General features: G+C 48.0%; 32 protein-coding genes. 13 read left to right on the top strand and 19 right to left on the bottom strand.

Features of this window, described 5'->3' with window-relative positions:
* Positions 1-116 precede the first annotated feature (116 nt).
* Positions 117-1,316: a tyrosine--tRNA ligase gene (gene tyrS / locus AC0J20_RS18660; RefSeq protein WP_473022894.1), complete on the bottom strand. Its 1,200-nt coding sequence runs from the start codon at positions 1,314-1,316 to the stop codon at positions 117-119.
* Between the two features lie 269 nt (positions 1,317-1,585).
* Here tyrS and AC0J20_RS18665 point away from each other — a divergent pair, with 269 nt between their 5' ends.
* Both AC0J20_RS18665 and AC0J20_RS18670 read left to right on the top strand, forming a co-directional pair.
* Entirely contained in the window at positions 1,586-3,202 is a 1,617-nt protein-coding gene (locus tag AC0J20_RS18665) for a peptidoglycan DD-metalloendopeptidase family protein (RefSeq protein WP_473022895.1), read from the top strand.
* Between the two features lie 75 nt (positions 3,203-3,277).
* The gene (locus AC0J20_RS18670; protein ID WP_473022896.1) at positions 3,278-4,393 is read left to right on the top strand and encodes an anhydro-N-acetylmuramic acid kinase; all 1,116 of its coding nucleotides are present in this window, start codon (positions 3,278-3,280) and stop codon (positions 4,391-4,393) included.
* 78 nt (positions 4,394-4,471) lie between these two features.
* Here the strand turns inward: AC0J20_RS18670 and AC0J20_RS18675 are convergent, their stop codons facing one another.
* From AC0J20_RS18675 to AC0J20_RS18695, 5 genes are all read right to left on the bottom strand, one after another.
* Complete coding sequence (locus AC0J20_RS18675; RefSeq protein WP_473022897.1) at positions 4,472-4,732, bottom strand: type II toxin-antitoxin system Phd/YefM family antitoxin; 261 nt, start codon at positions 4,730-4,732, stop codon at positions 4,472-4,474.
* Positions 4,733-4,901: 169 nt separating this feature from the next.
* Positions 4,902-6,725 (bottom strand): trans-sulfuration enzyme family protein, encoded by a 1,824-nt coding sequence (locus tag AC0J20_RS18680; protein WP_229528285.1) that lies wholly within the window; start codon positions 6,723-6,725, stop codon positions 4,902-4,904.
* A 182-nt stretch (positions 6,726-6,907) separates the two neighbouring features.
* On the bottom strand, positions 6,908-7,834 hold the full coding sequence (locus AC0J20_RS18685; RefSeq protein ID WP_473022898.1) for an alpha/beta hydrolase: 927 nt from the start codon (positions 7,832-7,834) through the stop codon (positions 6,908-6,910).
* Positions 7,835-7,854: 20 nt separating this feature from the next.
* A complete protein-coding gene (locus AC0J20_RS18690; protein WP_473022899.1) occupies positions 7,855-10,506 on the bottom strand; it encodes an alpha-amylase family glycosyl hydrolase in 2,652 nt (883 codons plus the stop codon).
* An 84-nt stretch (positions 10,507-10,590) separates the two neighbouring features.
* The gene (locus AC0J20_RS18695; protein WP_473022900.1) at positions 10,591-11,001 is read right to left on the bottom strand and encodes a hypothetical protein; all 411 of its coding nucleotides are present in this window, start codon (positions 10,999-11,001) and stop codon (positions 10,591-10,593) included.
* 133 nt (positions 11,002-11,134) lie between these two features.
* On the opposite strand from AC0J20_RS18695, the gene AC0J20_RS18700 reads away from it, so the two are divergent.
* The 3 genes from AC0J20_RS18700 to AC0J20_RS18710 are packed head-to-tail and all read left to right on the top strand — an operon-like array spanning position 11,135 to position 16,019.
* Positions 11,135-13,828: a DUF2339 domain-containing protein gene (locus tag AC0J20_RS18700; RefSeq protein WP_473022901.1), complete on the top strand. Its 2,694-nt coding sequence runs from the start codon at positions 11,135-11,137 to the stop codon at positions 13,826-13,828.
* A 10-nt stretch (positions 13,829-13,838) separates the two neighbouring features.
* Positions 13,839-14,432 (top strand): HD domain-containing protein, encoded by a 594-nt coding sequence (locus AC0J20_RS18705; protein ID WP_473022902.1) that lies wholly within the window; start codon positions 13,839-13,841, stop codon positions 14,430-14,432.
* Positions 14,433-14,453: 21 nt separating this feature from the next.
* Positions 14,454-16,019: an adenylate/guanylate cyclase domain-containing protein gene (locus AC0J20_RS18710; RefSeq protein ID WP_473022903.1), complete on the top strand. Its 1,566-nt coding sequence runs from the start codon at positions 14,454-14,456 to the stop codon at positions 16,017-16,019.
* A 14-nt stretch (positions 16,020-16,033) separates the two neighbouring features.
* Here AC0J20_RS18710 and AC0J20_RS18715 read toward each other — a convergent pair whose 3' ends face one another.
* The 10 genes from AC0J20_RS18715 to AC0J20_RS18760 all read right to left on the bottom strand — a co-directional run bounded on the left by AC0J20_RS18715 (position 16,034) and on the right by AC0J20_RS18760 (position 27,958).
* On the bottom strand, positions 16,034-19,249 hold the full coding sequence (locus AC0J20_RS18715; RefSeq protein WP_473022904.1) for a two-component regulator propeller domain-containing protein: 3,216 nt from the start codon (positions 19,247-19,249) through the stop codon (positions 16,034-16,036).
* 291 nt (positions 19,250-19,540) lie between these two features.
* A complete protein-coding gene (locus AC0J20_RS18720; protein ID WP_229528277.1) occupies positions 19,541-19,918 on the bottom strand; it encodes a hypothetical protein in 378 nt (125 codons plus the stop codon).
* A gap of 111 nt (positions 19,919-20,029) precedes the next feature.
* A complete protein-coding gene (gene gloA2 / locus AC0J20_RS18725) occupies positions 20,030-20,422 on the bottom strand; it encodes an SMU1112c/YaeR family gloxylase I-like metalloprotein (protein ID WP_473022905.1) in 393 nt (130 codons plus the stop codon).
* A gap of 4 nt (positions 20,423-20,426) precedes the next feature.
* Positions 20,427-21,002 (bottom strand): glutathione S-transferase family protein, encoded by a 576-nt coding sequence (locus AC0J20_RS18730; protein WP_229528275.1) that lies wholly within the window; start codon positions 21,000-21,002, stop codon positions 20,427-20,429.
* Positions 21,003-21,025: 23 nt separating this feature from the next.
* Complete coding sequence (locus AC0J20_RS18735; RefSeq protein WP_473022906.1) at positions 21,026-24,166, bottom strand: efflux RND transporter permease subunit; 3,141 nt, start codon at positions 24,164-24,166, stop codon at positions 21,026-21,028.
* Between the two features lies 1 nt (position 24,167).
* On the bottom strand, positions 24,168-25,262 hold the full coding sequence (locus tag AC0J20_RS18740; RefSeq protein WP_229528273.1) for an efflux RND transporter periplasmic adaptor subunit: 1,095 nt from the start codon (positions 25,260-25,262) through the stop codon (positions 24,168-24,170).
* A gap of 206 nt (positions 25,263-25,468) precedes the next feature.
* Positions 25,469-25,813: an iron-sulfur cluster insertion protein ErpA gene (erpA, locus tag AC0J20_RS18745; protein WP_473022907.1), complete on the bottom strand. Its 345-nt coding sequence runs from the start codon at positions 25,811-25,813 to the stop codon at positions 25,469-25,471.
* A gap of 88 nt (positions 25,814-25,901) precedes the next feature.
* Entirely contained in the window at positions 25,902-26,315 is a 414-nt protein-coding gene (locus AC0J20_RS18750; RefSeq protein WP_473022909.1) for a DUF4112 domain-containing protein, read from the bottom strand.
* 28 nt (positions 26,316-26,343) lie between these two features.
* Entirely contained in the window at positions 26,344-27,267 is a 924-nt protein-coding gene (locus AC0J20_RS18755; RefSeq protein ID WP_473022910.1) for a hypothetical protein, read from the bottom strand.
* Positions 27,245-27,958 (bottom strand): DUF6776 family protein, encoded by a 714-nt coding sequence (locus AC0J20_RS18760; RefSeq protein WP_473022911.1) that lies wholly within the window; start codon positions 27,956-27,958, stop codon positions 27,245-27,247. The genes AC0J20_RS18755 and AC0J20_RS18760 overlap by 23 nt, the downstream gene beginning before the upstream one ends.
* 234 nt (positions 27,959-28,192) lie before the next feature.
* Between AC0J20_RS18760 and AC0J20_RS18765 the strand changes: the two genes are divergently transcribed.
* Together AC0J20_RS18765 and AC0J20_RS18770 are read left to right on the top strand one after the other, a co-directional pair.
* Positions 28,193-29,884 carry a chloride channel protein gene (locus tag AC0J20_RS18765; protein ID WP_229528888.1) on the top strand — a complete coding sequence of 564 codons (1,692 nt, stop codon included), beginning with the start codon at positions 28,193-28,195 and terminating at the stop codon, positions 29,882-29,884.
* A gap of 17 nt (positions 29,885-29,901) precedes the next feature.
* Entirely contained in the window at positions 29,902-30,330 is a 429-nt protein-coding gene (locus AC0J20_RS18770) for a CopD family protein (RefSeq protein WP_229528268.1), read from the top strand.
* A 144-nt stretch (positions 30,331-30,474) separates the two neighbouring features.
* On the opposite strand, the gene AC0J20_RS18775 is transcribed toward AC0J20_RS18770, so the two are convergent.
* Together AC0J20_RS18775 and AC0J20_RS18780 are read right to left on the bottom strand one after the other, a co-directional pair.
* Positions 30,475-33,672 (bottom strand): efflux RND transporter permease subunit, encoded by a 3,198-nt coding sequence (locus tag AC0J20_RS18775; protein WP_473022912.1) that lies wholly within the window; start codon positions 33,670-33,672, stop codon positions 30,475-30,477.
* A 15-nt stretch (positions 33,673-33,687) separates the two neighbouring features.
* Positions 33,688-34,875 carry an efflux RND transporter periplasmic adaptor subunit gene (locus tag AC0J20_RS18780; RefSeq protein ID WP_473022913.1) on the bottom strand — a complete coding sequence of 396 codons (1,188 nt, stop codon included), beginning with the start codon at positions 34,873-34,875 and terminating at the stop codon, positions 33,688-33,690.
* A gap of 124 nt (positions 34,876-34,999) precedes the next feature.
* On the opposite strand from AC0J20_RS18780, the gene AC0J20_RS18785 reads away from it, so the two are divergent.
* Positions 35,000-35,635: a TetR/AcrR family transcriptional regulator gene (locus AC0J20_RS18785; RefSeq protein WP_229528265.1), complete on the top strand. Its 636-nt coding sequence runs from the start codon at positions 35,000-35,002 to the stop codon at positions 35,633-35,635.
* On the opposite strand, the gene AC0J20_RS18790 is transcribed toward AC0J20_RS18785, so the two are convergent.
* Positions 35,610-36,536: an MBL fold metallo-hydrolase gene (locus AC0J20_RS18790; RefSeq protein WP_473022914.1), complete on the bottom strand. Its 927-nt coding sequence runs from the start codon at positions 36,534-36,536 to the stop codon at positions 35,610-35,612. The genes AC0J20_RS18785 and AC0J20_RS18790 overlap by 26 nt on opposite strands.
* A gap of 115 nt (positions 36,537-36,651) precedes the next feature.
* Between AC0J20_RS18790 and AC0J20_RS18795 the strand changes: the two genes are divergently transcribed.
* The 5 genes from AC0J20_RS18795 to AC0J20_RS18815 all read left to right on the top strand — a co-directional run bounded on the left by AC0J20_RS18795 (position 36,652) and on the right by AC0J20_RS18815 (position 43,411).
* Complete coding sequence (locus AC0J20_RS18795; protein ID WP_473022915.1) at positions 36,652-37,494, top strand: hypothetical protein; 843 nt, start codon at positions 36,652-36,654, stop codon at positions 37,492-37,494.
* 432 nt (positions 37,495-37,926) lie between these two features.
* Positions 37,927-39,420 carry a methyl-accepting chemotaxis protein gene (locus AC0J20_RS18800; protein WP_229528262.1) on the top strand — a complete coding sequence of 498 codons (1,494 nt, stop codon included), beginning with the start codon at positions 37,927-37,929 and terminating at the stop codon, positions 39,418-39,420.
* Between the two features lie 625 nt (positions 39,421-40,045).
* Entirely contained in the window at positions 40,046-41,056 is a 1,011-nt protein-coding gene (locus AC0J20_RS18805) for an aspartate carbamoyltransferase (protein ID WP_229528261.1), read from the top strand.
* Between the two features lie 53 nt (positions 41,057-41,109).
* Positions 41,110-42,390: a glutamate-1-semialdehyde 2,1-aminomutase gene (gene hemL, locus AC0J20_RS18810; protein WP_229528260.1), complete on the top strand. Its 1,281-nt coding sequence runs from the start codon at positions 41,110-41,112 to the stop codon at positions 42,388-42,390.
* Between the two features lie 127 nt (positions 42,391-42,517).
* Entirely contained in the window at positions 42,518-43,411 is an 894-nt protein-coding gene (locus AC0J20_RS18815) for a cell envelope integrity TolA family protein (RefSeq protein ID WP_473022916.1), read from the top strand.
* Positions 43,412-44,009 lie beyond the last annotated feature (598 nt).

Here is a 44,009-nt window from a genome sequence, read left to right on the forward strand (position 1 = left end):
TCTGATCGAAGGCCTGGAATTTAGTTCAAAAAAATCCCCACTAATTACTTAGCAGGGATTTGTGTATAAGAGACAGCTATTTACAGCGCCTTGTTAATTTTTTACTAACTAAAATCTTAAGCTATTGTAACGCGAGCGAACTTGCGTTTGCCTACCTGATAAACCGCGCTACCGGCAGCAGCGATAGTTAATTTATTGTCTTCCACCTTATCACCATCGATTTTAACCGCACCTTGTTTGATCATGCGCATCGCCTCTGAAGTAGAAGCCACTAAACCTGCGTCCTTTAACAAATTGGCAATCGCATAGCCTTCAGCCGGCAAAGTCAGTTCAACTTCAGCGATATCGTCAGGAATCGCATTTTTCTGGAATCGGGTAATAAAATCCTGATGCGCTGCTTCAGCCGCCGCTTCATCATGGAAACGGGCAATCAGCTCTTTGGCTAACAAGATTTTTAAATCACGTGGGTTTTTACCAGTTTCAACACTGGCTTTGAGTTCAGCAATTTCTTCCAGCGGGCGGAAGCTCAGTAAATCGTAATAGCGCCACATCAAATCATCGGATACCGACATGACTTTGCCGAACATCTCATTAGGCGTATCCGTGATGCCAATGTAATTATTCAAAGACTTGGACATCTTCTGCACACCGTCCAGACCTTCCAGTAACGGCATCATCAGAACACATTGTGGCGACTGGCCTTCTTCTTTTTGTAACTCACGGCCCATCAACAGATTAAAACGCTGATCAGTGCCGCCCAGCTCCACATCAGATTCCAGGGCGACTGAATCCCAGCCCTGTGCCAATGGGTACAAAAACTCGTGAATAGCAATTGACTGATTATTGGCAAAACGTTTTTTAAAGTCATCGCGCTCCAGCATTCTGGCAACCGTCTGACGGGCAGCCAGTTTGATCATCCCTGCCGCACCCAATGCTTCCATCCACTCGGAATTGAAACGGATCGTAGTTTTTTCCGGATCCAGGATTTTAAACACCTGCGCTTTGTAGGTTTCCGCATTGGCCAGCACATCTTCTTTGGTCAGCGGCTTACGGGTTGCGTTTTTACCTGTGGGATCACCAATCATGCCGGTAAAATCACCAATCAGGAAAATCACTTCATGTCCTAACTGCTGAAACGCCCGCAGTTTATTGATCAACACAGTGTGACCTAAGTGCAGATCAGGAGCAGTCGGATCGAACCCCGCTTTTATCTTAAGGGGTTTTCCGGTTTTTAATTTCTCAATTAACTCTTCTTCAACGAGGATTTCTTCTGAACCGCGTTTTATTTCAGCAAAAGCGCTTTGCCAGTCCGACATCTACAGACTCCAATTCGAATAGATTATTTACAAATTTGCCGGATTTTACCGGGCGCAACACCGGATTAAAAGGGCAATACCGCTAGAAAAATAGGCACAATCGGGGTATTCTGCGGATATTAACGTTTTTGGCAAGCATAAACCGCTGAATTAGCGGAACTAAATCAGTCCAAAGACGACAAAATAATAATAAAAAATAAAACAGGTCCTTCACGACTCAAAGTCGTGATATTTGTGCGCAAAACCCGCAAGGGTAAAAAACAATAAGAATGATGAAACAAATCCATGTTGCCCGGCAGCATTTCGACAGGCTGCCTAAAAAACACAAACTGTTGCTGTCAGCACTTGTGCTGTTTACGTTATGCATGATGATGCTGCCCGGTGAAGCTGACAGCAAAAATGACAACAACGAGCTGCAATTTTCTCCCGGTGAAAGGGTCAGTGTGGCGTTACCTGCGAGCTTAGACAACAGCAACGATACCACCTCTTTTATCGTCACCGAAGACATGCTTCAAAAACCCTCTGCGGCAAACCCAGGCAAACCGAAGCAAACAACAGAGGTGGTAAAAGAGCCGACGTCAGGTCAAAAAGCCTTATCACTGCCCCTGCAGGAAAACACTGAATCCATGCCCGTGGAACCGGACATGGAGCCGGAATCTCAATTAGCGACACTCAACGCCGAGCTGCCAGAAGGATTAGCCGGATTTACCCGCGATAAAGCCACGGAGCTGATGCCAGGCCTGCGCTATGCCTTGCCGATCGATGATGATTTTCTGGCCATAAATAGTGCGTTCGCAGAAGAGGAACAGGAATGGCAGACCTTCACCGTAAGAAGCGGTGATAATCTGGCAAAAATATTCTCTCGTGCCGGATTAAGTGCCAAAGAGGTACACCATGTCAGTCGGGCCGGCAGTGCCGCGAAACGGTTGTTAAAAATCATGCCCGGAGAAAATCTGGAAATACTGAAAACTCAGGATGGCCACTTTAAAGAGTTGCAATACAGCTACTCTCCCACCAAAGCCGTGCGGGTGTTTAAAGAGCACAACAATTACGGTTCTGAAGTGCAGGAAAAAGAGCTTTATACCCGCCTGAATTACGCCAGTGGAGAGATTAATTCAAACTTCTGGAATGCTGGGGTTGAAGCAGGGCTATCAGACAATTTAATCATGAGTCTGGCCACAGTTTTTGGTTGGGATATCGACTTTGCTTTGGACATCCGCGAAGGCGACAGCTTCAATGTAATCTTTGAAGAAAATTATATCGAAGGTGAATTTGTTGGTTATGGTGATATCGTCGCCGCCGAGTTCTCTAATCAGGGCGAAGAATTTGCCGCAATTCGCTACAAAGATGGCAATTACTACACCCCGGAAGGGCGCAGTATGCGTAAGAGCTTTTTGCGGGCGCCGGTGAATTTCAAATATATCAGCTCTAACTTTAATCCGCGTCGCTTTCACCCGGTGCAAAAACGCTATAAAGCGCATAACGGCATCGATTACGCGGCGAAAACCGGCACTCCGGTCGTAGCGGCAGGCGATGGAAAAGTGCTCGAGTCCTCCTATAACCGTTTTAACGGTCATTATGTGTTTATTCAGCACGGCGATACCTACACCACCAAGTATATTCACTTCAGCAAACGCGCTGTGAAAAAAGGCCAGTGGGTTAAACAAGGCCAGGTAATCGGCTATGTTGGTGCTACGGGTTTAGCGGCCGGACCACATTTGCACTATGAATTCCTGGTAAACGGAGTGCACAAAAATCCCCGTACCGTGAAGCTACCCAAGGCCTTACCAATCAAAAAGAGCGAACAGGCGGCATTTCTGGAACTAGCCAAAGACTACAAAGCGAAACTGGATAACAACCGCCGCATCATGCTTGCCATGAATTAATCCGTTCACGGCTTCATTTTTTTCAGATTGTGATACGCTTTTAAGAGCGTATCCCTGTCCCTTTTGGAGAATCTCATGACTCATAAATATATTGGGCTGATTTCTGGCACCAGTATGGATGGTATTGATGCCGTCATCGTGGACTACGCCAATGACCAGTGTAAAACGCTGGACTTTGCCACCTATCCCTACCAAGAGAATTTATTAGAAGAATTAAAGGAACTTTGTCAGCCCGGTGATAACGAGGTAAATCGCCTGGCAATGGCAGATCGCCAGGTGGCCGCCTGTTTTGCCAGTGCCTGCCAGGATTTGCTGACGCGCAACAACCTCACCGCCAGTGATATCAAGCTGATTGGCAGTCATGGCCAGACAATACGACATCACCCCGATGGTGAATTTGGTTACAGTGTGCAAATTGGTGATGGCAACTCCATTGCGGTGAAAACCGGTATCGATGTTGTGGCTGATTTCAGACGCAAAGATATTGCATTGGGTGGTCAGGGAGCGCCTTTGGTACCGGCTTTTCACCAGGCGGTATTTAGCAGCCCGGAGGAACATCGCGTGGTACTCAACATCGGTGGCATTGCTAACATCAGTTATCTGCCCAAAGGTTGTGACCCGGAACAGGTACTGGGGTTTGACACCGGTCCGGGCAATCGATTGATGGATGCCTGGTGTCATGAGCACACCGGCAAGGAATATGATGAAAATGGCGCCTGGGCGGCTTCAGGTCAGTGCCATTTGCCACTATTACATGCGCTGAAAAATCAGGATTACTTCAAGCAACCGGCCCCTAAAAGTACCGGACGCGAATTATTTAATCTGGAATGGTTGGAGCAAAGTCTGACAGTTCAGCCAGAGGAAATTCCAGCCGAAGATGTTCAAGCCACTTTATTGGAGTTAACCGCGCTCACTATCGCCAATGACATCAAAGCCCTGCAAGCGGTTGATAGTGTCTATGTCTGTGGCGGCGGTGCCCAGAATGCTCATCTGATGGCCCGTATAGCGGCACAATTGGATGGTATCAAGGTGACCACCACCCATGAATTAGGTATTCATCCGGACGCAGTGGAAGCACTGGCTTTTGCCTGGCTGGCCTGGGCATTTGAAAACAATGTACAAGGCAATGTCCCCAAAGTCACCGGAGCGAGTCGTGGTGCAGTGTTAGGCACATTGTTTAAGCACCATTAATGGCCCGGCTAAATACAGGGAAAGCAATCAGCTTCCCTGTTAATCTTTCCACTTTGCTGAATACACTGCCTATCAATATTATAATCTCAGCCACTTATGCATTTTTTCTTTAGTCTGAGAATTAGATAATACTCGCTGGTTTTTAATCGCTTGTTCTCCACGAGCGATTCCCTCAAGAATAGACATGCGCTTTTGCATCATTTCATAATCTTCAACATCAACAAGATAGGCAGAAGGTTGGCCATGCTCAGTAATCAAAACTGGCTCTTTCGAAGCATGGAGATCAGCCAATAACTTGGATGCTTGTCTTTTTAGCGAGGTTACCGGTTCGACCTTCATAGTCAGATTCCCAATTCAGCAAAGTGTCACTATAACATCGCTTAGCTTTGTGATTTCAGCTAAAAACAGTCAGTATCAATTCACTGCCAAACAACAAAAAGCCGCAATCGCGGCTTTTTTATGTAATTAATTCCACTTCAATCAGGATACGGTTAAGTATCCATTGGGATTATGCAACTACGCTGTTCGCAGCGTCTTCAAAGCGTCCACTCAGCAGTTGTGTCAGTGGTGCAGTGCTTGAATAGTGCTGCTGACAGAACTTGCTGGCTACCTGCATGTATAGCTCATCTACCGCTTCTGGAGTCATAAACTTATCACTGAATCCAGGCGATACCGGGTCGATGTGCAGGCGTACCACGTTGATGAAGTGGGCAATCAGTTCCTTGATGTTCTCAGTTCCTGTAGCAATACGCATAGTCGTCAGGTAGATGCCCGCGTCTTTTTGTTCTGCTTCGCCCATTTCTGAGTGAGACGTTAAGGCTGGGCACAAAATGATGGTATTGTTCTGACCGATGCTGACCTGGTGACTAAACGCAGGCTCCAATGCATCAAAGAAACGCACAAAGGTATCACGCTCAAGTCCGGATTTTTCCATGTCCAGAGTGAACAAGGCACAAGGCCAGCCATGACGCATTTGTTTGTTTTTGATGGCGGCATTGTGATTGCCTTCAATACTGTGGCAATGCACTCTGATTTCCGGGTGAGAATGGAAGAACTGACTCAACACCTGAGCATTAATGCTCTTCGCCAGAATTCGCTGCTCCAGGGTTTTCATACCGGTTAAGACATCAAAAGCTTTCTCTGAATCCAGGAAGGCACCTTTAATGTAGTACACGTCCCAGAACATAGTACGCGACCAGTCATAGTCATTAACACACTGTCCTTTGGCCTGGAACATGCGCCAGGTTTCAGCAATCACCACACCCGCTGTTGTAGCACCGCTACCGCAGATGTCTTTGGTGTAACTGTGCACCACATAATCCGGACGCTCGCGTTTGTCGGAACGTTGCAGAGGCTGATGTAAAACCGGCGTTGCCAGGGTGGAATCCAGCATCACCACATGGTTGTCCTGATGAGCAATTTTACAGATACCAGCAACATCCAATACATAACCATGGGGGTTACAGGGAGATTCAATGTAAACGTGCAGATCGTGAGTTTCCAGACGCGCCTGATGCTTGGCTTTCACGTCCTTCATGAAGCTTTCAAAAGTATCTGCGTCATAGCCATCAAACCATTCGATCTGGATGTCCATGCGGTTCTTTCTGGCAAAATAGTCGTGTAACAACTGGTAAACACCGCCGTACACATTGCGCGATACAATTAGCACATCACCGTGGCCCAGTACGTTAGACAACATGGCATCAATCGCCGCCATACCGGAGTTGAAGTTCCACGCCAGATAATCACCTGCATAGGGGCCAGCTTCCATTTCTACGATGGCGTTCGCCAGAGAAATATTAGTGGGGTTTAACAAGCGCGAATAAATCTGGTGAGTGGCCTCTTTACCCTGGAAGGCGTCGTCAACCCATTCGGTACAGGCATAGACATAAGTGGCCGTGCGCACTACTACCGGTGTCGCAGAAAATAAGGCGGTAGTGTTATCAAACAAGGGATAGTGAGTTTTTGCCACTTGCGAGCCGGTTTGTTGCTGCAAACTCTGGAAGGTGGCCCGGAACGGGTTTTGTAAGGTATCCAGAACCTTGGCAATTTGGAAACTCAAAAACTTCTTAGCATTGAAGTAAGCAATTTTGTCTTTGCGATCTAAAGTGGCCAATGTTTTAGAAGTTACCTGCCACAGATTGGAAATATCAATCTGCGCCTGATACAAGTGCGCGGCCGCTTCAAACAGACACTTGCCATATTCAGTTTTAGGGTCGATACCAAAGTGCGCTAACTGCTCTTCAGCTAACTGGTTGACCGTTGTAGCGACGCTGGTATTTCGTTTAGGGGAGAGGATCTTTGCTGTTTCGACCTGTTCGGACATGTTCATACTTCTCAGATTTTTTGTGATTGTTATTTTGGACGACGTTTTAACGCCCGCGCTCACTTTTTTCCAGAAAAGCACCACAAATAAATCCGCCCGAACAGGCAAGATATGTTTACTTTTTATTTACAGCTGTCAGTTAATCCCTTGATTTAATTGATATAAGGTATAACAAAAATGTTAAATATTTACTGTCCCAGTAAAAACAACAAAGGAATGTGTAAACGCGCTTGCCAAAATCGCTCTTCGTGACCATCACCTACAAAGGTATTGGTGATCCAATTTTGATAATCATAGCCCTTTTCCCGCATCACTTTATCCGCCAGTGCCTGATATGGTGGATAGTATTGATCCAGTGTTTCCGTGCCCAAATCAAAATAGATTTTATGGCTGTCGGGATCTGGCAGATTTTCCCGCATGTAAGCTGCAAACGCCTCAGGAATGGGGCTGTCAGCCTCAGGATTACCGCCAGGCCAATGTGTCGAAAGACAAGCAGCCCCACCAAAAATATCGGGATATTCACTGATGGCATACAGGGAAATAAGGCCTCCCATACTGGAACCCATCACAAAGGTATTATCTTTGTCGGTGTGAACCGAATAGTGCTTATCAACATAAGGCTTTAATTCCTGAGTCAGGAATTTGAGATAATCATCAGAGCGAATTTCCCCCTGAAACAATGGCTGGTTGTAGCTTGTGGCGCTGACCAGGCGCTGCTGCCACTGAGGTGTCAGGCTCTCGAAGACCTTTTGCGGAAAATACTCGTTGCGACGCGCAAACTTACCATTGTGATTGCCATTAAAGGCCGCCACCACAATAAAATCTTTCACCCGCCCCTGTGCCATCAGTTCAGTACCGACATCATCAACATCCCAGGCCTGTTTATTCCAAGTAGTATCAGCATCAAACAGGTTTTGCGCATCGTGCATGTACAACACTGCGTATTTTTTAGTTGTGCTGTAGCCTTCGGGCAACCAGATAAAGACGTTTTTTTGTGGAAACAATTCAGAGCCAAACGGCTCCAGCTTTTTTAAGGTACCGCTGCTCACTTCAACAGCCTGACACAGGGTGCTCACCATCAAAAACCAAAGTGTTAAAAGAATTCTGCTGCTCATTAATTTGCCTCCGATAAGCGTCACTGTAGCGCTGATAACTGTAGTTTTACCGAATCCATGATTTTGGCGTCATGGTGCTCGCCACCGCCAAATTGCCACTCGCCCCCCTCAGGCGTCAATTCCCTGTAGGCACCTTCACCTGAGATATCCCAGGTGGTCAGGTAGATGAACACATCTTGCCAATCGCTGACCCCAAACTGTTCGCCGCGATAGAAAAAGCTAATTTCACCTCTATCTTTATCCACACTAACCTGGGGTGCAATGCCTACCTTCTGGCCCATTTCATTAGCCGATGCATGGGCTGAACGATACATGTAGTTACCCCACCCATAGGCCACATGCGCCAAATCCCAGTTGCGATTTTCCGGCATAGTGGCGTTAAGCAGCGGCAGAGTGTGGGCGCCCTCTTGCTCAGGAAAATCAAAGAACAGGGTAAAACTGGTATTGTCAAAGCCATTAGACGGAAGCCAGTAATCACTTATCTGGCTCATTGTCAGGGTGAGTTTTAAATTAGCGCCAGCCGTTTGCGCATCCACCTGCAATATGTCCATCTGCTGCTCACTGGCCTTTTGTTGTGGTCGCAAATAGTGCCCGGATTCACCCCGGTCATCGCCTTTGGCATCAGCCACAATAACCTGAACTTGCGGTTCAGACACGCTTGCAGTAAATCGCTGCGTGTCCGACACAAAGTTGTGGTCAGGAGCATACAGCTGTAATTCGTATTGCGTTTCACCCAGATTTCGCACCGGGATCACTGCCTGCCACCGCCCCTGGGGATCCGTTTTAATCCGCTGCGCAGTATCGAGGTTGCCGTTTAATATCAGTTTAATGGTCGCGTCAGCTTCGCTAAACGTGCCTGATACCAGGATATCCTGTTCAAACACTTTGCCATCAATCGGGCTATCTAGATGTATAGAAACCTGAGGCGCCTTGTTTTCCGAAGCTTGTGGCGGTTCATCAGAGGACAAATACACTGCCACCGCTCTGGCGGGCAACTCCATCGACAGGTTCTCATCTGCGGCAATTTCAGGCGTGGTCAGCGCAACGTTTTGGTACAAGCTATGCAATTGCGTACCGGCTTGCAGCCCGGTTTCTGCGCCATGTAACAACACAGCATGGTCGGCGCTGTTAAGTACCATGATAGCCGTCTGCCCCTGATATTGACGCTTGTATACCAATACGCCGGGGCCGGATTGATTGGACGCCAACAAGGTCAAGTCACCACGGCTGAATATCGGATGGGCCTTGCGTATTGCAGCTAAGTCTTTGATATAGCGGAATAGCTCAGAGTCGCGATTGAACTGGTCTTGCTCGCTGAGGAAGCCTCCGGCAAACATGGCTTGTCTTGATTCCTGGTGGCCCTGCTCGGTGCCCTGATAAATCACAGGTATACCGGGAATAGTTAACAACAACGCCAGTGCTTGTTTTAATGCTGCTTCACTGGCCCCCGCTAAAAAGCGCTTGGTATCGTGATTATCAATAAAGTTAGGGATTACATAGGGATCGGGATACATCTCCATAAATGCCTGCAACCGAAAAGCCAGTTGCGCCGTTGGCTTGCCTTCCCCTAAAACACTGCCAATTTCAAAGTACAATGGAAAGCCAATCACTGAGTTGAGTTCAGGTTTGTCTTCGCTGCCTAAAAAACTAACAACCTTACTCTCGCCTTCCGTGTCGAATGGTTTTGATGCTTCGAACACTTCGCCAAAAGTTAAAAAATGATTTTTACCCAGAGCCTCTGCCCGGGCATAAATGCCATCCTGATCGTGCAGAAATTGCTGCCAGAAACTGTGCTCCACATATTTAACGGTATCGATGCGAAAGGCATCTACGCCTACCTCAGTCATCCACCAGCGATAAGCATCTTTAAATGCCGCAATTACTGCCGGATTCTTGGTATTGATATCTGACAGATTGCCCAATTGATAGGTAAATTGCTGCTCAAGGCTCTGATAATTCGATGTTCCAGGAGTCCAGTTGTAAATACCGGCTTCGGCATGTTCCGGATTTAGACGATTCACCCTATTAAATGGTGCCATCTCAGGTGCGGCCTGAAAGCTCTGCTCCAACAGCACAAAGTTTTTTGCGGTATCTTCAGGATCGTATTCCCCCTGATAACCAAAAAAGATGCCGCTGTGATTGACCACAATATCCTGAATCAGGTACATGCCCTTTTGATGCAGCGCCGCTGAAAGCGCCTTGTAATCCTCCAGGGTGCCATAATGCTCATCCACTTTTTTAAAATCCCGGGCCCAGTAACCATGGTACCCGGAATATTCAGAGTCACTACTCCACCACTGATTAGCGACCGGCGGTGTTAGCCACACAGCCGTTGCGCCTAAGTCCTGTATGTAGTCCAGCTTTTGCGTAATACCCGGGATATCACCACCGTTATAGTGGCTTTCCTTGCTCGGATCGTACTCACCTCGCCCCATGTCGTTATTAGTGGGGTCGCCATCGTTAAAACGGTCGGTCATTAAAAAGTAAATGATCTGATCCTGCCACTGTGGTGACGGTACATGCAGAAGTTCTCTATTAGGTGTCTGATTTTCTGATATCGCCTTATTTTGCCTATCATCACTGGCCTGCTGCGGTTTTTGAGCCGAACAGGCAGTAACGACACTTATCAGAAAGGGAGGAAACAGGAGAGCAACAAGGTATTTATGATTCACAAATAAACGCACTATGTTCAGTCAGGCTTAGTCTAATACTAGTGTTTTCTGTTGCATTTACCCGATGAATACGTTTGCAGTTGCTCAGAAGGTAACTGGCATCCAGATGCGGGACCAGCGTTTCACTTTTTCCTCTGCCGCCAATTTTTGTGGTGACACCACCTGCGCAGCTTTACAGGAAGTACTTTCATCCAGCGCCTGACTGTTAACCGCTCCCACGTATCCCCCGTCTATCGCTAAACACACTGCCACCACGTCATGGCAATGGTGACAGGTGATAAACTCAGCTTGCTCAGAGCCTTGTTTTAATCTGTCTATGTGAGAATCAGCGCGAATCGCCAGTTTTCCTTCAGGATCAGATAACCAGCTGATATTTCTGCAGGTGCAAAAATCACAATCACAGGCCCTTGGGGCATAGCACTTGAGCGGATGCGGCAAATTGAGTTCAAGCTTTACACTACCGCACTGACAACGACCTGACTGAGTGTGGCTCATAGAGTTCTCCTTAAAACGTGGCTGGCGTTAACAGTGTAGCCCCTTATTTTGTTATGTCGCCAGTAAATATTTTCCCATTTCACTCTGTTCAGGCGTAGAATCAATAACAGGAAAGCGTTATGAGTTAAACAAAATGGACGTCATGGTTTTAATTTTATTAGTGGGATTATTTGTTTTTGTGGCGGCGATTATTTCGTTCCAAAACAAATCTCAAATCAAGCGGTTGTTGCAGGTTAATAAAACCCTCACCAGTCGACTTGAGCTGCTCAATATCCAGCTCAACAAACTGCAGTCTCAGATGGCCAGACTGGAAAATCCCCCCGATGATATCAGCGCTATGGCTGTGAAAAATGACACCAGCGAAATCAGCGCCATTGCAACCACAGATCCAACTCCCTCAAATAAGGTAACGCCACCTGTTGATGCTGAGCATGCTGCAACAAAGATAAACCCAGCACCGGCATCTGTCACCGAGTCCTCAAAAGTAGCTAAGACCAAGGTGTCACCTTCCACCAGCAAGCAAGGTTTCGACCTGGAAATCTGGTTGAGAAAAAATCTATTTCTCTGGTTGGGCGGCCTGGTACTGGCGTTGGGCGGACTATTTCTGGCCCGCTATGCAATAGAGGCTAATTTAATTTCACCCGCTCTGAGAGTCACAGGCGGCGCCCTGTTTGGTATTGCACTGGTAGCGCTGGCAGAATATCTGAATCGCCACGCGGAACGTTTTGCCATTCATTCCAGTCATGTGGTGGCGGCTATTGCCAGTGACGGCAGTATTACCTGCTTTGCCATGACTATGGTGGCCTGGGATGTTTATCAGTTTATTGCTAATCCGGTGGCGTTCGGCTTACTGGCCATCATATCGTTATCAGCCATCTCTTTGGCGTTGCGCTACGGGCCAATCATGGCGGTGGTGGGTATTATTGGCGCTTATCTGGTACCAGTGTTGGTCTCCTCCGACTCTGCCAATATTACCTTGTTGTTGCTTTATGTTTGTTTTATTTCTGCAGCCGCCATTTGGGTAAGTCAGCGGGTATCAAAATCCTGGCTTTGGTGGCAGGCTCTGATTGGCCATTTTGTGTGGTTTGCTGCGGCAACAGCATTCGCAAAAGAGACGGACATTCTGATCGTTTTAATCACCGCACTGTTGTCGATTTATCTGTTTATTTTGTCCGATTTAATGGGTTGGCGATTACAAAAAACACTGACTCAGGCACTTCCGGTACACACCTTGTTAATGCCCCGCAAAGAGCACCTTCCGATATTGTTTTGCGTCATACTGCTGAGCTTTGTGCTTTGGCAATTCAGCAGCGATATTAATCTGACACTGGTTAACCTGGTGTTGGGCTCGGTGTTATTAGTCAGTGCAGTCCGATACAGCGCACTTGATAGCTGGCCCTTTTTGGCGCTAATGTTTGCGCTGTTTTCATTATATTTATTCGCTGTCCCTGTCGATTTAAATGACAACCTGTTTCCCTTCCGCAGTGGCTATTTGTTCGCACAAATACTGGCGCTTGTGTTTGTCATCTACGCAGCGCTAATGAGCAAAGTTTATCCCGACAGAATCGCCTATCTGTTGCTGCTGGTTTTAGCCCCGATTAGCAGCTACAGTCTGAGTTATTTTTGGTCTCCGATTACTGCCAACAGCATACTCAACCCGGTTTGGATCACAGAATTACTGCTCCTGGCAGCTATCAGTTGCTATGTGGCTACCAGAGCGGCCAATCATTTGCATAAAGTGAGTTGGCTGATTCTGTGTAATGCCTGTGTCACCCTGTGTCTGACCCTTGTTCTGAGCAAGAGCCTGTTGACATTAGCCTTGTTGGTGCAGGTCACCAGCATGTGTTACCTGACCCGAAAATACCTGGTGGCTCTGCCTGACTGGTTATTTAAAGTGGCTATTGGTATCGCCACCCTGCGGTTAACCTTAAGCCCCTGGCTGGATAACTATGCCGACGAAACCTTGTTTACCCTGCATTGGACACTCATTGTTTACCCGCTTGCTGTCTGTGCCCTTGCTCTGGCCTATCGCTACAGTGACTCTGCGAAATTGCGCAGTTGGATAACCGGTGCCATCTTGCATCTGATCGCATTGTTCGTGACCACAGAGACGTCCTGGTTGCTCGTGGGCCATTACCCGATCCCCGGTGATCTGACCTTTAATGAAAGTGTGTTGTTGGCATTCAACTGGATGCTATTGGGTTGCGTCTATCTATGGCGAATGCAGGCGTCCAGCACAGGAAAATCCCTGTATCAGTTGGCCGGACTTGGACTGCTGACCTTAAGCTTATTACTGCAGTTAGGTATTACAGTGTATGGCTCCCCGTATTTTTCCGATATTGCTGTTGGCACAGGTATCATTAACTGGCTGCTCCCCTTATGGGCTTTACCGGCCTTACTACTCATCGGATTAATTCGCATTCGCCTGTTGCCAACCCTGCTACAACAACCGGCGCAAACCATCGCCGGCGTGTACCTGTTTTTATTTGTCAATGGCATGATCCGCAACCAGTTTCAGGGCGGTAGCATAAACCTGCTGGCTGAAACTTCTGACTCAGAGCTGTATACTTACTCGTTCGTCTGGTTGTTACTGGCAACCACAAGTATTTTTATGGCACACCTGAAAGGCAATAACACTATTAAGAAAGTCGGTTTTGGACTGCTGGCAATGGTGGTTCTGAAAGCCTTTTTGGTGGATATGGCTAACCTCGAAGGCTTGTACAGAGCCTTGTCATTTATAGGCTTAGGTTTGTCTCTGGTGGGAATTGGCTGGCTGTTTCAAAAGATTCAAAAATCGCCATTGCCCCCCACTGCCCCGGTTAATTAAAGGAAATTTCATGGATGCACTAGCACAACAACTCAACTTCATTCTGGAACTGGATAAACTCAAAGCCGTTTACCGTCAGGCGCTGGTGAAAGCCGATAATAATCGCCAGGAAAACAGCGCGGAACACAGCTGGCACATTGCCATGTTGGCCCCCATCCTTCAGGAACACGTCGCAGAAGAGGTGGACTTACTGCGGGTTATTAAAATGCTGCTAATACACGATATCGTGGAAATCGATGCCGGTGATACCTTCGCCTTTTCTGAGCAAGGTGATCTGGATGCGCAGCATGGCAAGGAATTAACCGCCGCCAATCGCATTTTTGGATTACTGCCTGAAAGCCAATTCCAGGAATACCGTTCTTTATGGTTAGAGTTTGAAGAGGCAACAACAGCCGACGCCAGATTCGCCAAAGCCATGGACCGTATTTTGCCGCTGCTGCAAAACATGCAAAACGAAGGCGGAAGTTGGGCCAAACACGGTGTTAAAAAATCTCAGGTGTTAAAACGCAATCAATACCTGGAAGAGATTGCACCGGCCATCTGGCAGTATGTTTGCGCACAAATTGAAATCGCCGTTAACCAGGGCTGGCTCAAAGACCAATAACAACTGGACGGGATAGTAACCATGACACGGGCATTTAAATTACAACAGCGAATAAAAAATGCCCTGATTGTACCGGTTATGCTGCTGACTTTTGCCAGTAGCCCACTCCTGATGTTATGGCTGTATTTTAATTTTTCCTGGCCCGGATTAGGGTTTGTTCTGATAAACAGTGTGTTTCCCATTTACACCCTTATCAATAATCAGCAACGACAGGTAGAAACCCGCTCCCGCCAAAACACGTTACTGCTGGTTATGCTGAGTAGTTTTGTGTTGCTGACCCTCTCTGTATCAAATCATTGGTTACACAATCTGTTACCCATAGCCGTGTCTTTTTTGCATCTTTGCCTGGTTTGGTTGTTAACCCGGGTATTACCTAAGTTGCGCTTGCAACTAACGGGTCTGGAGGAAGGTAATCAGTTTCCGGGTTTTGTGTTTGATGATCCCCAAGGCAACCCGATCACCCGAAAAGCAATGAGCCAGGGGCCAATACTATTTTATTTTTTCCGCGGTAACTGGTGCCCATTTTGTACGGCACAAATAGCCGTGCTGATGGCTCATTACAAACAAATTCAGGATGAAGGCATTCACCTGGCCTTTGTCAGTACTGAGCCCCATGAGGAAATGCAAAAGCTGGCGGCAAAATACGATGTGGCCTGTGATTACCTGGTAGATCGGGATTTCAGCTTTTCGTCAAAATATAAACTGGTGCACGAAGGCGGCTCGCTGGCCGGGCTGAGCCGTTTTGGCCAGGACACCTTGTTGCCTACCCTGGTGCTAATTGACCACGCGGATAAAATACTGATGTTACAGCGCAGTGATAATTTTCGCTTGCGTCCGGACCCTGACCACGTGCTGTCGCGCATACAGGGCTTGGGCAAAAATGCCTGGCTGGAAAAACTCATTCAGCAACGCACTCAGGAGCTCAGTGCAGAGAAAGAAAAGTCAGAGAAGATCATTCTCAACATATTGCCGGAACACACCGCAATTGAGCTGAAAGAAAAGGGCCATACTCAGGCCAGACATTACCAGTGCGCCACTTTGTTATTTTCTGATTTTGTCGGCTTTACCCGCATTGCCTCAGGGGTTTCGCCTCAGGTTTTGGTGGACTCTCTCAATGCCTATTTCGAGCGCTATGATCAGGCTGTCGGGGAACTGGGATTAGAAAAGATTAAAACCATAGGCGATGCCTACATGGTGGCGGGCGGGTTGCCCGTTCGCAGCGACGATCACGCACAAAAGTGCGTGCAGTTGGCGTTAAAAATGCTGGAGATAGGCGAAGAGTTGAAAGTCAGTAACCCCGCTAAGGGACTATGTGTATTTGATATTCGCATCGGCATTCACAGCGGTCCGGTAATGGCGGGCGTAGTTGGCAAGCGCAAGTTCAGTTACGACATCTGGGGCAATACTGTTAACCTGGCAGCCCGTATGGAAAGCGCCAGCGAGCCTGGCAGAATAAATATATCTCAGAACACCTTAAATCAGTTGGGCGATCAGGTTGCCGTTCAGTCACGCGGGGTCTTATCGGTGAAAAACCACGATCCACAACAAATGTATTTTCTGGCCCCTGCACAAGTAATCACAGCCTGAAAGTAACAATAAGCTTATTGGCCTTTTTTCGTGGGAGCAAAAAATGGTAATTCGATATAGCAGGTAAATCCCTCTCCTGGAGCGCTTTTTATGGATATTTTACCGCCCAGTACCTGCGAAACATAGTTGTAAACCAGGTGCATCCCCAGGCCTGAACCGCCTACCCCCAGGCGCGTAGTAAAAAAGGGTTCAAAGGCTTTTTTCTTCACTTCGGCGGTCATGCCAACACCGTCATCTCGATACTCGATAAACAGCATATTTGCTTGCTTTTTGGCACTGATAGTAATACTGCCCCGTTTGTTATTAGCAAAACCATGTAACACCGAATTATTGACCAGATTAGTAAATATCTGAAACAGTGCCCCAGGATAACTATCCAGCTTAATTCCATCCGGGCATTCAATGATGAGCTTGTGGCCTTTTTTTGAATACAAGGAATTCAGCGAACGCTGAATATCCTGAAGTAGCGTTTTAAGTTCAAATTCTCTGCGCTGTTCGCTGGTTTGATCCACTGCCACTTGTTTAAAACTGGCAGTTAATGCACAGGCCCGCTCCAGACTACTTAAAATGATCTTGTTGGATTCCCGCAGCTTATTAAGGTGCTTTTCCAAATCGCTGCGCTTCAGCCTGTTTTCACTGACTTTATTCTCCAACCAGCGACAATCATCATACAGTGCGGTAGCAGCGGTTAAAGCAATGCCCATTGGGGTGTTAATTTCGTGAGAAACCCCTGCCACCAGCCCCCCCAGAGAAGCCATTTTTTCCTGTTCGATGAAATCAGCCTGGGCTTTTTTCAGCTCCTGAGTGCGCTCCTCCACCAGACTTTCCAGCGCTCTCGCCCTGGCTTTGATCCATTGTGTGCGGATCCGAAAGCCACCGTAAAACAGTGAGATTGCCAGAAATATACACAGTCCGATAAACCAACCAGTTTGCCAGTATTGTGCCTTGATGTAGACGCTAAAGGTCAGATTCTGATTGCTTTTTTGACCGGTGCGATTGGTACCTTCCACCTGAAAAATATATTCTCCGGGCCAGAGATTACTGTAGCTGGCAATGCGGCGCGTGGCATCTACCTGCGTCCAGTTGCGATCATAACCCACTAGCTGGTACCGATACCGGTTTTTGTCCGGTGCTGACAAATCCAGTGCCGCAAACTCGATACTGAAGCGCCGTTGGCCCGGCTCTAAGGTCAAGCCATCCTGTGCCAGCCGTCCGCTATTGACTAATTCACCGTCAATCCACAATTCAGAAGCCACAACAGCAGGCTGATAACCCCATAATGAATAGCGCTCCGGCTTCACCATCATCAGGCCCCGACTACCACCAAACAAAAACTCTCCATGCGATGTCCTGGTGTACGACCGAAACCAGTTGGTACCAATATCGACACCATCCGCTCTTTGCAATGGCGTCATTCTCGCTAATTCTGGTTCATAGACATGAGTAGGGCTCCAGATCCTACCCAACTTGTCTTCCAGCAAATTTGCGCCCATAGGGCGGCCACCAAAGCCGGCTTTTTCACTGTGGTTTTCCAGCCGGGCGATCCCGACGTCATCAAATATAGCAAGATGAAGACCTGCTGGCGTATCCAGCCACAAGCGTTTCTGGCTGTCGTATAACAAGCCGACAATACTAATGGTATTGAGTAGTCGGCCGTTTGCATCTTGCCCATCAACCGCTACCAGGTATTCTGTCCCCGGTTTCACCACGTACAATCCCGTTGCCCCTGTGGCTACCAGTAATTGTCCGTTTTCCTGTTCGTGAAGGGCGTTAATGCCATCCCGCATGACATTACCATCCTGCATAGGGTAACGAATAAACTGATCAGTATCTGGCTGCCAATAAATTAATCCTGAATTGGTGCCCACCCATACTCCGCCATTAACAGAAGGTCGTATCGCCCGAATGTTGACTCTGGGCAATCCTTGTTTTTGGGTATATAAGAAAAACTCGTCACTGAACGGGTTATATCGATACAGCTGTCCCGGATTAACCCCCACCCAAATTTCACCATTGGACATTTCTGCCATTGCCGTTATCCAGCCAGATTGCAATTTACCGGCAACATTGATTTCCGGTTTATGGCTGCCAACTACCCCTTGCCCGGACTTAACAACATTGATTCCACCACCGCGAGTACCCACCCAAATATCGCCAGAGGACAATGCCAGGACACTACTGACATTAGGTTCAGTGAGGGCATTTTCAGTCAGTAAGCTAAATCTCAGGGTTTTAACCCAGTCCTGGTCACCTAACACCCGCTGTACACCACCCCCATAACCGCCAATCCACACTAAGCCAGAGCGGTCTTTGAGCATGGTGCGGATATCATTGTTAGCCAGACTGAAACTGTCGGACGGATCGTGAATACTGCGAGACAACCAGCGCCCATCTTTGATAGCGATTCGGTCTATTCCACCAAATCGCGCGGCCCAGATTTCCTTATCATCCTTTTGAAAAATATCGTAAATAGTGCTCTTTTGATACTCTTCTGGCTGTTCTGCCAGCGCCTGTAATAAAAGTCCACTGTCGGGATCGAAGCGCCATAATCCAGAAGCATTACTACCAATCCAGATTTGCCCCATATCATCTTCAAACAGTGTTCTGATATAGAGATTTTTAACATCCGCATTGTTGGCGGTTACCCGCTCAAAAACATTGTTCGCTCTGGAATAACGCGCCAGTCCAGCGCGGGTCCCCACCCAAATTTCACCGTTTTTGTCTCGTAATAATGCACGAATTCCATTGTGAGGAATGCCATGTTCAACCGTATAATGAGCCAGCAGTTCTCCCTGAAGTGTCGCCAGGAAAAGCCCGGTATTAGTGGCTAACCAAATCTGATCTTGTTGATCCCGTAAAATTTGAGCGACACTGGAAAGGTCCGGGTTTTCCAAAAGAAACTGCTCGCTAAATAATCGGGTAAAGCCCTCTGATTCGGGATTATAAATGGACACGCCGCCGGGCTCGGTAGATAACCATACCGTACCATCATCAAAGACATTGATGTTGCGCACGAAATTGCCTCCAATGGAGGTGTTGTCATAGGCATTGTGCGAATATAACTTGTAGCGGTAGCCATCGTAACGCACTACTCCGGCAGCGGTAGCGATCCACAGAAACCCTTGTTTATCCTGCGCAATATCGGTTACCACGTTGTCCGGGATGAGCTCAGCATTGCCGATACTTTCGAAGAACATTTGTGCCTGACTTTGTACAGAACAAAACAGCACAACCGGACACCAGACAACGGACCGCATTATTCCGCTATATATATCACACGCCAACCTGAGCGCACTACGCATGTGCATTTAGAATTCCACAATCACCTGTCTAAATCTAATCATAGATAGCCTGACAGAACGCGTCAAAAACAATTGTGGTGTAGGAACCTATAGCAAACGAGGTATATCGGGGTGTAATAATGCAAACTCCAGGTCGGATAACGTACCAAAGCAGATTTGTTGATACACATTGTTTTGGTATTACATCAAAGTGTAAATAAACTCATCCGGGCCTCAGGCTCAACGTTTAGCAATTATCTCCTGCGCTTTTTGAACAACATCATTGAGATCTTTCACCGTCATGGTCTCTTCTGTTTCATACCTCAATCTGGCGATACGCATCAAATCACAGGATTCTGTGTAGGCTTTTCTGCGTGAAGCAGGACTTAAAAAAGTGAGAGTGACAGCAAGTACGCCTGACAATAAGGTGTAAGTGGTGATCAGATTGGAATCTTCTGTAGTGCCAGCAGTTCCTTTTGTGGTAGCCAGGAATGCAAGGATCGTAGCAGCCAGCCCAAGAAAGTAGTGAGCCGAACTCCATATCCTTTCGTACACTTTCCATTCTTTCTGCAATTTTTTGTATTTATCTGGTACGACCCTGTCAGTATTGGCATCCACTGAATTCATCTCCGCGTTGAGCATACTATTCAGTATATTGCAGAGTGATTTAAACCACATTCTTTTAGCAACTATTTTTTACCGAAACACGGGTCTTAAGTTTCAATTATCCTAGGGTCTTTTGAGTTCATATAGTTCAAGCGGCAAACCATCAGGGTCCTGAAAAAAGGTAAAACTGGCGCCGGTATAGGGGTCAATCCTGACCGGCTCTACCTCAATATCCCGCTGCTTAAGGTGACGGATACTGTCCTGCAGGCTTTCTGTTCTGAAACTTATGTGTCGCAAACCACAGGCTTCCGGCTGAGACGGTCGCTCGGGTGGTTCAGGAAAGGAAAACAGTTCGATTTGGGTACCATCGGGCAATAACAGATCCAGTTTGTAGCTATCGCGTTCTGCCCGGTAATTCTCAGCAATGACACGCAATCCCAACACTTCAGTATAGAAGTGTTTAGAACGGCCATAATCTGAACAGATTATGGCCACGTGATGCATGCCGGAAAGCACAGCTTCACTCCCGGGGATCGGTAGACGAAGCTTCGATTCGCGCTTTGTGCTGGCTCATAAACCCCAGTAAGGCGGGATAACTGGCCAGTTCGTGCAGTTGTCTGAAAGCCGTCCAGTCCAACAGGCAAAACAGGCAGATTTCAGGGTATTCCCAATGTTCAAAAGCCCCCTGTTCTACGGCATTATTGAGATGTGAAAAGGCGTGACTGACGCGTTCATCCTGCAACCTGAAATATAATTTGTCATCGTCGGACTCGATATCGGAACGCTGTAACAATAACAGTTGCACCAGCGAGTCATTGATAGAGTCGATAACCGTCAGCAAATTTTCCTGATTCCAGGTTAATGCCGGTAAACTGTATTTTTCCACCAGGTACCGAAAAATCACCCGGGAGTCGTAAATGACATCGTCGCCATCTTCCAGCATAGGAATTTTTAACGTCGGGTTTTTTGACATCAGGTAATCGCGGTCTTTGCCGGAGAAAATCTGCATGTTGACAAAGTCATGCTCAACATTGGCCAACAACATACGAATCCGACGCACATAAGGTGACGTGGTGGAGCCATAAAGCTTTAACATGAAAATTCCTTCTGTGTTATGTGTTATTTTGCGACCTGAGGCACTGGCTCAGACGTATTTTCAGCATAGGATACACTTTGCTTGCGCAAGTCTCGTTTAACTTTTAAGGCTAACAAGCAAGGCGTCAATACTAATGTTAATAGTGTAGCAAATGCCAGACCTCCTGCTACTGCCGTAGCCAATTGCGACCACCATTGCGTAGAAGGCCCGCCCAACTCAATGTTGCGGCCGATGACATCGATATTCACCTCCAACACCATAGGTAACAGGCCTAAAATCGTGGTCACCGTGGTCATCAATACCGGTCTGAGACGCTGCGCGCCGGTGCGCAAAATGGCCTCCATCGCCGGTATTCCTTCACGCCGCAGAATATTGTAGGTGTCGATGAGTACAATATTATTGTTTACTACAATCCCCGCCAATGAAATAACCCCAATGCCTGACATCACAATACCAAACGGTTTTTGCACAATGGCCAACCCTAAGAACACTCCCACCGTGGAAAACAGCACCGCACTTAAAATCAAAAAGGCCTGATAGAAACTGTTGAACTGGGTAACCAGAATGATGGCCATTACAAACAGTGCCACTAAAAAGGCATTGCCCAAAAAGTCCTGTGATTCCTGTTGCTGCTCATTTTGGCCCTTTATGGTAATTTCAACATCAGGATGAATATCCAAATCCGGCAGTTGCTCCTGCAACCTGGGTAATTCGTGATCCAGCAAAATACCCGGTACCATATTGGCTTCAACCCGAATAACTCTTCGGCTATCAATATGTCGGATAAGATCGGTTTTGGGTTGTGCTTTACGCTCTACAAAATTTGAAATCGGCACCAGTCCCGAAGCGGTTTTTACCCGTAACTCATCCAGTTTGCCGATAAAGCGGTCTTCTTCCGGGAAGCGCACGCGAATGTCTATTTCATCATCGACATCATCAGGGCGATATTCGCCAATTTTTAATCCGGCCGTCACAAACTGTACAGTGTTACCCACCAGGGTAGCATCCGCTCCAAACCGGGCGGCATCGCTGCGGTCCACTTTGAGCATCCATTCCAGTCCGGGTTTTGTGGCAGTATCACTGACCGCGGTAAAACTCTCGTTGGCATCCAGGGCCCGGCGAATTTTCAGTGCCGCTTCATCCAGCAACTCCGGATACCGGGAAGCTAACTGAATTTGCAAATCTTTACCGCTTTGTGGACCATTCTGATCTGGTGATATTTCCAGATCCAGCCCAGGTAAATCCCGAAGACGCTGTTGTACTTCTTTCAGAATCTCATCGGAATGACGACGATATTGCCAGTCCACCAGATTCAGACGCAGGTAGCCCACCTGATCGCCGCCGGTACGGGCGTAAAGGGTTTCCACTTCGTCTAAATCCAGTAAGCGATTTTCCACTTTGCGCACCACCGCATCTTTTTCATAGATAGATAAGTCACCATGAGAGCGCACATTAATGTTAATACCAGGGCTGTCGACATGAGGGAAAAACTCAACCCCAAGTCCGGAAACCCCGTAGGCGGTATAAGACAATACCGCAATAACGATAGCCGACAGCAGCACTTTCCACGGGTGATAGATCAGTTTATCCAATACTCGCACATATTTTCCGGTAAAGCCGGTCAGGGTGCGAATGTCCCCTTCTTCAGCCTGAATCATTTGCGCCTTGGCCTGCGGCGTAATATAACGCGGCTTGCCGATGATAGTGCCCAGCGTCGGCACAAATATCAGTGCCATCAGCAACGAGGCAGAAAGTGTGGCAATCAGCGTAAAAGGCAAATACTTCATAAACTCGCCCATCATGCCGGGCCAGAACATCAGTGGCGCAAATGCCGCCAGGGTGGTCGCCGTTGAGGCAATAATCGGCCAGGCCATTCGCTGTGCAGCTCCTGCATAGGCCTGTTTGCGATCAACCCCTTCGCTCATTAACCGGTCAGCGTATTCTGTCACCACGATGGCACCGTCCACCAACATGCCTACCGCCATAATTAATGAGAACAGCACCACCATATTCAGGGTGTAGCCAAACAGGGAAATTAACAAAATGCCGGTTAAAAATGAGCCGGGGATGGCGATGCCCACCAGTGCCGCCGTGCGCAAACCTAAAATAGCGACAATGACAATCGCCACCAGTAATACGGCTGTGCTGACATTGTTTTGCAGATCGCTGAGCATCAACAAAACATCTTTCGTCTGATCTCCGGTGTAGGCCACCTGCACACTGTTAGGCCACAAGGGCATTTGTTGGGCAGCCGAGATCAGGGTTTTAACCTTTGCCACGGTATCAATAATGTTCTCGCCAGGACGCTTTTTGACTTCCAGCGACACCGATGATTTACCATTGACCCGGGCAAAACTGTTGGCATCTTTATACGCGCGGCGAATGGTGGCAACATCCTGAAAGGTAATAACCCGGTCGCCTTCCACTTTTACAGGCTGCTCAAAAATGTCTTTCACCGATTCAAATACCGAAGGAACTTTAACGGCAAAACTACCGGCACCGGTGTCCAGAGTACCGGCAGGTACCAGTCGGTTGTTGCGGGATAACAGATTGAGTATGTCGTTTTGATCCAGTCCATAGCTTTCCAGAAGCAGCGGATCGACGATGATCTCCACCTGGTCTTCCCGCTGGCCACCCACTTCTACTTCTAATACTTCTTTGATGCCTTCCAGGCGATTCTTCAACTCGCGAGCCAGGCTGATCAGGGCCCGTTCACTGACCTCACCCGATAACACCACGGTCACCACCGGCTGTTCGCCGGCCATCGTGACTTCGTGAATAGTGGGTTCTTCAGAATCTGAAGGCAGTTTCCCTCTGGCCACCGTCACCTTGTCGCGGACATCCGCCAGTGCCACTTTAGAGTCAGTACCGGCCAAGAACTCCAGGGTAATACTGGCGTGTCCTTCTCCGGCGTTGGCCGTCATTTCCTTCACCCCTTCAATGGAACGCAGCTCCTTTTCCATCGGTTTGACCAACATCCGCTCTGCATCTTCAGGAGAAATACCGTCGTGTACAATAGAGACGTAGATAAAGGGGATCGGTACATCGGGATTCGATTCTTTAGGAATATTGATGTAAGTCACCGTGCCGGAAATCAGCAACAACAAAAAGATCATCAGCACCGTGCGGGTGCGGGTCAGTAATGAAGAAATAATACTGCGCATGTTATTTCACCTGTACGATATCGGAAGCTCGCACCACTTCTACTTTGTCGCCATCGCGCACAAAGCCCTGACCAAGCGTGATGATATCCGCCTGATGACCTAAACCGCTCAACCAAACGCCTTCGTTATCACTTTTCACCATATTGATAGGCACAAAATGCACTGTGTCGTCAGCATCTACGGTTTTAACCCCCAGCTCGCCACGCTCATCTAATGACATCACGGCTGGTGTAACTCTGACGGCAAGCGTTTCTTCCAGCGGGATAACCAGTTGTGTGCTCATACCGGCCAGATATTGTCCTTCCGGATTTGGCACAGCAACTTCAATCTTAAAGGTATTGGTGCCCTCATTGGACACACTGGCAATGTAACGCACCTGCCCCGATACCTGACGACCGGAAACCAGACGCGCCTGGGCTGATTGCCCTTTGCGTAACGCCGCAATGTCATTTTCGGTGACATCGGCACGTATTACTAACGGATCTAAATCCACCAAAGTGGCCAGCGGATCACCCACTTTGACGTAATCACCTACCTCAACAGCGTGGGTATTCAATACACCGGCATAAGGGGCCTTAACTTCAGTATTTTGCAACATGATTTGCAGTGCAATCAGTTGCGATTTGGCCGACTCCAGATTGGCAAGCGACTGGGCAATCGTCACTTCCGACTGCAGACCTTTTTGTTTCAGAGACTCTGCACCCTGCAGTTCTAACTCCCGTTGCTTCACCGTCGCCTGTGCGGAACGAACCTGCTGTTTAAGGTCTTTTTCATCCAACCGGAATAACAGTTGTCCGGCGCTGACACTGGCCCCTTCCGACGCCAAAATCTCCGTTACCTGGGCCGCAACCTCGGCCCTTAACGTGGCCATGCGGTCTGGCTCGGTGCGGCCATAAATGGACACTTCTTTATTCACGTTGTCTGCTACAAAGGTGGTTACTTCTACCTTTTGTAGCAACGCATCCTGTTTCTCTTTAACGGGCCCTTCGGTTTGACCTGAAACCATGCCGGAGGCGATCCACAGCACCAGAAACAGGCTTATGATTAGTGCAATCCAGACAGGTTGTTGACGAAAACGTGTAATTAAGCGAGACATGTACATTCCTTGCGAATAAAAACAGGTGACACACATCACCCCGAGCGATGGCAGGCGATGTTCCAGAGCAGGTAATATATTAAGACAAATGACCAGAAAAACTATCTAAAATTGGTCAATTAGCTGACTAAAATGTGTCAAATCGCTACTACAGGCCGTGCTGGTAACAATTTGTCAGAAATGGACAGATGATATGGAATGGCAGATCAGATACTAAAGGAAGAACCACAACCACAGGTGGTCTCAGCATTGGGGTTATCCACCAGAAAACGGGCGCCTTGCAAACCTTCCGTGTAATCTACCGTTCCCCCCATCAGATATTGCAGGCTCATCGGGTCGACCACCAAAGAAACCGATTCTTTCTCAATCACCATGTCGCCGTCGTTGACCTTTTCATCAAAAGTAAAGCCGTACTGGAAGCCAGAACAGCCACCACCGGTCACGTAAACACGCAACTTAAGCTCAGGATTTTCTTCTTCTTCGATCAGGCTTTTGACTTTTAAAGCGGCTGCATCAGAAAAATTAATCGGAAACTCAGAAGTGGCTGACATTAATACCTCGGAAAAAACAACAACAAAACGCATTTAATGACAAATGCAAAGCGTGGCGAATTATCTAATACCTGAGTAAACCAGTCAACTATTGCTGCGTTTCTTGCCAGGCATCCAGTTTTGCCTGCGTCTGCTGCTTTAAATCAACCTGATGCTGAGCCAGCCACCAGCGTTCCATAATACGCACATTGCGCTTATTGGCTTTGTAAAATAAATCCACGATATCACCCACCACAGGAATAAAGCCAAAGGCGAAATCCAACAAACTGTTGCGTACCATCTTGCGTTGCAACGCTTTAGGCATACCCAGTTTGCGCCCCAGATAGACAATTCTCAGCGCCACAAAAGTCATGACAGCATCACCTATCCCCGGGATAAGGCCTATCAGAAAATCCAACCCCACATTGATGCCGATTCCCGGAATGCGAATTGCTGTGTCAGTAACATTTGCCAGACGCTGTGCTGCGAGTAGTTCCTGAGGAGCTTTGATTTCTTGTTTCATCGGGTGACCCACCTGTAACTCATTGACTTTAGTTAGTCGCAAAATGTTGTTGCCAATGATAGTTAAAAGCCGGACGCAATGACGGATGATAGCCAATCACCTCAAAGTTGAGGTCGCGAAATTCGCGATTAACGTCGGCACTTTGCTGAATACCGAACAAGATCTTGTTAAGATTTTCGGCAATATTCTGGCCCAACACGGACTTTTCGCATAGCAGGCGATTACCTGCCACCACGTTATCCGCCAGTTCTCGTGTTTGATAGACACTCAACTTCATGGCCAGTTTAGATTCAATCTTGCTGATCTCCTGCTGACCGGACCCCACAAAGGCAAAATCAATGCGTCCCTTCTTGAGCAGTTCTGCACTTAACATACCCACATCCCGCTCACCGGCATCCAGAGTAAATACCTGTTGCTGACTATCGGAATACTGCTCTACAACGGATGTCCACATATTTGTCACACCATTAAACAAGGCGGTGCTTTTTCCGGCCTGCATCAGTGTCGCCACGGATATCATGTCGTTTTCCAGCCAGGCGTCCAGGCTCCCCTGCTTTGCCACGATAGGGTAAGGTAATAATACCGTTGTCGGTTCGGTGAATACTCCCGATGTCTCCCGATCAACATTGTGCGTGGCGCCATAGAAACAATAGGCTTGTTGCGGGTCCCGATTGTGCTTTATCAGATGCCAGTTGCGTTTTAGTGGATAGGACTCAAATTGATGTTCATATTCGGGCAACCGGTCTGCCAGCCAACGCATAAATTGCAACTCCGGCCCGGCAACGATTCTGGTGCCGACCACCACCACGCCATAGGACTTGGGGCGCAACCAAATCATGGTTGGTTTGGCCCATGCAGCAAAAGTACTCGTCCCCAGGAAGAGCAATAAAAACATCGGCAGCAGGATGTTTTGCCTGTTGCTGTTGAAGTTATTCACTGATTGCTGACTCATTGAGTTGCCATTCGAAGGTGCGCTTCAAATAATCGCTGCCCCACTTCTTGTCCTTCAGATAAGACTCCACCACAATAAGCTCGGGTGCAAAGTCATCAGGAATAGAAAACTCGCCTTTGAGTACTTCAAAATAACGAAAACTAAATTCCATATCATCGGAATTCTCGGTCATGCTGTCAGTTAACTGAATCTCACTGGGCTTGCCGGCGTGACTGCCCACCAGGCTTATCTTTACCCTGCCTTTAACCGTTGTGCGATGCCGATCTTGTTGCATCAGGATCATGGCGTATCGAAAAAAGCCATCGCTGGCCGTAGGCTCGACATTAAATGAATCAATAACAAAGCCATCCTGTTCCAGCTCAGGAGCCATCACTTTTTGATAGAAACTCAACTCGCGGCGCAATTCATTTTCGGTGCTCATTTGCTGCTGAAAGCGCTTGCGATTTTCTTCTGCCGCCAGGCGGGCTACTTCTAAATCGACCCCCAATATATTGATATCTCGTGTTAAGCGATCGTTTTCAGTAACCAGGTTATTGATGGACTGGTTTAGGGTTTGAATCTCTTCCTGTTGCTGCTCGTGTTTCAGCCCTGACCAGGTATAGCCCAACCAACCTGACAAAAACATCACGGCAATCAGCGCCAAATAGAAGCGAAAAGCGCCCAGTCGCGCTTTGAGGTGGTTTAGCTGCACCGGCAATAAGTCCCGATAAAAATGCACATGCGGCTATTATAAACACACCCGAAACAGCGATAAAGGGCTTATTCAATTCACATCAGACCACAAAAATAGAATTTATTCATATACTTGCGTTCTATCTGGTATCGCCTATTGCTATGATATGTGATACCAATATTACTCAACGAAGTCAGTGGAAACCCTTTTGCAAAAGTCCAGCCCATGCCGGTAAAAGTCCTGCTCCGAGCCATGAAAAAGCGCCTTTCTTTGGCGTCATGGCGTGTGGCACTGTCTTATCCGCGCACGTCTCTGCAGTTAAGTTTATTGGGCGTGTTGGCGGGGGTCAGCTCTGCCACCTTAATTATTCTGTTTCGCCTTAGTTATGAAAGCCTGCAATTGTTGTGGCTGGACGAAGTCGATAACTTTTCTTCTATTGAGCCAGAAATGCGCTTGCTAATCCCGATAGTTGGCGCGTTGTTTATCTATTTATTCGCCAGGTTAACGCGCTTTAAACACTATCGCACCGGCATTCCATACGTCATTTATCGGGTCAAAAACCACAACGGCCTGATGCCATTTAAAAATACCTTAAATCAGTTTTTTGGTGGCATGGCGGCGCTGGCCAGTGGTTTTTCGGTGGGTCGTGAAGGACCTGCGGTACACCTTGGCGCAGGCGGCAGCAGTTTTATCGGCAACTGGCTAAAACTGCCTTACAACAGCATCAGGATCCTGACCGGTTGTGGTATCGCGGCGGGAATATCAGCGTCGTTTAACACCCCTTTTGCTGCGGTGTTGTTTGTTATGGAAGTGGTGCTAAGAGAATATAAAATCCACATTTTTATTCCCATCATGTTGTCTGCTGCCTGTGGCTCTGTGATGAGTCGACTGGTATTTGGCGATGATCACGAACTGGCGTTTTTAACCATCGCTGACTTTGACACCTGGATGTATCTTTATTTCATCGCCTTTGGCGCCTTGCTGGGCGGTATCTCAACCCTGTTTAATATGCAAATTATGAATGTTATTCGCTGGTTCAGACCCGTGAGTATGTTCTATCGCTTGTTACTGGCCGGAATCATTACCGGGTTAGTAGGCTGGTTCGTACCCAAAGCCATGGGCAGCGGATTTAGTGCCATACACTGGATTGTAACTGCACCTCAGGATATACAACTGTTAATGTACATTGTTGTGGCCAAATTTATTCTGACTATCTTTGCTATCGGTCTGGGTATCCCGGGCGGACTGATAGGTCCGGTACTGGGACTCGGCGCTTTGCTGGGTGCGATTCTAATGTATCCGTTGGGGTTGGCCTATGATGATCCCAGTCACCTTACCAGTAGTTTTGCCATATTGGGCATTGCCGCTTTTTTAACCTCGGTGGTTCACGCCCCGCTGGCCGCACTTTCGGCGGTAATGGAGCTGTCAAACTCCGTGGATGTAGTATTGCCTGCGATGCTGGTGATTGTGCCCTCCTATGTTACCGCCAATCAGTTTTTCAAAAATCGCTCCATTTTTATCAGTCAGTTGGACTATCAAAACCTGCCTTATTCAACGTCTTCCATTCGCTCCACCTTGCAAAAAGTGGGAGTTCTGGCACTGGTAGACAGAGAATACAAACTGTTCGTTGATGCTACCGACAAACACATACTGGATTTCCTCGATACGGCACCGACTCACCCGGTAGTGCAAAAATCAACCTACGAAATTGATGTGCAATATCATCTGGTACAATATGATTACAGCCTCAACAGAGAAGAAAACCCGTTGCGCTTCTTTCCCATGCAGGGGGTATCTTCGCAAGCGACCCTGGCGGAAGTCTATGAGATATTGCAAAACCGACGTGAAGGTGCAGTATACGTTCAGGGGGCAACACCGGCTTCTATTGTCGGCGTAATAACCTGGGATGCGGTGCGCAGTTATCTATACCGCAAAGAGTATTAACGCAAAAGGACATCAATATGACCATACTCTGGCTCAAAGCCTTGCACATATTTTTTATGGTAGCCTGGATGGCGGGTATCTTTTACCTACCGCGCTTGTTTGTCTATCACTCACAAACCGATTCCAAAGAAATCAGCAATCAATTCAACGTTATGGCACGACGCCTGTGGTGGTTTGTGCTGCCATTCGCCATATTGACCCTGGTGTTTGGTGTAGCTCTGATCTACAACTACGGCAGTAGCTGGCTGGCGGCGTCAGGCTGGCTGCACGCCAAACTGACACTGGTTCTGTTTGTATATGGCTACTACGGTTATCTCTATGTACTGATGCAACGATTTGCCAGAAATGAAAATCGCCATAGTCCGAGGTTTTATCGATTTATCAATGAGGCACCGGTTTTAATTTTTCTGGCCATCATTGTTTTGGCGGTAGTAAAGCCCTTTTGACAAATACTGACTGGAACAAAGTTGAGAAACTAAACAATGCCGCCGGAAAATGGGCTCACCCCGGTTACAGGCAACCGGAAATGAGCAACCTGATTTGAGTAGCCCACTTTCCCGCAAGGCGGCTTTTTAACTGTCGACCAGTATCTAACTCACTACCGCAGGTGACGCGGAGCCGGTTGACGGTTTCGCCTGATAACCTTGTAATTTTGCTGCTTTGCGCCGATTGATCGCGGCAACAACCACAGGTGTAAAGATCAGGGATAAAACCACGGAAAACCCCACGCCTCCGGCCAGCACCACAGCAAGTGGTGGCCAGAATGTGCCTTCACTAAATAACAACAAAGGAATAAATCCCCCCACCGTGGTCACAGTAGTCGACAAGATATGTCGGCTACAACTCATGGTGGCAGTCACAATCGCTTCAGTATCTCCCAGCCTCGCCCGCTCATCGGCATTGATGGCAGCGATCACCACAATGGAACCATTGATTGCCACACCGATCAAACCGGCACTGCCCAAAATTGGATTAAAGCCCACGGGTAATCCGGATATCCATAAACTCAGCATTCCCAACCCAACAGATAGTCCGGCTACTGCGCCAATGACACCGGCCAGTTTAAAACTATTGAACGACAAAATCAGGGTCGCCAGCATCAACACCAACAGTACCGGCGCATATGTTGCCAGTTGTCCTAACGCCTCCTGCTGCTTGTCGGCATCGCCTTTCATTTTCAGGCTGTAGCCTTGCGGCAGTTGTATACGCCCGTCATTTAGCAGACGGTACAGATGATTGGAAACATCAATGGCCGTAGCATTTGGCAATAAAAACGCCTCAACGTGATTCACTCTCACCCCGTCATTGCGGGTGATGCCTGATAAAGTGGGCACCATATCAAAATCCCCCAATGCCGCCAGCGGCACCCATTGCTGTGCTTCAGCTAAGCGGGTGTTGACTACCGGCAAACTGGCCAATTGCTCTACACTGGCCCGTTCCTGTTGACCCAGCCGGATGCGAATGGGGATCTCTTCGGTTCCTTCCAGAATCGAGCCACCGGTTGCGCCATCCAGCGCCGCCCGCAACTGTGCGGACACATCCGCGTAACTCAATCCGGCCAACTGCGTTTCGTCATAATTGGCGTTTAAGATCAATTCCGGCTCACCGGTTTCAATAGAGGCAATGCTTTGGGTAATGCCCGGAATTTCAGACATCGCCAGGCGAACCTGTTCGCCCAGTTGCTGCAACACCTGTAAATCCGGGCCAAATATATCAACACCAATAGGCGCTGAAATAGGGGGGCCCTGACCGAACGGACGCACCACTATTTGTGCTTCCGGGAAACTGGCGTTCAGTTCTGATTGCAACTCTGATACCAGCGAAGCCGCGGCGTCAACACTGGCAGCAGAGACGACAGCCTGCGCAAAAAACGGCGTGTTGTCACGCGTCATTACCTGATTGTAGTAAACCGAAGGCACAGATCCGCCCACCAACCAGGCCACCTGGGTGACACTGTCTTTTGCCCGCACTTTGTCATCGATGTTTCGGGTAACAAAGAAGGTACGCTCGATACTGGTGCCAGCCGGCATCCACAGATACATTTCAAATTGATCCCGGTCAGCGCTGGGGAAAAACACATTTCCTAATTGTCCCGCCAGTACAAACCCCAACACAGGTAGCCCTAGCGGCAACCACAAAATGCGCACAGGATTATTCACTGCCCAATGTAGTTTTCGTTTAAACAACTGAGTTACCAGCGGCAACTGCACACCAGATTTATACCAGCGCGCCTGTTCGGATTGACTTTTACGGGGTAAATAACGGGCCGCCAATGCTGCAATCAGGGTCAGGGAAATAAACAACGACCCAATCAAGGCCATCACCACACTGATGGCAATAGGCCCCACAAAATCACCAATATTACCCGGCAACAGGAATATTGGCATAAAGCCTAAAATCGTGGTCAGGGTTGAGGCTAACAAGGGTACAAAAAGATGACGCAAGCTTTGCACCAGCGCATCCATTCGGGACATCGCTTTGTCCTGCAAATTGGCTCTGATCTCGTCCGTCATAACGATAGCATTGTCAATTAATAAGCCAATGGCGACTATGATGCCAAATATCGACATCTGATGAATTTGCTGGCCGTAAAAAGACAGCGAAAAAATCGCAAAGGCGGCAGATAGAGGTAAAGACAAGCCGACAATCCAGGCGGCTCTTTGCCCCATAAACAGCAGCACCACAACCATCACCACCAGACTCCCTAACAACAGGTTTTGGGTCAGGTCGGCGAGTCGCTGTTCTGTATAAATATTTTGATCAAAAACAATCTTGGTATCCAGCGTACCGGCATATTCCCGCTCAAAATCAGCCACCACGGATTTGGCATTGGCCATCCATTTATCCACTCTCACGGTAGTCTGCATACGGGCCGCTACAAAAACGACCTGTTCACCATTGAGCAGGGCGATATCTTGCAGTGGCTGCCGCCAACTTCGCTCCACCTGAGCAATATCCCCCACCCGTAAATACCCACCGAAGGTGTGATTTTGCAATGGAATATCCCGCACTGATTCCAGAGTATCCAGTTCTTTAGCCACCTGCACTCTGAGATTCGTTTCGCTGTTGCGCACCACCCCGGCCGGTGATTTTGGATCATTGGCAGCTACGATACTGGATGCCTGGGATAAGGTTAATCCGGCATTGGCTAATTGCAGTGCATCGATGCTCACCAGAATCTCCTCTTCCGGCTCACCGTAAATTCGTACAATTTCAGTACCTGGTACATTTCTCAGGCGGTCAGATAACTCTTCGGAAAGGCGCGCCACAATAGTCATATCTTGTAGCCCATCATCCGTCACTTCAGGATGCTTTGGCGCCAGTGCCACTTTTAAGGTAAACGCCGTCGCACCTCGCTTGGTATCCAGTTCCGGCTCACCGGCACCTTGCGGAAACTTCTGCGCCGCATCTGCGAGGCGGTCGCGGATCTCTGAAAATATCTGTTCGTTAGTCGTATTATCAACCCAGGCCTGTAATTCAATGTTTACCACCGAAATACCCGCTCTTGAGGTGGATTTTAACTCCTTGATTTCATCCAGTTGCCGCAGTTCATCTTCAATAACATCGCTCACCAGCGCCTCAACACGCTCAGCAGACGCACCAGGAAACGGGGTCAATGCGATCACATTGCGCAAATCAATGCGCGGATCTTCCAGGCGTGGAAGATTGACTAACGCAGAAACGCCGGCCACCAAAATAATGACGATACCGAGCAACAGCAGATGACCATTGCGGTAAAAAATACTGTACCAGGGCGATTTTTCAGTTTTGACAGAAAATTCAGACACAAGCCTACCTCCTGATTATAAACTGACGGTGGTCAGGGGTTTCGCCACTTCCGGAAATGGCACCTGTTTGGCATACACCTGTTGTTCTGGCACTAACTTTTGTCCACCGGTCAGAATCACATAATCCTGAGCGTTCAGTGCGCCGCTGACATAGGCATTGACTTCATCGGCATAAATGATACTGACAGCCTTAGTAATCAGTTGTTGTTCACCCTGGACGTCAGATACCGTGAACAAATTCCACATGCCCCTGATCCCATTGGTTAATGCTGTTTTAGGTACCCAATATCCCGCCAGTTGGGTTTCCACCGGCAACTTCAGGGTAAGCAAATCGCCCGGCAATAACATGGGTTGCGCAGTGTCGGCCTGGGTAATTTCAAAAATTGCGTCTACCGTGCGGGTACTGATAGTACGGGCGTTAGCTACGGATTTTAATCGGGCATTGATTTGCTGAGTGCCTTTAAACAGGGCATAGTTTTGGCCCTGCTTTAAGCGGAATACCTTATCTGCCGACATAGCCATCCGCACCTCTGTGCTGTTGTCCTGTTGCAAAGTAAACACCGTCATGCCCTGTCCGACTACGGAACCAGGATCGATCTGACGGGATAAAATCGTGCCATCAAACGGTGAATAGATTTTCGACTTGGTAAATTCCACTAACAAACTGTCTTTGCGCGCTTCCATTTCTCTTACCAGCGCACGGGCTGCTTCGGTGGCTTCGCGGGTTTCATCCAGGCGCTGCGACGATTCCAGCTTTTCGCTCACCAGGGTTGCAATGCGGTTTTCCGATAACTGTGCCAGTCTGGCATCAGCTTTAGCGCGGGCGATCCCGGCTTCGATTTCCTGCATTTGTGCAGTCAGTCTTTGGGTATCCAGTTCCGCCAACAGTTGCCCCTGCACAACCCGATCACCTTCGTCGACATTGGTCAGCAATAAGGTACCGCCCCGCTCGAAACCCAACCCGGCTTGTTTTGAAGCTTCCACGCGCCCCACAACTTTCACCATGCGGGTATAGGCTGTTTCGCGTGCCACTTTGATAACGTCAACATGCTGTGCAAAGGGCCGGTCTGGCGCATCTGGCACCTGCCCGGCACCTGCCGCTTTTAATAAGAAATACAAAAACAAAACCGGCACAATGACGAACAAAAAAACCACCAATCCCGGGCGACGGTTTGAAACCAGAGAGGAAAATGGACCTGACATAATAAACTCCAGTAAATAGCGAGCATTGCGATAAGACGGAAATAATACTAGACTGCTCAGTATGATAATTCAATTAAAATACTAGACTGTTTAGTTTGATAATTGTAAAAAAGTTGTATATCACATGAATAATCCGAAAAGATCACAAGCCGGTCGGCCTAAAAGCACAGAAAAGCAACGTCAGATTTTAATGTCTGCCAGTTGCCTGTTTTTACAGCAGGGATTTAGTGCTACTTCTATGGACAATGTAGCCAAAGAAGCGAATGTCTCTAAACAAACAGTATATTCTCATTTTAAAAACAAAGACGCCCTGTTCAGCGCGGTTATCGCCCACAAATGTCAGCAATATCAGATGGACGAAGAACATATAATGCAATGTCCGCGTTCGTTGCTGGAAGTGTTACACCTGGTCGGCGAACAGTTTGTTCGGTTACTCCATGACGAAGAGGTTATTGCCATGTACAGAGTGGTTATGGGAGAAGTAAGTGCCAACATACATGTGGCAGAACTGTTTTACGAAGCAGGCCCCAAAAGAGCCATGCTGATGCTGAAAGATTACCTGATTCGACAGCGGGAATTGCAGATCCCCGAGTCCCGTTTAAAACACCTGGTGATGATATTTTTTAATATGCTCAAGGGAGAGCATCACATGAAAAGCCTGATGGGCCTCCCCTGCGAGCTCAACGAAACTGAACAATTGGCATTTGTTAACCGCGTTGTCGAAGACTTTATGACTATTCTGCGCCATCAGAATGACTGAGAGGAATCGTTAACAACCGCTCCGCTATAATAACTTCTCCGTGGAATTGTTGTCTGATTAGGCGCAATGACTCGTTGAAATGTCGCTCACTGCGCTTCATAAAATGCGACAGCAAAAGTTTTTTGGGCTGCACCCGCTTTGCAATTTGGGCGATTTGAGTCGGAGACATATGCAGGTTTTGTGCTACCGGATGCGCATTGTCCGGGATTGCCATATGCAACATCAACAAATCAGCGCCTGTGGCAAATCCAGCCAGTTTCTGGGTTTTATCGGACATATCACCACTGTAAACCAGACGGCAATGACCCACATCGACTCGCCACGCCAGTGCCGGTACGGGACCGTGATGCACCGTTATAGCGGCGACCTGTCCCCATGAGAAGTCTTTGACAAATACCGCGTTTTCTCCCGGTTCAGTCGCATCCACGGCATGCAGTTGAAAGCGCTCCCGTCCTTTGTACAGATAATCCGACAAATAGGAAAATGCCCCGTTTTTACCAAAAAGACGTTGCACAAATTCTCTGGTGGCTGGCATCAGGTGGTTACCATCAGGACCAATGACATACAAATCCCGATTTCGTCCGGTAAAATAGGCACCTTTGACAAATGCAGGCAAATCCGCGCTGTGATCGGTATGCAGATGCGAAAACAAAACCGCATCTACAGTGGCAAAATCGGCGCCGCTGTCACCAAAACTGATGCTGGTGCCACTACCGGTGTCCAACAGTAATTTAGCCTGCCCATTCAGCCAAAGCTGATAACCCGATGAAGTCCGGCCATCGTCCAGCTCCGGTCCGCCGGCACCTAAGATCTGTAAATAAATGTCTTCGCGACACTGATCAGCAAGCGCATGTACGGGCAGTGCGACATGCAGCAACAACAGCAAAACAACAACTATCAATTTCATCTCCTTTTTTTGTCAGACCTGATGATTGCCACTGATATTGCGCAGTAAGTTGCTATTTTCTGGTTTATACCTAACACTACTTACATTCTTACCGAAACGCTATTCTCCTATGAATCAGCTAAAAGTATTTGTGCTGATCCTGTTTTTTTACACAGCTTTTAGCGCCAGTGCCACCCGAGATATCCGCTACCCCCGTCCTGAAGATGGGGTTGATAAGCGCCAGGACTTTGCCCTGCTTATTCTGGAAAAAATCCTGTCGCGCTATCAGGACAGTTACCAGCTGCTTGAATCAGACTACCCGGCGCAACAAGACCGTGCCTTGTTGTTGTTAAATGAACGTTTGCTGGATGTGGTCTGGACCGGTACCTCAAAGCACCGGGAAGCACATTATCGGGCCATCCGAATCCCCATCCAAAAAGGATTACTGGGTTGGCGCCTCTTTTTAATCAACAAAGACAACACCGAACTGCTTAAATCGGTAGACACTCCGCAACAACTGCGTCTGTTCAGTATTGGCCTGGGAGGCGGTTGGCCCGATGTCGGATTATTCAGCGACAATGGCTTCGTAGTCCATACAACCACATCTTATGACGCCCTGTTTCACATGCTGCAAAAACGTCGTTTCCAATTGTTTCCGCGCTCAGTGTTAGAGATCTGGGAAGAATATGACAACTATCAACAATTCGATATTGCCATCGAACCCAACGTGATCGTTCACTATCCCTACGCTAATTTTTTCTTTGTCAATCAACACGACGAAGCACTGGCAAAGGAAATTGAAAGTGGCTTTAAAGCCCTGATAGATTCAGGTGAGTACGAAGCTTTGTTCCAGTCAACTTATCGGGATACGTTGCAACAGGTTCGCTTTTCAGAGCGAAAAATATTGTCATTAAAGAATGGATTTTTTCAGGAACCTGACGATACAGAAAAAAAATATTATTTTAATCTTTGATTTAGGATGACGATTTTATATTCTTTGTTAACAAAATAATAAAAACAAGTAGAGCGTGTTGAACTTCACTGTACAAAATTTGTTCTAGATGTAAGCGTTTTAATCGAGGAACAGTCCTACAGGCCTGGTGGTGCTAAGTCAAAGGACTGTGACAAAGAGTAAAGCGCTTATATGACGAACCCTTCGGGCTTATATGACGAACCCTTCGGGCAGCGCCTGTGTGCAAAATTGTACCATAAAGATCAACACGCTCTTAACAAAAACGCCATCGGAAGGCGTCAGGTAAAGATTTGCTGTGCCCACAAATTGTAACTATAGTGTTACAGGAACGTTTCAGGCTTGTTAATGACCCAGCCGCACCGGGGATTGGTGCGACAATTTTCAGTCTGGATTTTACCGAAAAGCGTACAAAAAAAGAGGCATTAGACGCCCATGTTTAAATCGATAAGTAACCAACTGGTATTTTGGTTGTTCGTCAGTGGTTTTATAGCTGCCAGCCTATCCGGTTCAATCGCCTATATGATTTCTTCCGGTCAGGCAGAAAACGAATTTGAACAACAAATGCAGGCCCAGCTCAGTTATGCCAGAGTGGCTCTGATAGAGCCGGTATTCACTTATGATTATGGTCAGGTAGAGCAAATTGCCAAAGCCATGACAGACATCGATATTGTTTCCGGGGTCACTATAACTGACCATCGCGACAAAGAACTCGGCAAGTCAGGGAAAACCCGGGTAACCGATGATTCCTTCGAAGCATTTGAAACCGGCGTCATTAGCCGGGACAACAAAGAAATCGGCAAGATCAGCGTGGTGTTCACCAAAGCGCCAATGCAAAGCAAATTGGCCAGTAATGCTTTCTCTGCGATGTTTAACATCCTGATCCTGGTGGTGGTAATGTTGGTTGCAGCCGTGATAACCACCAGAAAATTAGTTTTGTCACAGTTGCTGGATGTTACTTTATCTATCAAGGAAATTGCTTTAGGTGACGGCGATTTAACCCGTAAACTGAAAGGTGCCCGAAGTACAGAGTTTGCCAACCTGGCACGCAACTTCCACCTGCTGCTGGAAAAACTAACGGAACTGATTAAAAACGTACTGCAAACCGGTAACGTCATTGAAAACCGTTCTGAAACCATAAAATCCATGATGGTGAATGCCAATAAATCCACGGATACCCAGTTGTCCGATGTGCAGATGATTGCCACAGCCTTGCAGGAAATGTCTATCACGGCGTCCAAAGTCGCCGAGCATTCGAAGCACACTGTTGAGCAAACAGACATTGCCAAAGAAAGAGTGGAACAAGGTCGGGATCGCGTTGAGAGCAGTGTGGGCATCATCAAAGGATTAGAAAGCCAAATCATGGGCACTGCCGACCAGGTTTATCGACTGCGTGACAACAGTGAAAAAATTGGCTCTGTTGTAACCGTTATCAAATCTATCGCTGAACAAACTAACCTGTTGGCACTGAATGCGGCCATTGAAGCCGCCCGGGCTGGCGAGCAAGGGCGAGGATTCGCGGTTGTAGCTGATGAAGTACGTACTCTGGCGCAGCGTACACAAGCATCTACGGAAGAGATTGAGAATATTGTCACCGGTCTGCAAAGCTCAGCCGAAGACGCTCATCAGTCAATGTCCTCCAGTACCAGTGCCGTGGGTCAGGCAGCCACCGAAGCCGACAGTATCAGCGAGATCCTGGATGGTATTCAGGAAACTGTGGTGAATGTCAGCGATATGAACCACCAGATCGCCGTCGCCTCAGAAGAGCAAAGTGCGGTCAGCAATGACCTGAGTAAACGTATCGAATCTATCAGTCATTCTGCCGATGCGCTGGCCACCACTATGAGTGAGGTGGACGAAATTTCCGGCGAACTGGAAGACAAATGCCATGATATGCAAAGCATGTTAGGGCGCTTTAAGTTAGATTAATTAATTTTTGCACTCTGGGCAGCTACATCGTTAGCTGCCCACTATTACCTATCTAGAGATCGTGATTACTCACTAAGTGACCATAAGGTCCTGGATCTAAATTTCTTCATTTTAAAATGAGGCCAAGCTGCTTCGTTTTTGTATTTGGTCAGTTCAGACAATGTTGGCACCAGACTATTATCATATTGCGCTATCTCACTGGCGCTCTTTTGATAATGGTACGTACTCTTTACCTCAGTGATTTGATGCAGCTCCCTGGAAGGGGCGCTCCCCTTCAACCCCCTATTGGCCCTGGCGCGAGACAACATAAGCCGCAAGCGCAGAACCAAAAGACCGTCAATGAAAGTATATCCCTATACTTGCATAGACTTGGGCAACATCCATGTTGCCAATCTTCTGGTTTTTACTGCCCTTACGGCTTATCTCGCGAAAGGGCCAGATTTGACCGGACTTCCTACACAGCAACGGATAATAGTTTAACAAAATATCAAAGCTCAACAGTGTCCAATGGTAAAACGGCAATCGCTCAATCGGATAAATACAGATAAACTCGTGCAACGACTTTCTTTTTGCTGGCAACCGAAGGACAATACACAGGTTTAATTCATCAGCAGGGTCAATCACCATGAGTCGTTTTTTAGGACAACATATCTTGTCTGTAAATCAATTTGATATCGATGCCATTCGTCAAATTTTTCAGGTTGCGGACTCCATGGAAGTCTATACCCGCAGGGAAAAGCGCACTACGGTATTAGATGGTGCCATTTTAGGAAACCTGTTTTTTGAGCCCAGTACCCGAACACGGGTCAGCTTTGGTACAGCCTTTAATTTGTTAGGCGGTAAAGTGCGTGAAACCGTGGGAGTGGGTAACTCGGCCCTGGCGAAGGGCGAATCCTTGTATGACACCGCCAGAGTACTCAGTGGCTATTCCGATGTCATTGCCATGCGTCATCCTGACGCCGGATCAGTGGAAGAGTTTTCCAAAGGCAGTCGGGTCCCCTGTATCAACGGTGGTGATGGTCCCAACGAGCACCCTACCCAGGCCCTGTTAGATTTGTATACCATTAAAAAAGAGCTGGCCTTTCATCAGCGTGGTATTGATGGCCTGCACATTGCCATGGTGGGAGATCTTAAATTTGGTCGCACAGTGCACTCTCTGGCCAAACTCTTGTGTTTGTTTAACGATGTGCGCTTTACCTTTATTTCACCTGAAGAGCTGAGTATGCCTGATTATATTCTGGACACCATCAGCAACGCAGGTCATCGGTTTAAGGTGCAAAATACCCTGGATGGCCAATTTGATGCCGATATCTGCTATCAAACCCGGGTGCAGGAGGAGCGCTTCCCATCCAAAGAAGAGGCCAACAAATATCGGGGTAAGTTTCGCCTGAATCAGGCGATTTACACCCAACACTTCCAGTCTAAAACCGTGATAATGCACCCACTACCGCGCGATTCTCGTGCTGACGCCAATGAACTGGATAATGATCTGAACCAAAATCCGAATTTAGCCATATTCCGTCAGACCGACAATGGGGTTTTGGTCAGAATGGCCCTGTTCGCCCTGGCATTGGGTGTTGAAAATAAAGTGAGAGACTATGAACGGGCCGTTCCCTGGCACTATCACAGCAAATAACCGCCCCGAACCTGTTTAACTAATCGCAAAAAAGACAAGAGAGCAAAGCAGTAATGCAAAAATCTGAACAACTTTTTTCCCAGGCAAAACAACATATCCCGGGTGGCGTAAACAGCCCGGTTCGCGCCTTTAAAGCCGTTGGAGGTACTCCGCCCTTCATTGCAAAAGCCGACGGTCCTTACCTGTACGATGCAGACGGTAAACAATACATCGACTATGTCTTGTCATGGGGGCCAATGGTTCTGGGCCACAACAATGAAGCCATCAGAAACGCGGTGGCAAAAGCGATCGAGAACGGTCTGAGCTTCGGTGCTCCCACCGAACTGGAAGTGCAAATGGCCGAACTCATCAGCCGTCTGGTGCCCAGTATGGAGATGTCCCGCATGGTAAACTCCGGGACGGAAGCCACCATGAGTGCCATCCGTCTGGCACGCGGTTATACCGGCAAAAACAAAATTCTGAAATTTGAAGGCTGTTATCACGGCCATTCAGACAGCCTGCTGGTTAAGGCTGGCTCAGGCGCTTTGACCTTTGGAGTGCCCAGCTCACCCGGTGTACCGGACAGTGTGGCGCAACACACCCTGACAGTAGAGTTTAATAACCTCGCCAGTGTTGAGGCGGCTTTCACTCAGTGCGGTGACGATATCGCCTGTATCATTGTTGAGCCGGTTGCCGGAAACATGAATTGTATCCCACCAGTGCCAGGATTTCTTGAAGGCCTGCGCAGCATTTGCGACAAGCATGGCGCCCTGTTGATTTTTGATGAAGTCATGACCGGCTTTCGCGTTGCCCTTGGCGGTGCTCAGGCACATTACCAGATCAAACCGGATCTGACCTGTTTAGGTAAAGTTATCGGCGGAGGTATGCCGGTGGGTGCCTTTGGTGGCAAACGAGATATCATGGAACATCTGGCGCCCAGTGGCCCGGTTTATCAGGCAGGGACACTATCAGGTAACCCCATTGCCATGAGCGCAGGTTTAGCGGCTCTGAATGCTATTCAGGCACCCGGCATGTACGACACCCTGGCTGCCAATACCGAAAAGCTGGCACTGGGTATTCAGGCTCAGGCCAAAGAGTTAGGCGTGCCTATGACAGTTAATTATGCCGGCTCTATGTTTGGTTTGTTTTTCACTGATGTCGACAAGGTGGTGAACTACCAACAAGCGATTAGTTGCAACAATGAGCAGTTTAATCGCTTTTACCACAAAATGCTGGAACTTGGCGTGTATTTGGCACCAGCCTCCTACGAGGCGGGATTTGTGTCCAGTATGCATTCAGAAGCCATTATCGACCAGACCATTCAGGTGGCCCGCACGGCACTGGAAAGCCTGTAAACAGGAAACAAAAACGGGCGGATTCTCCGCCCATTTTTTTGTCGCACTGACAGCAATTTTATTAATGGATTGAACTTCCCCCAAAAAATGACCTCTATTGCATAGTTTAATTAGCAACTGATGTCACTTGCATTCAATCAGCATCCATCATATTCCATCCGACGCCAAAGAACCGGACTTCACAGGGTTAGACGGTGACATTGCGTACGGGGACAATCAACAGTATCCGGTATTCGATATCGGGCAAGTGGAATTTGCCGATGCAAAACTTCCCATCGATGTGCACCAGACCATTGACGAACAAAACAGTCCGCCACCTCGTCTCACACTGAGCCAGCAGAAACGAACACTGTTTAGCTCGTTGGTACTTCACAGCATTTTTTGCGCTATCATCCTGTATTTCTCCGCAATGCAAGCCCCGGTAATTTTGCAACCTGCGCCACCAGTCATTCCCATTCAGGCCACCTTGTATTATCCACCTCTACCGGCTGCCCTACCGGCAGAGCCAGAAATAGAAGAAACCGAAACAGCCGTCGAAACACCAGTCGAATCCACACAAGAATTGAGACAAGCACCCATAGCGCGCACTGAAATTACCGATGTACCTGAGCAGGCGATTGCTCAAAACGAACCAGAAGTCGATACTCAGCCCTCACCGGCTACCCCGGAAAACCTGCCTCCTAAAAACGCGCTCAACCATTCAGAGCCCAACAGTCTGCAGCGTCTCAATCAGGCACTGAGTTCACACCTGGGTCAAATAGCTGAACAGGAAATGCAGGCGATGAGCAATGATGCCGTGCGAAACCGCGACCAGACTTTTTACCAGCAACAAACCCAGGGATATAACCTGGTGGAAGAAGATCCAAACAAACGCCCCACTAAAAACATAGATTGCAGCGGCACAACAGGGAAAACCGTCGGCATATTGTCGGGATTGTTAGGCGGTACATTGCGCTGCACCGAAAAACCGGATTTCCAAAGGTATATTGATTCCAGGCTGAATAAAGAAAAACAAGACTAGATTGCAGTGGTGGTTTTAGAAACGGTCCTGCTATTGCGGTCGTAACTCGGGTGATTTTAATAACGTTTCTGAAATTAGGTTCAGTGTACTGATGTAGCGCCTTCGAAGGGGAGATCCCCTTCACCCCCCGTTGGCCCTGACGCGAGACAACATAAGTCTCAAGCGCAGAACCAGAAGACCGTCGATGATAGTGCGTCCATGCACTTCCATCGACTTGGGCAACAATCCCTGTTGCCAATCTTCTGCTTTTACCTGCCCTTTCGGCTTATCTCGCGAAAGGGCCAGATACCAAAGAACTTCGAATATACAGCGGTGAGTTGTTTGACAAATGTATCCAGGGTGTCCGGACTTCCATGGAAATGGTCATTGAGAGTAACGCTCTGTTCAGGTGTGAGCAACGCAACACCAAAGCCGCCGCATTCCACTTTAAACACTAAATGCAACGTATAGCAATCACAGCAATGCGGTGCAATCCTGCTTAAGATGAACAACCGTCCGGTAATAAGAGCCTCCTCAGAGGCTCAGATTGATGATAAACCCCCGCTTTTTAGCGGGGGTTTCTTTTTTTAAGCAGCCGAAGGCTGCGATCGCGATTTTT

It is taken from the genome of Planctobacterium sp. R6 (assembly GCF_055755215.1).

Coding starts and splice junctions, on each gene's coding strand:
- AC0J20_RS18765 (WP_229528888.1), top strand. CDS start 28,193: ATGAAAAAGCGCCTTTCTTTGGCGTCATGGCGTGTGGCACTGTCTTAT.
- AC0J20_RS18675 (WP_473022897.1), bottom strand. CDS start 4,732: ATGAAGGTCGAACCGGTAACCTCGCTAAAAAGACAAGCATCCAAGTTA.
- AC0J20_RS18795 (WP_473022915.1), top strand. CDS start 36,652: ATGAATCAGCTAAAAGTATTTGTGCTGATCCTGTTTTTTTACACAGCT.
- tyrS (WP_473022894.1), bottom strand. CDS start 1,316: ATGTCGGACTGGCAAAGCGCTTTTGCTGAAATAAAACGCGGTTCAGAA.
- AC0J20_RS18670 (WP_473022896.1), top strand. CDS start 3,278: ATGACTCATAAATATATTGGGCTGATTTCTGGCACCAGTATGGATGGT.
- AC0J20_RS18780 (WP_473022913.1), bottom strand. CDS start 34,875: ATGTCAGGTCCATTTTCCTCTCTGGTTTCAAACCGTCGCCCGGGATTG.
- AC0J20_RS18700 (WP_473022901.1), top strand. CDS start 11,135: ATGGACGTCATGGTTTTAATTTTATTAGTGGGATTATTTGTTTTTGTG.
- AC0J20_RS18755 (WP_473022910.1), bottom strand. CDS start 27,267: ATGAGTCAGCAATCAGTGAATAACTTCAACAGCAACAGGCAAAACATC.
- AC0J20_RS18800 (WP_229528262.1), top strand. CDS start 37,927: ATGTTTAAATCGATAAGTAACCAACTGGTATTTTGGTTGTTCGTCAGT.
- AC0J20_RS18730 (WP_229528275.1), bottom strand. CDS start 21,002: ATGTTAAAGCTTTATGGCTCCACCACGTCACCTTATGTGCGTCGGATT.
- AC0J20_RS18695 (WP_473022900.1), bottom strand. CDS start 11,001: ATGAGCCACACTCAGTCAGGTCGTTGTCAGTGCGGTAGTGTAAAGCTT.
- AC0J20_RS18750 (WP_473022909.1), bottom strand. CDS start 26,315: ATGAAACAAGAAATCAAAGCTCCTCAGGAACTACTCGCAGCACAGCGT.
- AC0J20_RS18770 (WP_229528268.1), top strand. CDS start 29,902: ATGACCATACTCTGGCTCAAAGCCTTGCACATATTTTTTATGGTAGCC.
- AC0J20_RS18805 (WP_229528261.1), top strand. CDS start 40,046: ATGAGTCGTTTTTTAGGACAACATATCTTGTCTGTAAATCAATTTGAT.
- erpA (WP_473022907.1), bottom strand. CDS start 25,813: ATGTCAGCCACTTCTGAGTTTCCGATTAATTTTTCTGATGCAGCCGCT.
- AC0J20_RS18705 (WP_473022902.1), top strand. CDS start 13,839: ATGGATGCACTAGCACAACAACTCAACTTCATTCTGGAACTGGATAAA.
- AC0J20_RS18680 (WP_229528285.1), bottom strand. CDS start 6,725: ATGAACATGTCCGAACAGGTCGAAACAGCAAAGATCCTCTCCCCTAAA.
- AC0J20_RS18685 (WP_473022898.1), bottom strand. CDS start 7,834: ATGAGCAGCAGAATTCTTTTAACACTTTGGTTTTTGATGGTGAGCACC.
- AC0J20_RS18665 (WP_473022895.1), top strand. CDS start 1,586: ATGATGAAACAAATCCATGTTGCCCGGCAGCATTTCGACAGGCTGCCT.
- AC0J20_RS18735 (WP_473022906.1), bottom strand. CDS start 24,166: ATGCGCAGTATTATTTCTTCATTACTGACCCGCACCCGCACGGTGCTG.
- AC0J20_RS18710 (WP_473022903.1), top strand. CDS start 14,454: ATGACACGGGCATTTAAATTACAACAGCGAATAAAAAATGCCCTGATT.
- AC0J20_RS18785 (WP_229528265.1), top strand. CDS start 35,000: ATGAATAATCCGAAAAGATCACAAGCCGGTCGGCCTAAAAGCACAGAA.
- AC0J20_RS18740 (WP_229528273.1), bottom strand. CDS start 25,262: ATGTCTCGCTTAATTACACGTTTTCGTCAACAACCTGTCTGGATTGCA.
- hemL (WP_229528260.1), top strand. CDS start 41,110: ATGCAAAAATCTGAACAACTTTTTTCCCAGGCAAAACAACATATCCCG.